At 27.9% G+C, this 57671-nt stretch carries 64 protein-coding genes (2 of these 64 running past the window's edge); 28 read left to right on the top strand and 36 right to left on the bottom strand.

Going from position 1 to position 57671, the window contains the following annotated elements:
* The 10 genes from BTO18_RS01105 to BTO18_RS01060 all read right to left on the bottom strand — a co-directional run.
* On the bottom strand, positions 1 to 2388 hold the 5' portion of the coding sequence (locus BTO18_RS01105) for a M16 family metallopeptidase (RefSeq protein WP_105014449.1). It extends 576 nt beyond the left edge of the window; 2388 of the gene's 2964 nt are visible here — the first part of the coding sequence; the start codon lies at positions 2386 to 2388; its stop codon lies beyond the left edge, outside the window.
* Positions 2389 to 2489: 101 nt separating this feature from the next.
* On the bottom strand, positions 2490 to 3362 hold the full coding sequence (gene sucD, locus BTO18_RS01100) for a succinate--CoA ligase subunit alpha (RefSeq protein ID WP_105014448.1): 873 nt from the start codon (positions 3360 to 3362) through the stop codon (positions 2490 to 2492).
* A gap of 154 nt (positions 3363 to 3516) precedes the next feature.
* Complete coding sequence (locus BTO18_RS01095) at positions 3517 to 4770, bottom strand: PDDEXK-like family protein (RefSeq protein WP_105014447.1); 1254 nt, start codon at positions 4768 to 4770, stop codon at positions 3517 to 3519.
* A gap of 5 nt (positions 4771 to 4775) precedes the next feature.
* Positions 4776 to 5693: a UDP-3-O-(3-hydroxymyristoyl)glucosamine N-acyltransferase gene (locus BTO18_RS01090; protein WP_105014446.1), complete on the bottom strand. Its 918-nt coding sequence runs from the start codon at positions 5691 to 5693 to the stop codon at positions 4776 to 4778.
* The gene (locus tag BTO18_RS01085; RefSeq protein ID WP_105014445.1) at positions 5683 to 6282 is read right to left on the bottom strand and encodes a hypothetical protein; all 600 of its coding nucleotides are present in this window, start codon (positions 6280 to 6282) and stop codon (positions 5683 to 5685) included. The genes BTO18_RS01090 and BTO18_RS01085 overlap by 11 nt, the downstream gene beginning before the upstream one ends.
* 12 nt (positions 6283 to 6294) lie before the next feature.
* A complete protein-coding gene (gene efp, locus BTO18_RS01080) occupies positions 6295 to 6861 on the bottom strand; it encodes an elongation factor P (RefSeq protein ID WP_105014444.1) in 567 nt (188 codons plus the stop codon).
* A 9-nt stretch (positions 6862 to 6870) separates the two neighbouring features.
* Positions 6871 to 7656: an acyl-ACP--UDP-N-acetylglucosamine O-acyltransferase gene (lpxA, locus tag BTO18_RS01075; RefSeq protein ID WP_105014443.1), complete on the bottom strand. Its 786-nt coding sequence runs from the start codon at positions 7654 to 7656 to the stop codon at positions 6871 to 6873.
* Positions 7657 to 7659: 3 nt separating this feature from the next.
* Positions 7660 to 9051, bottom strand: a complete 1392-nt coding sequence (locus BTO18_RS01070) for a bifunctional UDP-3-O-[3-hydroxymyristoyl] N-acetylglucosamine deacetylase/3-hydroxyacyl-ACP dehydratase (protein ID WP_105014442.1) — start codon at positions 9049 to 9051, stop codon at positions 7660 to 7662.
* Complete coding sequence (gene lpxD, locus BTO18_RS01065) at positions 9048 to 10085, bottom strand: UDP-3-O-(3-hydroxymyristoyl)glucosamine N-acyltransferase (protein WP_105014441.1); 1038 nt, start codon at positions 10083 to 10085, stop codon at positions 9048 to 9050. The genes BTO18_RS01070 and lpxD overlap by 4 nt, the downstream gene beginning before the upstream one ends.
* 46 nt (positions 10086 to 10131) lie before the next feature.
* Complete coding sequence (locus BTO18_RS01060) at positions 10132 to 11355, bottom strand: HD domain-containing protein (protein ID WP_211295554.1); 1224 nt, start codon at positions 11353 to 11355, stop codon at positions 10132 to 10134.
* Positions 11356 to 11489: 134 nt separating this feature from the next.
* Here BTO18_RS01060 and porX point away from each other — a divergent pair, with 134 nt between their 5' ends.
* Together porX and BTO18_RS01050 are read left to right on the top strand one after the other, a co-directional pair.
* Positions 11490 to 13034, top strand: coding sequence for a T9SS response regulator signal transducer PorX (gene porX, locus BTO18_RS01055; protein ID WP_105014440.1), 1545 nt, complete (start codon positions 11490 to 11492; stop codon positions 13032 to 13034).
* A 37-nt stretch (positions 13035 to 13071) separates the two neighbouring features.
* Positions 13072 to 13641 carry a DUF1287 domain-containing protein gene (locus BTO18_RS01050; protein WP_105014439.1) on the top strand — a complete coding sequence of 190 codons (570 nt, stop codon included), beginning with the start codon at positions 13072 to 13074 and terminating at the stop codon, positions 13639 to 13641.
* 24 nt (positions 13642 to 13665) lie between these two features.
* On the opposite strand, the gene BTO18_RS01045 is transcribed toward BTO18_RS01050, so the two are convergent.
* Positions 13666 to 13932 carry a PIN domain-containing protein gene (locus tag BTO18_RS01045; RefSeq protein WP_302849152.1) on the bottom strand — a complete coding sequence of 89 codons (267 nt, stop codon included), beginning with the start codon at positions 13930 to 13932 and terminating at the stop codon, positions 13666 to 13668.
* Between the two features lie 93 nt (positions 13933 to 14025).
* Positions 14026 to 14190 carry a hypothetical protein gene (locus BTO18_RS17540; RefSeq protein ID WP_170063210.1) on the bottom strand — a complete coding sequence of 55 codons (165 nt, stop codon included), beginning with the start codon at positions 14188 to 14190 and terminating at the stop codon, positions 14026 to 14028.
* A 251-nt stretch (positions 14191 to 14441) separates the two neighbouring features.
* Between BTO18_RS17540 and tsaE the strand changes: the two genes are divergently transcribed.
* The 3 genes from tsaE to BTO18_RS01030 are packed head-to-tail and all read left to right on the top strand — an operon-like array spanning position 14442 to position 16470.
* On the top strand, positions 14442 to 14849 hold the full coding sequence (tsaE, locus tag BTO18_RS01040) for a tRNA (adenosine(37)-N6)-threonylcarbamoyltransferase complex ATPase subunit type 1 TsaE (RefSeq protein WP_105014437.1): 408 nt from the start codon (positions 14442 to 14444) through the stop codon (positions 14847 to 14849).
* 7 nt (positions 14850 to 14856) lie between these two features.
* Positions 14857 to 16053 carry an alanine dehydrogenase gene (locus BTO18_RS01035; protein WP_105014436.1) on the top strand — a complete coding sequence of 399 codons (1197 nt, stop codon included), beginning with the start codon at positions 14857 to 14859 and terminating at the stop codon, positions 16051 to 16053.
* Between the two features lie 48 nt (positions 16054 to 16101).
* Complete coding sequence (locus tag BTO18_RS01030) at positions 16102 to 16470, top strand: DUF4258 domain-containing protein (RefSeq protein ID WP_105014435.1); 369 nt, start codon at positions 16102 to 16104, stop codon at positions 16468 to 16470.
* A gap of 1 nt (position 16471) precedes the next feature.
* On the opposite strand, the gene BTO18_RS01025 is transcribed toward BTO18_RS01030, so the two are convergent.
* From BTO18_RS01025 to BTO18_RS01015, 3 genes are read right to left on the bottom strand one after another with little or no spacing between them, the layout of a single operon-like run.
* Positions 16472 to 17065, bottom strand: coding sequence for a YdeI/OmpD-associated family protein (locus tag BTO18_RS01025; protein WP_105014434.1), 594 nt, complete (start codon positions 17063 to 17065; stop codon positions 16472 to 16474).
* An 8-nt stretch (positions 17066 to 17073) separates the two neighbouring features.
* On the bottom strand, positions 17074 to 17481 hold the full coding sequence (locus BTO18_RS01020) for a VOC family protein (protein ID WP_105014433.1): 408 nt from the start codon (positions 17479 to 17481) through the stop codon (positions 17074 to 17076).
* A gap of 29 nt (positions 17482 to 17510) precedes the next feature.
* Positions 17511 to 18182, bottom strand: a complete 672-nt coding sequence (locus BTO18_RS01015) for a TrmH family RNA methyltransferase (protein ID WP_105014432.1) — start codon at positions 18180 to 18182, stop codon at positions 17511 to 17513.
* Positions 18183 to 18253: 71 nt separating this feature from the next.
* Between BTO18_RS01015 and BTO18_RS01010 the strand changes: the two genes are divergently transcribed.
* Complete coding sequence (locus tag BTO18_RS01010; RefSeq protein ID WP_105014431.1) at positions 18254 to 18934, top strand: SIR2 family NAD-dependent protein deacylase; 681 nt, start codon at positions 18254 to 18256, stop codon at positions 18932 to 18934.
* Positions 18935 to 18941: 7 nt separating this feature from the next.
* Here the strand turns inward: BTO18_RS01010 and BTO18_RS01005 are convergent, their stop codons facing one another.
* The 12 genes from BTO18_RS01005 to rpsF form a co-directional block, all read right to left on the bottom strand.
* Positions 18942 to 19181: a hypothetical protein gene (locus BTO18_RS01005; RefSeq protein ID WP_105014430.1), complete on the bottom strand. Its 240-nt coding sequence runs from the start codon at positions 19179 to 19181 to the stop codon at positions 18942 to 18944.
* Positions 19182 to 19294: 113 nt separating this feature from the next.
* A complete protein-coding gene (locus BTO18_RS01000; protein ID WP_105014429.1) occupies positions 19295 to 19999 on the bottom strand; it encodes a LytR/AlgR family response regulator transcription factor in 705 nt (234 codons plus the stop codon).
* 17 nt (positions 20000 to 20016) lie between these two features.
* A complete protein-coding gene (locus BTO18_RS00995; protein WP_105014428.1) occupies positions 20017 to 20340 on the bottom strand; it encodes a histidine kinase in 324 nt (107 codons plus the stop codon).
* Position 20341: 1 nt separating this feature from the next.
* Positions 20342 to 21388: a sensor histidine kinase gene (locus BTO18_RS00990; RefSeq protein ID WP_105014427.1), complete on the bottom strand. Its 1047-nt coding sequence runs from the start codon at positions 21386 to 21388 to the stop codon at positions 20342 to 20344.
* Positions 21388 to 22527 carry an FIST signal transduction protein gene (locus BTO18_RS00985; protein WP_105014426.1) on the bottom strand — a complete coding sequence of 380 codons (1140 nt, stop codon included), beginning with the start codon at positions 22525 to 22527 and terminating at the stop codon, positions 21388 to 21390. The genes BTO18_RS00990 and BTO18_RS00985 overlap by 1 nt, the downstream gene beginning before the upstream one ends.
* A 4-nt stretch (positions 22528 to 22531) precedes the next feature.
* Positions 22532 to 23743, bottom strand: coding sequence for a sensor histidine kinase (locus BTO18_RS00980; RefSeq protein WP_105014425.1), 1212 nt, complete (start codon positions 23741 to 23743; stop codon positions 22532 to 22534).
* The gene (locus BTO18_RS00975; protein ID WP_105014424.1) at positions 23740 to 24282 is read right to left on the bottom strand and encodes a heme NO-binding domain-containing protein; all 543 of its coding nucleotides are present in this window, start codon (positions 24280 to 24282) and stop codon (positions 23740 to 23742) included. The genes BTO18_RS00980 and BTO18_RS00975 overlap by 4 nt, the downstream gene beginning before the upstream one ends.
* A complete protein-coding gene (locus BTO18_RS00970; protein WP_105014423.1) occupies positions 24282 to 24695 on the bottom strand; it encodes a response regulator in 414 nt (137 codons plus the stop codon). Before BTO18_RS00970 ends, BTO18_RS00975 begins: the two co-directional genes overlap by 1 nt.
* Positions 24696 to 24836: 141 nt before the next feature.
* Positions 24837 to 25307, bottom strand: a complete 471-nt coding sequence (locus BTO18_RS00965) for a DUF6495 family protein (RefSeq protein WP_105014422.1) — start codon at positions 25305 to 25307, stop codon at positions 24837 to 24839.
* Positions 25308 to 25392: 85 nt separating this feature from the next.
* Positions 25393 to 25839, bottom strand: a complete 447-nt coding sequence (gene rplI, locus BTO18_RS00960) for a 50S ribosomal protein L9 (RefSeq protein WP_105014421.1) — start codon at positions 25837 to 25839, stop codon at positions 25393 to 25395.
* A gap of 14 nt (positions 25840 to 25853) precedes the next feature.
* Positions 25854 to 26150, bottom strand: coding sequence for a 30S ribosomal protein S18 (gene rpsR / locus BTO18_RS00955; RefSeq protein WP_015480245.1), 297 nt, complete (start codon positions 26148 to 26150; stop codon positions 25854 to 25856).
* A gap of 3 nt (positions 26151 to 26153) precedes the next feature.
* Positions 26154 to 26492 carry a 30S ribosomal protein S6 gene (rpsF, locus tag BTO18_RS00950; protein ID WP_105014420.1) on the bottom strand — a complete coding sequence of 113 codons (339 nt, stop codon included), beginning with the start codon at positions 26490 to 26492 and terminating at the stop codon, positions 26154 to 26156.
* 109 nt (positions 26493 to 26601) lie between these two features.
* On the opposite strand from rpsF, the gene BTO18_RS00945 reads away from it, so the two are divergent.
* On the top strand, positions 26602 to 27495 hold the full coding sequence (locus BTO18_RS00945; protein ID WP_105014419.1) for a sterol desaturase family protein: 894 nt from the start codon (positions 26602 to 26604) through the stop codon (positions 27493 to 27495).
* 39 nt (positions 27496 to 27534) lie between these two features.
* Here BTO18_RS00945 and ald read toward each other — a convergent pair whose 3' ends face one another.
* From ald to BTO18_RS00925, 4 genes are all read right to left on the bottom strand, one after another.
* Complete coding sequence (ald, locus tag BTO18_RS00940; protein WP_105014418.1) at positions 27535 to 28617, bottom strand: alanine dehydrogenase; 1083 nt, start codon at positions 28615 to 28617, stop codon at positions 27535 to 27537.
* 160 nt (positions 28618 to 28777) lie between these two features.
* Complete coding sequence (locus BTO18_RS00935) at positions 28778 to 29899, bottom strand: hypothetical protein (RefSeq protein ID WP_105014417.1); 1122 nt, start codon at positions 29897 to 29899, stop codon at positions 28778 to 28780.
* 120 nt (positions 29900 to 30019) lie between these two features.
* Positions 30020 to 30820: a hypothetical protein gene (locus tag BTO18_RS00930; RefSeq protein ID WP_105014416.1), complete on the bottom strand. Its 801-nt coding sequence runs from the start codon at positions 30818 to 30820 to the stop codon at positions 30020 to 30022.
* On the bottom strand, positions 30807 to 31367 hold the full coding sequence (locus BTO18_RS00925; RefSeq protein ID WP_105014415.1) for an RNA polymerase sigma factor: 561 nt from the start codon (positions 31365 to 31367) through the stop codon (positions 30807 to 30809). The genes BTO18_RS00930 and BTO18_RS00925 overlap by 14 nt, the downstream gene beginning before the upstream one ends.
* A 353-nt stretch (positions 31368 to 31720) precedes the next feature.
* Between BTO18_RS00925 and BTO18_RS00920 the strand changes: the two genes are divergently transcribed.
* From BTO18_RS00920 to BTO18_RS00910, 3 genes are all read left to right on the top strand, one after another.
* On the top strand, positions 31721 to 33358 hold the full coding sequence (locus BTO18_RS00920; RefSeq protein WP_105014414.1) for a DUF2135 domain-containing protein: 1638 nt from the start codon (positions 31721 to 31723) through the stop codon (positions 33356 to 33358).
* 31 nt (positions 33359 to 33389) lie between these two features.
* Positions 33390 to 34364 (top strand): hypothetical protein, encoded by a 975-nt coding sequence (locus BTO18_RS00915; RefSeq protein WP_146106865.1) that lies wholly within the window; start codon positions 33390 to 33392, stop codon positions 34362 to 34364.
* A 64-nt stretch (positions 34365 to 34428) separates the two neighbouring features.
* Positions 34429 to 34971, top strand: coding sequence for a hypothetical protein (locus BTO18_RS00910; protein ID WP_105014412.1), 543 nt, complete (start codon positions 34429 to 34431; stop codon positions 34969 to 34971).
* A 154-nt stretch (positions 34972 to 35125) separates the two neighbouring features.
* On the opposite strand, the gene priA is transcribed toward BTO18_RS00910, so the two are convergent.
* On the bottom strand, positions 35126 to 37567 hold the full coding sequence (priA, locus tag BTO18_RS00905) for a replication restart helicase PriA (RefSeq protein WP_211295621.1): 2442 nt from the start codon (positions 37565 to 37567) through the stop codon (positions 35126 to 35128).
* An 88-nt stretch (positions 37568 to 37655) separates the two neighbouring features.
* On the opposite strand from priA, the gene BTO18_RS00900 reads away from it, so the two are divergent.
* The 6 genes from BTO18_RS00900 (at position 37656) to BTO18_RS00875 (ending at position 43804) form a co-directional block, all read left to right on the top strand.
* On the top strand, positions 37656 to 38537 hold the full coding sequence (locus tag BTO18_RS00900) for an alpha/beta hydrolase (RefSeq protein WP_105014410.1): 882 nt from the start codon (positions 37656 to 37658) through the stop codon (positions 38535 to 38537).
* A 10-nt stretch (positions 38538 to 38547) separates the two neighbouring features.
* Positions 38548 to 39411, top strand: a complete 864-nt coding sequence (locus BTO18_RS00895) for an alpha/beta fold hydrolase (RefSeq protein WP_105014409.1) — start codon at positions 38548 to 38550, stop codon at positions 39409 to 39411.
* A gap of 65 nt (positions 39412 to 39476) precedes the next feature.
* The gene (locus BTO18_RS00890) at positions 39477 to 40334 is read left to right on the top strand and encodes an alpha/beta fold hydrolase (protein WP_105014408.1); all 858 of its coding nucleotides are present in this window, start codon (positions 39477 to 39479) and stop codon (positions 40332 to 40334) included.
* Positions 40335 to 40384: 50 nt separating this feature from the next.
* Positions 40385 to 41239, top strand: coding sequence for a phosphatase PAP2 family protein (locus BTO18_RS00885; RefSeq protein WP_105014407.1), 855 nt, complete (start codon positions 40385 to 40387; stop codon positions 41237 to 41239).
* On the top strand, positions 41236 to 42357 hold the full coding sequence (locus BTO18_RS00880; RefSeq protein ID WP_105014406.1) for a hypothetical protein: 1122 nt from the start codon (positions 41236 to 41238) through the stop codon (positions 42355 to 42357). The genes BTO18_RS00885 and BTO18_RS00880 overlap by 4 nt, the downstream gene beginning before the upstream one ends.
* A 190-nt stretch (positions 42358 to 42547) precedes the next feature.
* Positions 42548 to 43804 (top strand): serine hydrolase domain-containing protein, encoded by a 1257-nt coding sequence (locus BTO18_RS00875; protein WP_105014405.1) that lies wholly within the window; start codon positions 42548 to 42550, stop codon positions 43802 to 43804.
* A 201-nt stretch (positions 43805 to 44005) separates the two neighbouring features.
* Here BTO18_RS00875 and BTO18_RS00870 read toward each other — a convergent pair whose 3' ends face one another.
* Positions 44006 to 45184 (bottom strand): THUMP domain-containing class I SAM-dependent RNA methyltransferase, encoded by a 1179-nt coding sequence (locus BTO18_RS00870; protein WP_105014404.1) that lies wholly within the window; start codon positions 45182 to 45184, stop codon positions 44006 to 44008.
* A 110-nt stretch (positions 45185 to 45294) separates the two neighbouring features.
* Here BTO18_RS00870 and BTO18_RS00865 point away from each other — a divergent pair, with 110 nt between their 5' ends.
* The 7 genes from BTO18_RS00865 to BTO18_RS00835 all read left to right on the top strand — a co-directional run bounded on the left by BTO18_RS00865 (position 45295) and on the right by BTO18_RS00835 (position 51063).
* Positions 45295 to 46020 (top strand): class I SAM-dependent DNA methyltransferase, encoded by a 726-nt coding sequence (locus BTO18_RS00865; RefSeq protein ID WP_105014403.1) that lies wholly within the window; start codon positions 45295 to 45297, stop codon positions 46018 to 46020.
* Positions 46017 to 46694 carry a ZIP family metal transporter gene (locus BTO18_RS00860; RefSeq protein ID WP_105014402.1) on the top strand — a complete coding sequence of 226 codons (678 nt, stop codon included), beginning with the start codon at positions 46017 to 46019 and terminating at the stop codon, positions 46692 to 46694. Before BTO18_RS00865 ends, BTO18_RS00860 begins: the two co-directional genes overlap by 4 nt.
* A gap of 93 nt (positions 46695 to 46787) precedes the next feature.
* Positions 46788 to 47120 (top strand): hypothetical protein, encoded by a 333-nt coding sequence (locus BTO18_RS00855; protein WP_105014401.1) that lies wholly within the window; start codon positions 46788 to 46790, stop codon positions 47118 to 47120.
* Between the two features lie 6 nt (positions 47121 to 47126).
* Complete coding sequence (locus tag BTO18_RS00850) at positions 47127 to 48092, top strand: hypothetical protein (RefSeq protein ID WP_105014400.1); 966 nt, start codon at positions 47127 to 47129, stop codon at positions 48090 to 48092.
* 14 nt (positions 48093 to 48106) lie between these two features.
* Entirely contained in the window at positions 48107 to 48541 is a 435-nt protein-coding gene (locus BTO18_RS00845) for a hypothetical protein (RefSeq protein ID WP_105014399.1), read from the top strand.
* Between the two features lie 18 nt (positions 48542 to 48559).
* A complete protein-coding gene (locus tag BTO18_RS00840) occupies positions 48560 to 50359 on the top strand; it encodes a sensor histidine kinase (RefSeq protein WP_105014398.1) in 1800 nt (599 codons plus the stop codon).
* A gap of 62 nt (positions 50360 to 50421) precedes the next feature.
* Positions 50422 to 51063, top strand: a complete 642-nt coding sequence (locus tag BTO18_RS00835) for a response regulator (RefSeq protein ID WP_170063209.1) — start codon at positions 50422 to 50424, stop codon at positions 51061 to 51063.
* Here the strand turns inward: BTO18_RS00835 and BTO18_RS00830 are convergent.
* Positions 51060 to 53243, bottom strand: a complete 2184-nt coding sequence (locus BTO18_RS00830) for an ATP-dependent DNA helicase RecQ (protein WP_105014397.1) — start codon at positions 53241 to 53243, stop codon at positions 51060 to 51062. The two genes, BTO18_RS00835 and BTO18_RS00830, sit on opposite strands and share 4 nt — an antisense overlap.
* Positions 53244 to 53378: 135 nt before the next feature.
* On the opposite strand from BTO18_RS00830, the gene BTO18_RS00825 reads away from it, so the two are divergent.
* The 4 genes from BTO18_RS00825 to lptB all read left to right on the top strand — a co-directional run bounded on the left by BTO18_RS00825 (position 53379) and on the right by lptB (position 56374).
* Positions 53379 to 54347, top strand: a complete 969-nt coding sequence (locus BTO18_RS00825; protein ID WP_105014396.1) for a KpsF/GutQ family sugar-phosphate isomerase — start codon at positions 53379 to 53381, stop codon at positions 54345 to 54347.
* On the top strand, positions 54347 to 55162 hold the full coding sequence (gene tatC, locus BTO18_RS00820; RefSeq protein ID WP_105014395.1) for a twin-arginine translocase subunit TatC: 816 nt from the start codon (positions 54347 to 54349) through the stop codon (positions 55160 to 55162). The genes BTO18_RS00825 and tatC overlap by 1 nt, the downstream gene beginning before the upstream one ends.
* Positions 55152 to 55502 (top strand): carboxymuconolactone decarboxylase family protein, encoded by a 351-nt coding sequence (locus BTO18_RS00815; RefSeq protein WP_105014394.1) that lies wholly within the window; start codon positions 55152 to 55154, stop codon positions 55500 to 55502. The genes tatC and BTO18_RS00815 overlap by 11 nt, the downstream gene beginning before the upstream one ends.
* Positions 55503 to 55633: 131 nt before the next feature.
* Entirely contained in the window at positions 55634 to 56374 is a 741-nt protein-coding gene (gene lptB, locus BTO18_RS00810; RefSeq protein WP_105014393.1) for an LPS export ABC transporter ATP-binding protein, read from the top strand.
* 3 nt (positions 56375 to 56377) lie between these two features.
* Here the strand turns inward: lptB and BTO18_RS00805 are convergent, their stop codons facing one another.
* Together BTO18_RS00805 and BTO18_RS00800 are read right to left on the bottom strand one after the other, a co-directional pair.
* Entirely contained in the window at positions 56378 to 56752 is a 375-nt protein-coding gene (locus BTO18_RS00805) for a VOC family protein (protein ID WP_105014392.1), read from the bottom strand.
* The gene (locus tag BTO18_RS00800; protein WP_105014391.1) at positions 56730 to 57461 is read right to left on the bottom strand and encodes a CDP-alcohol phosphatidyltransferase family protein; all 732 of its coding nucleotides are present in this window, start codon (positions 57459 to 57461) and stop codon (positions 56730 to 56732) included. Before BTO18_RS00800 ends, BTO18_RS00805 begins: the two co-directional genes overlap by 23 nt.
* Before the next feature lie 94 nt (positions 57462 to 57555).
* On the opposite strand from BTO18_RS00800, the gene BTO18_RS00795 reads away from it, so the two are divergent.
* Positions 57556 to 57671, top strand: the start of a protein-coding gene (locus tag BTO18_RS00795; RefSeq protein ID WP_105017460.1) for a YheT family hydrolase. It continues 868 nt past the right edge of the window; the window shows 116 of its 984 coding nt (coding positions 1-116); the start codon lies at positions 57556 to 57558; the stop codon falls past the right edge of the window.

Here is a 57671-nt window from a genome sequence, read left to right as displayed (position 1 = left end):
TTTAAAAGGATCTCCTTTTGCTAAAAACAACATTTCTGTTTGTACCATATCATAATCTGTAAAGAAAACATTACCACCAGTTTCTGTTTCTTTGTATTTTTTTGCTATAGGATATTCTTTTAAATCACCATAAATTTTATGCTTGCTGTTTAGAGCTGTAACTGCATTATCTACATCTTTTCCATAATAAAAAATACGCTGCTTATAATTTTTCATATCTTTTACTAACGCAACTAATTCTTCTGGATTAATGGCTTTTAATTCATCAATTTGCATGATATCTCTTAAAGGAGAATCTTCTCCATATTTACCATAGTTCATCAAGCCATTCCATAGAATATTTCCTTTTTGAGTTTTACCATCTTGACGCCCTTTGTAGATTTTCTCTACATATTTATCATAAGCGTCTTGATCAGCTTTTGCATTATCCCATAAATGTTCTAATAATTCTAAACCTTTTGGCAAGTTTTCTTTTAGTCCATTTAAACCAACATATGTTTTATCACTTGCAGTACTCACATAATAAGAAATTCCTAATTTGTAAAACTCTTTTTTTAGCTCTTCATTTGTGTATTTATCTGTACCTATATATTCTAAATAACCAGCAGCTAAAGACAATTTTTTATCATTATCACTGCCCATATCAAAAATAATGTTCATATCAAATAAATCATTTTTTTGATTTTCCACATACGAAACTTTAATGTCATTAGCAGTTTTAGTTTCCTTTATTGCTGTTTTATAATCTACAAATTGAGGTTTCAATTCATCAGATTTCATTTTATTGAACTCTTTAATATAGTCTGAACTTTTATCTCTATTTAAGTTTACTGGTGTAATACCAGGGTTTTCAACTTTTACGATATTTTTATCTTCACCTTTTCTTTTGTATGTAACTACATAATTTTCTCTATAGAAATCATTTGCAAAAGCAACTAATTCTTCTTTAGAAACCTTTTTTAAATCGTCTAAAAACCTTACTCTATTTGCCCAATTTTGTTGATAAATAAAAGCTTCAACGTATTTATCTGCCAAATCTCTATTATTTTCATATTGGCGAGTTTCACTTAATTTTAAATCGTTTACAACTGCATCAATCATCCATTCATCAAATTCTCCATTTTTTAGTTTAGTAACTTGTTCTAATAACAAATCTTTTACTTCATCTAAAGTTTGACCCGATTTTGGAGAACCTGTAAACGTGTGATAACCATAATCATTTAAAAAAGTTGGAGAACAACTTGCTCTTTGTACAACTTGCTTTTGGTTTAAGTTTAAATCTATTAATCCTGCATTTCCATTAGCCATAATCATATCAACCAATGTTACCATTTTTTCATCCTCTGTATTTACACCTCCAGATCTAAAAGCAATAGAAATATTTTCTGATGTAGGACCAAATACTTCATTAATAATAGGTTTAGTAATTGGTTCTTCTTTTGGTAAAGTAGGATGCGTTAATTCTTTCTTTTCAAATTTCCCAAAAGCGTCGTTTACTTTTTTGATTGTTGCTTCAAATTCTAAATCCCCAACTAAAACAATAGCCATATTATTTGGTACATAATATTTATCAAAATAATTATGAATATCTATCATTGAAGGATTTTTTAAATGCTCTCCTGTACCAATAGTTGTTTGCTGTCCATAAGGATGATTTGGAAATAAACCATCTAACATTGCTGCATAACGTTTTCTAAAATCGTTATCTTGCCCTCTGTTGAACTCTTCAAAAACAGCTTCTAATTCTGTATGAAATAGTCTTAAAACCAGTGTACTAAAACGTTCAGCTTCTAATGTAATCCATTTATTAAATTCGTTTGCTGGAATTTTATTGGTATATACAGTTTGCTCAAACCAAGTATATGCATTTGTGCCAGTCGCACCTAGAGAAGCTGTCATTTTATCATATTCATTTGCAATAGAATAGTTAGATGCTTCTAAAGAAACCTTATCGATTTCTTTATAAATAGCTTTCTTTTTTTCAACATCTTCTTCAGTTCTGTGCTGCTCATATAAATCAGATATTTTTTCTAAATATCCTTTTTCTTTTTCCCAATCTGCAGTTCCAACTTTGTGAGTTCCTTTAAACACCATATGTTCTAAATAGTGTGCTAATCCTGTAGATTCTTTTGGGTCGTAATTAGAACCTGCTCTTACAGCTATATATGTCTGTATTTTTGGTTCATCTTCATTCTTACTCAAATACACCTTTAAACCATTGTCTAAAGTGTATAAACGTAAGCCTGTAGGGTCATTTTCTACAGTTTCGTAAGTGATACCATTGGCATCTTTTTGAGAAGTAACTTTATATGACTTCTCTTTTTCTGTTTTGCAACTTATTGCAGTTACTAGTAATATACTAATTGCTAGTAGTTTAAATTTTTTCATAATGTTTGATTTACTTGAATTAAAAATCCATTGAATTTACAAATTCAACGGATTTTAATACGATTAATTGTTTAAAATTAACTTAATTTTATAATTAGTGTTTAATTTAAAACACTTGCTACCATTTCTCCGATTTTTGCTGGTGAACTAACTACGTGAACTCCGTTTGCAGCTAATATTTCCATTTTTGCTTGTGCAGTATCATCTGCTCCACCTACAATTGCTCCTGCATGTCCCATTGTTCTTCCAGCTGGTGCAGTTTGCCCAGCAATAAAGCCAACAACAGGTTTTCTATTTCCATCAGCTTTAATCCATTGTGCAGCTTCTGCTTCTAAATTACCACCTATTTCACCAATCATTACAATTGCTTCAGTTTCATCATCATTCATTAACATTTCTACAGCTTCTTTTGTAGTAGTTCCAATAATTGGATCTCCACCAATACCAATAGCAGTTGTAATACCAAAACCTTGTTTTACAACTTGATCTGCTGCTTCATACGTTAAAGTTCCTGATTTTGAAACAATCCCTACTTTCCCTTTTTTGAAAATAAAACCTGGCATAATACCAACTTTTGCTTCATCTGGAGTAATAACTCCTGGGCAGTTTGGACCAACTAATCTTGTATCTTTATCTGCAATGTAAGCTTTAACTTTAACCATATCTGCTGTAGGAATTCCTTCTGTAATACAAATGATTACTTTAATGCCTGCATCAGCAGATTCCATTATTGCATCTGCAGCAAATGCTGGTGGCACAAAAATTATTGAAGTATCTGCTCCTACTTTTTCAACAGCTTCAACAACTGTATTAAAGACTGGTTTCCCTAAATGTTCTTGGCCTCCTTTACCTGGAGTTACACCACCAACTACGTTGGTTCCATAATCAATCATTTGACCAGCATGAAAAGTACCTTCACTACCTGTAAATCCTTGTACAATAATTTTTGAATCTTTATTTACTAAAACGCTCATGGTTTGTTAATTTATCCCATTGTCCTTTGGACATTTCCCAAAGGGAAAATAAATGGAGTTATTTTTATTTTACTATGCAAAAATAGTTCTTTGATTACTTTTAGAAAAAAGTTATATCAATTTTATTTTTCTTTTAACAGTCTTTTTAGGCCTGCTAATTGTTCTCAATTTTATTTGAAATTTCTTTTATATTAGAACTTTCAGCTATATTAATCAATTTAAAGACTTTTTCTTTTAAATTTTCTTTAAAATTACCATGAATTATATTATTTAAATCATTTAAATAATCCCAATGCATAAAGCCCCAGTAATCAAAATGACAAGCCCAATAATCAGATTTATCTATATAAAGTCTAACTTCTAAAGAAGAAAATACTTCTTGAAATTTTTTATTCAAATCTGAATAATCGTACTTATTTTTATCTTCTTGATTATTAAAGTTAAACCCACCAATTAAACCTCTCATTTTATTTTTACTACCAAAAGTGAAATTAATATTTATATTTTTATTTTCTAAATATTTACTTCTTATATTAAATAAGTTTATCCATTCACCCTTTTTATTTAATAAATTTTCAAGGTTATAATTTATCTTATAATTTGGATTTTCAGACTTTAATTCTTCTAAAACAGGAACTAAATGATTATTTACAGCAGCTTTGTAAAATTCATCAATGAAATTATCTTTATTACTTAAAGTTAATAAAGCTTTATAATTTTCTCTATTTCTAATAAAAAGATTAGCAATTTCCTCATTCATAAAGCTGTTAATATTTTGATTTGTTAATTTTTTTATTAAATTTTTATATTGCTTGATAGTCTCCCTTAAAATTGGGTTTTCAACAGAAATTTCTTGACAACGATTTAACCATTTAATAATATTTTCTGAATAAGATATATTAATGTAATTATCAAAAGATTTATGATTATCACTATTATAACCATACAAAGTTAAAAATAATAATGTTCCACTTTCATTATAATTATAGTACCTTAACAATTGATTTTTTTGTTCTCTTGCATATATCTTATTTTCAATCATTATTTTTTTTCCATTACAATCAACAAGTAAAATATCAATTCTACCTCCAGTAGTTTCTGTAACATTCCCTATATAATGTTCTAAATAAATGCTATAATTTATGAAATCAAAGTCAATATTATTTAAGTCTAAAGTATTAAGAAAAGCTATCAAAAATTTATTTCCAAAATTATGATGACCATTTATATTTAAAAGTTCTCCAATAAATCTCGAATGAGTAGTTTCTTCATAGTGTTCAATACCTAAAACACTAAAAATATTAAAGTTTTCACCAAGAGCCTTTTCAACTTTATCGTAACTTCTTGATATTGTTTTGATTTGACTTAAAAGGTTCTGTATTGTCTTTTTCTCAACTATTTCAGACATTACATTTATTTTTCTTTTAACAATCTTTTTAAACCTGCTAATTGTTTTAATTTTTCTCTCGATTCTTCTATCGGAGTTCCGAAATACGATTTACCTCCAGGAACTGATTTTGTAACTCCTGTTTGCCCTAAAATAACTGCACCTTTTCCAATAGTAATTCCGCTGTTTGTGCCTACTTGACCCCAAATAGTTACTTCATCTTCAATAATTACACAACCTGCTATACCTGTTTGTGAAGCTATTAAACATTTTTTCCCAATTACAGTATCATGACCTACATGTACTTGATTGTCAATTTTTGTTCCTTCTTTAATGGTAGTATTACCTGTAACTCCTTTATCTATTGTACAAGATGCTCCTAAATCTACATTGTTTTCTAACACAACTCTACCTCCAGATACTAATTTATCAAAACCTGTTGGTCTATTTTTATAATAAAAAGCGTCTGCTCCTAAAACTGTATTTGCATGAATTGTAACATTATTTCCAATGACTGAATTGTCATAAATTGTTACATTGGGATGAATAATACAGTTTTTCCCAATAGTTACATGATTTCCAATAAAAACATTAGGTTGAATAATTGTACCTTCTCCAATAATTGCAGTGTCTGCAATACTTTCTTTTGATGAAATAAATGGGTTGAAATGTTTAGTAAGTTTGTTAAAATCTCGAAAAGGATCATCAGAAATTAATAATGATTTACCTTCTGGACAATCAACTTTTTTATTGATTAAAATTGTAGTTGCAGCAGAATTTAGTGCCTTATCATAATATTTTGGATGATCTACAAAAACAATATCTCCTTCTTCAACAACGTGAATTTCATTCATTCCTAAAACAGAGAATTCTTCACTACCTACAAACTCACAATTTATAATTTGAGCTATTTTGGCTAAAGTTTGTTGTTTTTTAAATTTCACTCTTTTTAAGCAGTTTAAAAGAATTTTGAATCATTTTAAAAGTATTTTTATACTTCTTATATCTATCATCCACAGTCCAAGACATTAGCATAAACATTTTATCATCACTTTCTACAAAACCTATTAAGTAAGAAACGTCTATGTTATCTTCTGTTGTTCCGTGAACTTCATATTGTTTTGATGAAAGGTTTTTAATCTTAAAAGTCAATTCTTTGACTTCTTTAGACTTCATGTTTTCTTGTATACTACTAATTTGAAAATTAGAATAATTTTCAACTGGCGAAAGAGAATCAATATAAATTTCTACATCTTTAAATGTTTTAATAAACTCCTCTTTGTCTTCATCTATAACAATTGTGTAAGTTTCTTTAAAAAGGTTCGCATATTCAAAAGAAGCATCGTCATTTAACGATTTCATCTCTTTCATATATTTTGGTATAGAAATAGTATAAGTATTGTTTACTTTGACCTCTTTTAAATCTTCTACTTTAATATCTTCTTTAGACAAAGAATCAACAGAATCAATAATTTTTCTACAAGAAAAAGTAGATACACAAATAAAAAAAAGAAAGAATAATTTACTTTTCATAGCAATACTTTATTACTCTTTTATTCTTTCTTGATACGCTTTTTTAGCAGTATCGATTTTTATTTTATCACCTTCATTTATAAATAAAGGTACATTTATGGTAGCACCTGTTTCTACAGTTGCTGGTTTTGTAGCATTAGTTGCTGTATTACCTTTAACACCTGGCTCTGTATGTGTTATCTCTAAAATAACACTGGCAGGCATTTCTACTGATAAAGGCATACTATCTTCAGAATTAATGATTATGGTTACAACTTCTCCTTCTTTCATTAATTCTGGGGTATCTAAAGCAGCTTCTAGTAAACGAATTTGTGAGTAATCCTGTTCATTCATAAAATGATAAAACTCACCATCGTTATATAAATATTGAAATTTATGTGTTTCTACACGTACATCATCTAATTTTCTCCCTGAAGGAAAAGTATTATCTACCACTTTTCCGTTAGTTACACTTTTTAGTTTTGTTCTAACAAATGCTGGTCCTTTACCGGGTTTTACATGTAAAAATTCAATTATTTTATAAATATCATTATTATATCTAATACATAATCCGTTTCTAATATCTGATGTTGTAGCCATTTACTTATTTTAATTTGCTTTATAATATCCTTTCATTATTCCTCTGTGTGAATCTTTTATAAATTGAATAATTTCATCACGCTCTGGAGTTGCCTCCATTTCTGCTTCTATAATATCTATTGCTTGAGTATTGTTATAATTTCTTTGAAATAGAATTCTATAAATATCTTGAATTTCTCTAATTTTTTCAGTTGTGTAACCTCTTCTACGTAATCCAACAGAATTAATACCTACATAAGATAAAGGTTCTCTTGCTGATTTAACATAAGGTGGTACATCTTTTCTTACCAAAGAACCACCAGTTACAAAAGCATGATTACCAACTGAAGCAAATTGATGTACAGCAACCATACCTGCTAAAACAACATTATTACCAATAGTAACATGACCAGCTAAAGTGGTATTATTTGAGAAAATACAATTATTACCAACCAAACAATCATGTGCAACATGACAGTAAGCCATGATTAGACAATCGTCTCCGATAACAGTCTTCATTCTGTCTTTTGTACCTCTATTAATGGTAACACATTCTCTTATAGTAACATTATCACCAATTTCTACAGTAGTTTCTTCATCATCAAACTTTAAGTCTTGTGGAATCGCTGAAATAACAGATCCTGGAAAAATTCTACAGTTTTTACCAATTCTTGCACCTTCCATTATAGTTACATTAGATCCTATCCATGTTCCTGAACCTATCTTAACATTATTATGTATTGTAGTAAATGGTTCTATAACTACATTTCTTGCAATTTTTGCTTGTGGATGTACATAAGCTAAAGGCTGATTCATAATTTATTTTTTTCTTGCTATTTGTGCCATTAATTCAGCTTCAGCGACTAGTTTTCCATTAGCATAGGCATAAGCTTGCATATGACAAATTCCTCTTCTAATTGGTGTTATCAATTCATTTTTAAAGGTTAATGTATCTCCTGGTAACACTTTTTGTTTAAACTTAACATTATCCATTTTCATAAAATAGGTTAAGTAATTTTCTGGATCTGGAACAGTACTTAATACTAAAATACCTCCACATTGTGCCATTGCTTCTACTTGCAATACTCCTGGCATTACTGGTGCTCCTGGAAAATGTCCCACAAAAAAACTTTCGTTCATGGTTACATTTTTCATACCTACAACGTGCTTATCAGAAAGCTCAAGAATACGATCTACTAATAAAAACGGTGGTCTATGAGGTAAAATATCCATAATACCATGAATATCCATTAATGGAGGTTTATTCAAATCGTAAGTTGGAATCTTGTTTCTTTTTTCTATTTTGATAAGTTTTGCAAGTTTTTTTGCAAATTGAGTATTTACTAAATGGCCTGGTTTATTAGCAATAACTTTACCTCTAATTCTTGTACCTACTAAAGCCAAATCACCAATAACATCTAGTAATTTATGACGTGCAGCCTCATTTGCCCAATGTAATTCTAGGTTGTCTAAAATTCCATTTGGTTTTACTTTAATATCATCTTTCTTAAAGGCTGTTTTTAATTTTTCCATTGTACTTGCTGATAATTCTTTATCAACATATACAATAGCATTATTTAAATCTCCACCTTTTATTAAATCATTTTCTAATAACATTTCAATTTCGTGTAAGAAACTAAAAGTTCTTGCAGCTGCAATTTCTTGTTTGAAATCAGAAATATGATTTAAAGTTGCATTTTGAGTACCTAAAATTTTAGTTCCAAAATCTACCATTGTTGTTATTTGATATTCATCTGAAGGCATTAAAATAATTTCACTACCAGTAATATCGTCTTTATAACTAATAATTTCTTTTACAACGTACTCTTCTATTTCAGCATCTTGCTCTTCTATTCCTGCTTTTTCTAAAGCTTCAATAAAATATTTTGATGAACCATCCATAATTGGTGGCTCTGAAGCATCAATTTCTATTAATAAATTATCAATATCTAAACCTACAGCAGCAGCTAATACATGTTCTGAAGTTTGAATTTGAACTCCATTTTTTTCTAAATTAGTTCCTCTTTGTGTAGTTACTACATATTCTGCTTTTGCTTCAATTGTTGGTGCACCTTCTAAATCTATTCTGCTAAAAGCAAAACCATGATTTACTGGAGCAGGCTTTAATGTCATTGAAACAGTATTACCAGTGTGTAACCCTACACCTGATAATGTAATTTCTTTTTGTATTGTTTTTTGTTTTTTACTCATATCTTTTGATTTTGAGTATCGTATTTTTTTTCTAATTTGTTAAGTGTTGATGCCATTTTGGGTAAATTTCTAAAATGAACATAACTTTTAAAATAATCTGAATAATTAAATGCTGGTGTACCTTGCACAACAGATCCATCTTTTAAGTTTTTTGAAATTCCGGATTGAGCTTGAATTTTTAAATTATTACCTATGTTCAAATGTCCTGCAATACCAACTTGACCACCGATCACACAATTTTCGCCAACTTTAGTAGAGCCTGCAATACCTGTTTGAGCTGCAATAACAGTATTTTTTCCTACTTCTACATTGTGAGCAATTTGAATCTGATTGTCTAATTTTACACCTTGCCTAATTATTGTAGAACCTAGTGTAGCTCTGTCAATAGTAGAGCCAGAACCTATATCTACATTATCTTCTATGACTACATTACCAATTTGAGGTATCGCTTTGTAAACACCTTCTTCATTTGGAGCATAACCAAAACCATCAGAACCAATTGTACAACCTGAATGTATTTTACAATTACTACCTATTTGAGTTTCTGAATAGATTTTGACACCTGCAAAAAGTGTACAATTATCTCCTATTACAGTATTATCACCTATAAAACAATTTGGGTAAATTTTAACATTGTTACCTATTGTAACGTTATCTCCTATGTAAGAAAAAGCACCAATATATTCGTTTTTACCAATTTTTGCTGATGATGCTATATGATGTGGTTGCTCTCTACCACTTTTATTATTTTTTACTTCATTGTAAAATTCTAGTAATTTTGAGAATGCTTTATAAGCATTATCTACCTTTATAAGAGTTGTAGAAATTTCTTTTTCTGGTTGAAATGATTTGTCTACAATAGCAATAGAGGCGTTTGTTGTGTATAAATAAGGATTATATTTAGGATTGGATAAAAACGTTAAAGACCCTTTTTCTCCATCCTCTATTTTAGATAATTTAGATACCTCTTCATTTGGATTTCCTTCTACATCGCCTTCTAATATATCTGCTATTTGTTGTGCTGTAAACTTCATTAACCGCAAAAGTATAAAAATTATAGGTATTTGGCTAATCTCATTATTACTTTGGGTAACATAAAAAATATTTAACCACAGGTTTTGATAATGCTTCTAAATTTAATTGATCAGATGCTTTTGCAATATCTTTTAGTTTTCCTTTTTTATTTAAAATTAAAATTGGTGACTTTTTATTGTAAGCTTGATTCTCAATTTTTTGAGAAAAAACAAAATAATAAGATTCAGATTCTAGAATACTTAATTTTTTTGCAAACTGATTTTTCTTGTTTGTAATCTTGACACTATCTATAGGTTCTTTTTGAATTTCAATCTTAAACAACCTTCTATCTACTATCATTTTAGACAATTCAGCTAAAACCTTATCTGTATGATTTGTCCATTCTTTTATTGCTGATAAAATATCGTAATCATCTAATTTTGAAAACATTGAAAGGGTTTTATCAGAAAAATTATCAAAAGTAATTGGGTTATGTAGAAAGTACTTTAAAGCTGTACTTGCATATAAATTTTCGCCTTTTTCGGTTAACTCTTTTGCTCTTTTCAATACGTTAACTAACATATTTTCAGCAACCAAACCTGTTTTATGTAAATAAACTTGCCAATACATTAAACGTCTAGCTATTAGAAATTTTTCTACAGAATAAATCCCTTTTTTCTCAATTACAAGCTCATCATCTTTCACATTCATCATTACAATTAATCTGTCTGAAGAAATATTACCTTCTGTAACTCCTGTGTAAAAACTATCGCGTTTTAAATAATCTAATCGATCGATATCTAACTGACTAGAAATTAATTGACATAAAAATTTACGTGAATATTTACCTTCAAATATTTTGATAGCTAACTCTAATTTCCCATCAAACTCATCATTTAACTTTCTCATAAACTTAAGAGAAATTTCTTCATGAGAAATACCATTAACGATGCTATGTTCTAAAGCATGAGAAAAAGCTCCATGACCAATATCGTGTAACAAAATAGCAATGTATAATGCATCTTCTTCATCTTTAGAAATATCTATTTGCTTAAAACGTAAAACTCTTATGGCTTTTTGCATTAAATGCACACAACCAATTGCATGATGAAAACGCGTATGATTTGCCCCTGGATACACAAAATTAGAAAACCCCATTTGTGTAATTCTTCTTAATCGTTGAAAATAAGGGTGCTCTATAATATCAAAAATTAAAGAGTTCGGAATTTGTATAAATCCATAAATAGGATCATTTAAGATTTTAAGTTTGTTGGGTTTCTTTTTTTTCAAAGGTTGATATTTATCAATCAACTGCAAAATACAAACATTATTTTTTTTGGCAATATTTTATCATTTTAAAAAGATTTTAAAATAACAAATCCCTACTTTTAACGTTATTAATTGTGACACTGAAAACACCTTTTATGAGCATACAAATTTTATGGGTTGATGATGAAATTGAATTACTAAAACCACATATTTTATTTCTTGAACGAAAAAATTACAAAGTAACTACTTGCACAAATGGAGCTGATGCTATTGATTTAGTTGATGAAAATAACTTTGACATCGTTTTTTTAGATGAAAATATGCCTGGTTTAACAGGTTTGGATACGCTTTCTGAAATTAAACAGAAACAATCTAACCTACCAGTAGTAATGATTACTAAAAGTGAAGAAGAGTATATTATGGAAGAGGCTATTGGTTCTAAAATTGCTGATTATTTAATTAAACCTGTAAATCCTAGTCAAATATTATTAAGTTTAAAAAAGAATTTAGATAACTCTAGATTGGTGTCAGAAAAAACTACTTCTAACTACCAACAAGAGTTTCGAAAAATTTCTATGGATTTGGCAATGGTTAATTCTTATGAAGAATGGATAGAGCTATATAAAAAGTTGATTCACTGGGAATTAGAATTAGAAAGCATTAGTGATCCTGGAATGTTGGGTATTTTAGAAAGTCAGAAACAAGAAGCTAACAATCAGTTTTTTAAGTTTATCAAAAAAAATTACGAAGATTTTTTAACAGCACATGATAAACCTACTTTCTCTCATACCTTATTTAAAGATTATGTAGTTCCTGAATTGAGTAAAGACCAAGGTGTACTTTGGGTTGTAATCGATAATTTAAGATACGATCAATACAGAATATTAGAACCTTTACTTAATAATCACTACAAAAAAGAGGAAGAATATTCTTATTTCTCGATTTTACCAACAGCAACACAATATGCAAGAAATGCTATTTTCTCTGGATTGATGCCATCAGAAATGGAAAAAAGGCATCCAAATTTTTGGAAAAACGATACTGATGAAGGTGGAATGAATTTGTACGAAAATGAATTTTTAACGGCTCAAATTAAAAGATTAAGTCTAAATATTAAGCATGAATATTATAAAATTACTTCTTTAAAAAGTGGTAAAGATTTGGCTGATAATTATAATGGTACTAAACAAAACGATTTAACTACTGTAGTTTATAATTTTGTGGACATGTTATCTCACTCTAAAACAGAAATGGAAGTTATTAAAGAATTAGCTGGAGATGATAAAGCATATAGAAGCCTAACATTGAGTTGGTTTAAAAACTCGCCTCTGTTTGAAATGATTCAAAAAGCACAAAATTTAGGGCAGAAATTAATCCTAACAACAGATCATGGAACTATAAATTGTAAAAAACCTACTAAAGTAATTGGCGATAAAAATATCAGTTCAAATTTACGTTACAAAACTGGTAGAAGTTTAAGTTACGAAGATAAAGACGTGTATGCTGTAAGGAATCCAAAAGATATTTTCTTACCAACAATAGCGATGAATGCACCTTTTATATTTGCAAAAGAAGATTTATTTTTTGCATACCCAAACAACTTTAATCATTTTGTAAAGTATTATAAAAATACGTATCAACATGGTGGAGTTTCTTTAGAAGAAGTAATTATACCTTGTGCTGTATATACTCCAAAGTAGTAAGTAGTAAGTAGTAAGTAGTAAGTAGTAAAAACTAATGAAAAAGTTATTTTTAATTTTATCAATTTTCTTATTTCAAATTTCTTTTTCTCAAGAGGATAAACTTTCTGCTGCTGCATTAGAACTAACCAAAGATAAGGTCACATACGACCCAAGTTATTTTTCTATTGATTATCCTAATGGAGATGTACCAAAAGGAAAAGGAGTTTGTACAGATGTGATTATTAGAGCCTATAGAAAATTAGGTATAGATTTACAAAAAGAAGTGCATTTAGATATGAAGCAAAACTTTAATTTGTATCCTAAAATTTGGTGCTTAAAAAGAACTGATAAAAATATAGATCATAGAAGAGTACCTAATTTAATGACTTTTTTCTCTAGAAAGGGTACAGTAAAAGTAAAATCTAAAAAACCTGAAGATTATAAACCTGGGGATATTGTTTGCTGGAATTTAGGTGGCTCAATTACGCATACTGGTATTGTTGTTAATAAAAAATCTAAAGACAAGAAACGTTTTATGATTGTTCATAATATTGGTTCTGGCCAAGTTATAGAAGATTGTTTATTTGACTTTAAGGTTATTGGGCATTATCGTTATAGAAATTAAAAAATCTTTAACGTAGTAACAAAATTAATTCTCATAAAGAATTAATGTTAACTCATCAACTTTTTTAAACTCGACATCAGCAGTGATTAATGGAAAATCTAAATGAAGTGCTGTAGCTATAATTATACTATCAGGTAATTTTGTGTTGTAACTTTTTCTAATTCTGATAGTTTCTTTTTTTATAACATCATTAATAGTTATGGATTTACATTGTGATATAAATTCTTTTATCACTTTTTCTTCTTTAATTGTAATTCCTTTATATGCTAACAATTCTAATTCTGTGATAATTGAAATATAAAGTTGTTTTCATTTAGTAATTTTACTAAAGTATCATCTCCATTGAATAAATAGAGAATAATATTGGTATCTAGAAACAATTTATTACCATTCATTACGTAGCTCTTTTTGAATCTTTAGTGCATCTTTTTTTAAATTAATTTTACCTACATATTTATAAATATCAATTCCTTTTGGTTTTACACCCTTAACCAAATTCTCTAATATACTTTTAATATTTTTTTTAGTTTCTCCTTGTTTAATAACCATTACCATATTTTCTTTCTTTTAATTGCCATTAACAAATATACAATTTCTATTATAGATTTATTTAGTTACTAATTTTGAAATGTAACAACTAGTTAATAATTATTTTTTTTAAAAAGCCAAAAATGATAAACGTTTTTTTTAATTATATATATAAAATTGGTTCTTGTCAAGTTATAGAAGATTGTTTATTTGACTTTAAGATTATTGGACATTATCGTTACAAGAATTAATTTCTTCATTATTTTTGTTGAATGAATAAAAATTATTCTCTAAACGACTTATCTAAAATTGTATCTATTCTTATTTCATCAGTAAAAAACAAAACTTTACTTTTTTACGGGCAAATGGGCGTAGGTAAAACTACATTAATAAAAGAACTTTGTAGGCAATTACAAGTTGAAGATAATATTTCCTCTCCTACTTTTTCTTTAGTTAATGAGTACAAAACTGCATCCAATGAAAAAGTATATCATTTTGATTTTTATAGAATTACTGATGAAGAAGAAGCTTTAGATATGGGAATTGAAGATTATTTTTACAATAATGATTGGTGTTTAATTGAATGGCCAGAAAATATCGAAAATTTATTACCTTTAGATGCTGTTGAAATTCATTTAACTTTATTAGATGATGGCCAACGAAACATTCAACTAAAATAAACAAACCATGAGTTCATTTTCCCCTTTTAGCAAAGAAGAGTTACTACCACAAGCAGAAATGTTAGAAGTAAAAAAGAAAAAAGGAGAACTCTTTATTGGTTTACCCAAAGAAACCTATTTGGGCGAAAAACGTGTATGCTTAACTCCTGATGCTGTTACTGCATTAACTGCCAATGGGCATAGAATTGTGGTAGAAACTGGTGCAGGTGAGCAAGCCAATTATACAGACAAAGAATATTCAGAAGCTGGTGCAAAAATTTCTTATGATATAGAAGAAGCTTTTAAATGCAATATTGTATTAAAAGTTGCACCTCCAACAGAAAAGGAAATTGAATGTATGAATCCGCAAGCAATTTTAATTTCTTCGCTTCAGTTAAAAACACAAAACAAAAAATACTTCGAAAATCTGGCTAAAAAAAGAATTACAGCTGTTGCTTTTGATTACATTAAAGATGAACACAACACTTACCCAATTGTAAAATCTTTAAGTGAAATTGCAGGTACAGCATCTGTTTTAATTGCAGCAGAATTAATGAGTGGAAGCAATAAAGGAAATGGTTTATTGCTTGGTAATATTGGTGGTGTACCACCTTCTAGTGTTGTGATTTTTGGAGCAGGTACTGTTGGTGAATTCGCAGCAAGAACTGCACTAGGTTTAGGAGCTAGAGTTAAAGTTTTTGACAACTCAATTACTAAATTAAGAAAATTACAACATTGTTTAAATGCACCTATTTATACATCAACAGTACAACCAAAATCTGTTGCAAAAGCGTTGATGCGTTGTGATGTCGCTATTGGTGCCATTAGAGGTAAAAATAGATCCCCAATTTGCGCTACTGAATCTATGATAGAACAAATGAAAGAAGGAGCTATTATCGTTGATGTAAGTATAGATAGAGGTGGTTGTTTTGAAACTTCGAATATAACAACACATAGCACACCTACTTTTGTAAAACATGGGGTAGTTCATTACTGTGTACCTAATATACCTGCACGTTATGCAAGAACCGCTTCTGTATCTATTAGTAATATTTTTACACCATATTTACTAGATATTGCAGAAGAAGGTGGTTTTGAAAATGCTGCACGTTTTGATAAAAGTTTACGAAATGGAATGTATTTTTATCATGGAATTCTAACAAACAGAACTGTTGCAGATTGGTTTGACATCCCTTTTAGAGATATTAATTTATTGATATTATAGTGAAGATTTATCCTTAAAAAAAGTACCTTTGTAGCTCAATATTTTTATATGCTTATTAAAAGAATTGGTTATTATTTGTTAGGCTTATCTATAGGTTCTATTGCTGTTATTTTCTTTTGGCAAAAAAAAGATGCTACTTTTGATTATGGTATGGATTCTAGAACTTTAAAAACCATTAGAATAAAAAAAAGATTATTTTCTGATGATGCCCAAAAAGTGATGAGAAACTCTAATATTGATACGCTTAAAATATCTACTATTTTATATAATGGTGATGTTAATTTTAGTAAAAGTAAACCTAGAATTAAACCTTGCCCTGAATATTATATTACTGGAAAAGATGATTTAAAAAATATAAGTTTATACGTGATTAGATGCGATTCTACAGCCTCTATTGATAAGATTATTGTAGAATAATTCAACAATTTCTATACTTATCATTCAACCCAACTTTATCTAAAATCATAGGTATTATTTTTTCTAATCTACTTTGTTTAGTTGATGCTCTTTTTGCAGATGAAATATACTCACAAAACTCTCTCTTTTTAGATAACGTAAACTCGTTAAAATAATAATTTAGTTTTTCGTTTTTAGATAACTCTTTTTCTATTTCTTCAGGAATAACCAAAGGTTCTGTATTTCTTTTAGGCTTAATTTCTTTACCTGCTTCTGAATTTTCAATGGCTTCTAATACATATTGTTTTATCAGTGCTAAATCAATTTCATCTAGAGAAGTAAATCGCATTTGGCGTAAACCTTTGGTTTTATCTTTTTGAGCATTTATTAAAAGTTTGGCCTCATCCTTTAGAAAAATACCATGATGAAACCAAATACCACAATAATTCTTAAAAGCGGACATCCCCATAATATTTTTCTTTTTATAAATATAAGCTGGTATGCCCCATTTTATTTCTTCTATTAAAGGTAGTTCTAAAAATACAGAACGTAAAGCTTCTAATTCTTCTTGCCACTTCAAATTTTGATTAATATAATCATCAACTTTTGGATTCATTTAAATGATTATTTAGAATTTACACTTACCATCCATTGTATACCAAATTTATCTACACAACTTCCAAATTTTCCTCCCCAAAAAACATCAGCAAAAGGCATTGTAATAATGCCATTTTTAGAAAGTCCATTAAAAATAGCTTGTGCTTGCTCTTCATTATCAGTAGCTAAAGAAACATGGTAATTATTCCCTTTTACCAAAGGTTGATGAAAACTGTCTGATACTTTTAACTCACAACCATCACCAAAAGTTATAGTTGCGTGCATTATTTTATCTTCAATCTTTGAGTTAGAATATTCTGGAGGTCCATCTTTGTAACGCATTTGCATTACAATTTCTCCATTTAAAATAGTTTTGTAATAGGTAATCGCTTCTTCGCAATTTCCATCAAAAGTTAGATATACATCACATTTCATAATAAAAGGTTTTGATTGATGCCTTAAATTTAATTAATATTTTGATAATAGTGTTCCTTAATTTTATCTACATTTTTTATGGTTTTTTGTATCCAATCAAAATATAAAATTTCTTTTTCTTTTTGAGTTAATTGCCAATTCATATCAGATTTTCGGAGTTTTGTAGTAACCTCTTGCAAAATAATTGCTGCAGCTACAGATATATTTAAACTTTCTGTAAAACCTACCATAGGTATTTTTAAAAATCCATCAGCTTTCTGTTTTACTTCTTCAGAAATGCCCTCTGCTTCTACTCCAAATACAAAGGCAGCTTTTTTGGTAATATCAAAGTCTTGTAACAAACAAGAATCATTATGAGGAGTTGTCCCAATAATTTGATAACCTCTATTTTTTAAATCATCAATACAAATTTGGGTATTATTACCATCTTCTCTATATCTCTTTATATTCAGCCATTTTTGAGAACCTTTTGCCACATGCCTAGAAACTTTATTGGTGTATTTATTTTCTATTGCATGGATATCTTGAATCCCAAAAATATCCGCGGTTCTCACTACAGCACTTGCATTGTGAGCTTGATAAATATCTTCTAAAACTATTGTAAAATGCCTTGTTCTATTACTTAAAACTTTATGAAACGTAGCTTTTCTTTTTTCTGTTAAATAATCCTCTAAATAAGTGAGTAGTTTTTTATCAATCATATTTACAAACATAACATTTAATTGTTATTTTTAACTCAATTGTAATTTATACAAATTCTAAACTTATTTTGATGAAAAAATTGGTGGTATTAACAGGTGCAGGAATCTCTGCAGAAAGCGGAATTAATACTTTTAGAGATGCAGGTGGTTTATGGGAAGAACATGATATTATGGAAGTAGCATCACCTGATGGTTTTCGTAAAAATCCTGAATTGGTTTTAGATTTTTATAATAAAAGAAGAAAACAATTACAAGAGGTTTCACCTAATAAGGCTCATTTTAATTTAGTTGAATTAGAACAATATTTTGATGTTGAGATTATTACTCAAAATGTTGATGATTTGCATAAAAGAGCAGGGAGCAAAAAAGTGACTCATTTGCATGGAGAACTTTTAAAAGTAAGAAGTACTGTTGATGAATCTATAGTTTTAGATTGGAAAGATGATTTAGTTTTAGGTGATTTTGATGTTAATGGAAACCAATTAAGACCTCATATAGTTTGGTTTGGAGAAATGGTACCTATGCTAGAAAATGCAATTAAAATTACAGAAAAAGCGGATATTCTTGTAATTGTTGGTACTTCTATGCAGGTATATCCTGCAGCAAGTTTAATTAATTATGTAAAATCTGGTACACCTATTTATTTTATAGATCCAAAACCTAGTGTTGCAAAAAGTGATTTTTTAAACTTAACAATAATTAGTGAAGTTGCTAGTAAAGGCACTGATAAGTTAAAGGAATTCTTATTGTAGTTTTCTACTACATTATTTTTATTCTTCTTCTACCAAATTCTGACAAAAACATGATTTCTGCTACATGTATTATTTTGAATAATGCTGAACCAATACCAAGATTTAAAGATTCTGATAATGTAATTTCTTTAGGAGAATTTGCCATTAATTTTGCTTGCTCTAGCTTTCTAGTATCTAACTCTCCATAAGAGTTTATGTTTAATGCTGTAATTGCTGTAGATATTAATATTATAAGTAGTTTTCTCATGATATGCTGTGTTTGATACCATAAAATTACTAACTATATCTTTATATTTTTGTAGTATTCGTTTTCTATCTTTTAAGTTACGATGAATGGAAAATTAGTTCCGATAATCTAATTTATAACAAGTCTAGACGTTTCATTAGTTCAGGTCTATTAGATCTACTAACTGGCACAACATCCTTTTTAATTAAAACACTATTATCTTCTATATCTATAATCTTTTTTACATTGATAATATATGATCTATGTACTTTTAAGAATAAAGATGTTGGTAGTTTTTCTTCTATTTTCTTTAATGTAGAATGCACTATGTAGTTCTTCTCTTCGGTTTTAATATTGATGTAATCTCCTTTGGCTTCAATAAGATAGATACTAGGCAAATCTATTTTAATAAGCCTTCTATCAATATTTACGTAAAAATCGTTCTTAATTTGTGTGTTTTGATTAGATTTTAAACTACTTTGTATATTATGGAATCGTTGTGCTTTCTTTATTGCTTTTTCAAAACGAGGCAACTCAATTGGTTTCAATAAATAATCTACAATAAAATCGTACTCAAAAGCTTCAATAGCAAATTTTGGATCTGATGTAGTAAATATAATTTTTGGTGGGTCTTTTAGTGTTTTAATAAAGTCTAATCCACTAAAATTAGGCATATGTATATCTAAAAAAATTAAATCAACCTGATTTTCATTTAAAAACTTGATTGCTTCAATTGCATTAGAGAACTCTTCAATAAGATTAAGGGTTTTAATTTCTGAACAAAGAGTTTTTATAATAACTCTTGCCATTTGTTCATCATCAATAGTAATACAATTCATTTTTTGGGGGAGGTTTTTTAAATTGTTTTTATATATTTAGAAATAACAGCTAAAATAGCCTCAAAATCTTTTACTTGATTTGCATCTAAATACCCATCAACAAGATTTTTTTCATACTCGTTTGCCAAGTTATAGCTCTTTTCCAGTCCTAAAATACTAAATTTATGCTTAATTCTATGAACATTGCCTTTAATTTCTTCAAAATCTTTTTTTTGTAAGCTTTTGTAATAAATTTCTTTTTCTTCTGGAAACTCGCTTTTTATAACATCTATTAACGCTTTTCTTACATCTTGTTCTCCTCTTGCTAGTTGTTCTATATAAAGTAGGTTAGGTTGTTCCAATTTATTTTTTAATAGTGAAAAAAAAGGTAGTTTCTTTGTCTGGTATAGATTTCAAAGAAATTTCACCTTTATATGCTTCAACAATTTTCTTAACAATAGATAAACCTATACCTGTAGATTTATAATCGTTCTCTAATTTTTGGAAAGCTACAAAAATTTTATCAAAATAATCTTTTTCTATTCCCTTACCATTGTCTGTTACAGAAAATTTCCAAAATTTCTCTTCTTCTTGATAATCTATGCGTATAAGACCTTCTTCACCCTTATCATTAAATTTAACTGCATTTTCTAATAAATGAAAAAATAATAACTCTAACCTGTGTTGATCTCCAATTATCGTTGGCAATTCATTTACTAATTCAATTGTTATGTCATTAGGGTTTTCAATTGTTAATATTAAATCTTCGATTAAAATATTTAAATCTACAGGGTATAGTTTCTTTTCTGCTTTACCAATTGTAGAATATTCTAGAATACCTTGTATTAAGGTATCCATTTTCTCTACATTTTCTCTAATTAAATTCACAATTTGTTGCCCACCATCACCTAAATCTTTATAATAATCTTCTTTAATCCATGTAGTTAAAGCATCTATACTTTGCAATGGTGATTTTAAATCGTGAGAAACCATGTGGGCATAATCATTTAACTCTTGGTTTTGACGCTCTAGATTTGATAATAATTTATCTTTTTGCTTGTTTATCTCAATGATTTCTTTAGTTTGATTATCAATAAAATCAACTAATTTTAATGAATCTGAACCTTCTAGGTTTTTAGCTTCATCTAAACCATAGAACTTTAATGTATTAATTACATTATTTAATTTAGAGATTACTTCTTTTTGAGATGTAGATTCTTTTCTCAATTGTTTATTAGATTCAAAAAGTTCTTCAGAACTAATTGACGCTGCTCTTTGTAGCATAGAAAACTGCTCTTCTGAAGTATTATAAGATTTATTTACAGCATCTAAAAAGACCTCCAAATCTTCTCTTTCTTGGAGTTCTTTAGGTAAAAACTTTCTTATTTGTCTTTTGAGAAGAGAATTCATTATTCACTAATTAGGGTAATAGCCATGGTTTGATTATGTAATTGGCAGTTCTTTTCTCCATCAAAAGGGGCTATTTCGCCATATGAATAAAAACCACAAACTGTAGCTTTATTGCCTATAACCTCAACAACTTCTTCTACTTCTTCTTCTACTCTTTGATCTAGTACTAATTTTCTTCCAATACAACTTACCAAAATTGCCAATTCTGGTTCTTTTTCTCTCATGTCTAAAGCTTGTTGTGCACCAACTTCTGCTGCATTAACTATACTATCTACATTTGTCATCATTAATTGTACTAGCGAACCTTCTGCTATATCACCTGCAAGAATCATAGAATTGTCTTCTTCATTAATATTTAAAATGGTCCTAACAATAGATTTATTTTTATCAGAAGATTTTACTTTTAATGGATACAAAAGAGCTGCAGCTGGCAGTTCTTCAGATTTATCTCCTAAATATGTTTTGTACAAATCTAAAGCTGGTTTACCATCAAGCTCATATAATATATTTGAATTCGATTTTGTAACCAATCTTTCTGGTCCAAAAGGAATCCAACCTCCATTTGTTGCAAAAGAAACTTCTAAACTATCTCCATACAAGCCAACTGCTACTATTTCTCCTTTTTTTGGTTGCTCGTTATAAGATGATAATGTTGTCTCAAACCTAGCAGCATCTCCACATAAGGCTCCAGTAATTATAGTATTATTGTTAACCCCAGAGTTCATACCAATAGTAAGTTGACTACCATTTATAAAGCTGCCATCTGAAACTACAAAAATATATCTTAAATTTTCTTTTGGAAATTGCTCAACCAATTCTTTACCAGTTTTTGCACTATCTAAAGAATCATTAGATGCTAAAACATTTGAGGTTTTAATTTCAAACGTACTTCTTTCAAATTCAACAGCAGTAACAGTAATGGTATCATCTTCAACAGCTTCTGCTGTAATATCTCCAGATGTTGAACCAAATACAATATGACCATCACTAAAAAAGCCTTTTATGTCTTCGTAAATGTTTTTTTCTTCTAACATATATCTGTTTCCAAAAACTAATACTAGTGGTTCTTTTAAAGGTATTTTATCTGTAACATATTCAAAATTTGAGCCTTTGTTTTTTTTAAGTTGTACGGATTTCATTTTTTTATTTTTTGAGGGTGAAAATAAATTTTGTTCCTTTTTGGGGATAACTTTCTAGCCAAATATCTCCTTGATATAAATTTACAATCTTTTTTACAATTGATAAACCTATACCTGTAGATTCTTTATTTTTATTTAATGTTTGAAAAATTTTAAATATTTTTTTATGGTATTTTTCTTCAATTCCAATACCATTATCTGCAACTGAAAATTGATAATACGTGTTTTTATCTTGTACATCAATATCTATAATTCCTTTTTCTTTGTCAATAAATTTAACACTGTTACTAATTAAATTTTGAAACAATTGTTGAAATTTTATTTTATCACCTACTAAATTAGGTAATTTATTTTTAATATTAATTGCTATATGATTGGGTATGTATAAAACTTTTTTTAATTCTAAAACTAAATGATTTAAATCTACTTTTGTTTGATTACTTGAATCTGCATCTGCACTTGAGTATTCTAAAATATCCGAAATGAGATTGTCCATAGTACTTAAAGTATCTTCTATTAACTCAAAATTTTTGAGGGAATTCTCGTCAAATTTATCTAGATTGTCATGCTTTATCCAGCTTATTAGTGCATTTATACTTCTTAAAGGTGATTTTAAGTCGTGCGAAACTATATGTGCATATTCTTTAAGTTCTTCGTTACTTTTTTCTAATTGATGTAAAATTTTTTCTTTTTGTAATTCAAGTTCTTTTATTGCTGTAATATCTCTAACAATACCCTGTGCTTCTTTTGGTTTTTTATTTCTATCAAACAACAAACTCGCATTTATTTGTATCCACTTTATTTTATTACTCTTTGTAACAATTCTTATTGTATAATTAGATAAAGAACCTTTTTCCTTTAATGTTATAAATGAATTTTTAGTATATTCTTTATCAGATTCATAAATTAAATCAGTAAAATTCAACTGTTCTTCGTTTAAATTATAACCAAATAAATTTTCAGCAATATCATTCATTTTAAGAATATTACCTTGCAAGTCTATTACTAGATAAGCATCATTTATATTCTCAAAGATACCTTCTAATACAGATGATTTTTCATCTAAAAGTTGTTGTAAGTGTAAGTTTGTAAGTTTTAATTCTCTTGAAATTGTAAAAAGATTTCTCGATTTTTCTTCAAGGATTTTTTCTGCTGATTTTCTTGCAAAACGCTCGCGTTCTAAAGCACGTTGTAAAACTTCAATTTCTTCTCTCATGTAATTTTTTGGATGATGAATTTTACTTCTGTACCATCATCCTTTATTTTTTGAAAGTCAATTTTTGCAGTCGTATTAAAATGTTCAAAAGTTTTTTTCATCAATCCTAATCCAAAATAATGCATTGCTCTACCAGATTTATAAATCATTGATAAATAGTCATTGCACTTTTCAACTACAGTAAATGTGGGTAATTCAGCATTAGGATATATCTTTTTTACCTCAACATGTATGTGGCTTTCTACAGAAGAAATCATTTCAATTGGATCTTTATAAGAAGCAATTACAGATGGATAATCTCTCACCAAAACCGAAAAAAAATGCTCTGCAAAAACTAATAAAAGATTATCTATTGATATTTTGGTATTTAAACTTAAATTTTGAAGTAGTTGTAACATTTCTGAAAAACTGTATGTACCAACTGCAGTATAATAGCCTTTCGATTCTAATTTTGATTGAGAAATAATTTTATCTACCATTTCTAAACCGAATTTATCTTCTACTAAATCTAAAAACTCCGTAAATACAATGCCTTTCATTATATTTTAATTAGCTCATTGATACTCCAATATGTTAAAACTGTTTCAATTTTTTTTACATAATCTTCGTATTTAAGAGGCTTTAAAACATAACCAGACATACCAGTTCTATAACACTCTAATAAGTCTTTTTGATTACTCGAAGTGGTTAATATAATAGTAGGTATGTGTTTTAAATCATCATCTGCTTTAAGGATTTTTAAAAACTCAATACCACTTATTTTTGGCATATTTAGATCTAATAAAATAATATCTGGTAAATTAGATTTATCTTCTAAAAACTGAAGTGCTTCTTCGCCATTTTTAGCTTCGTGAATTGTATGTTTTGATTTTAATAGAGAAATGGTTCTTTTCATTTTCATAATCTCTATTAAGTTATCTTCTACTAATAAAACTTTTAAACTTTTTTCCATGACTTCTGTTGAGGGTATGTTACAATGTACAAAATAAGACTAAAGTTAACTTATTTTTAATGAAGCCCGATAAATAGTAAAAAAGATAGGTTAAAATGCAAAAATCTATCGATAAACTGTATTTACATAAAAAATAGCAAATTATGAGCTGATTATGTTAGTAAAATATTCAAAAATTTCACCTTTAGAAATATTACTTCCTTTTTCAATCAAATCAAAAAGTTCTACATTTCTTTCTGAATTGTACTTTTTTGTTCCTTTAAAAATATCCACAGAATTATCCATTGGATTTTTCATGAGCCATTCAAAACCCTCCTGTTCTAGTAAGTTAATGTCCCAATTTATTTTGATTGCTATTCTATGAATTTCCTCATCATCACACTTAAATAAATTAACTGAAGTTTTAGAAAAATGCTCTAAATATTTAGTTTTATTTAAAACGTCATCCCAAACCACATCAGAAAATACATTCAATTCTTGTTCAGCTATATTTGGTTTTTCTTTTTTTATTTGATTCCATTCTTTCACGTCAATACTTTGACTTGCTAAAAAACGAGCAAATTCATGATGTAAGCTTTCAAATTGTTCTTTTGTTAATTGTCTGTATTTCATTTTGGCTTGATGTGGGAAGTGAGAAGTTGAAAGTAAAAAAGCTCGTTATTTCTAACGAGCTTTTAAAATTTATTTTATATAGTAGTTATTCTGCAACTACATCAAAAGTAATATCTGCTACTACAGCTCTATGTAATCTTATAGATGCCTCGTAAGTACCTAATCTTTTTACAGAACCACCAACAACTTTAATGTACTTTTTGTCAATTTCTGTCCCTGCTTTACCTAAAGCAGCTGCTAAATCTATATTGTTTACAGAACCAAATAATTTGTCTCCTGAACCTGTTTTAGCAGAGATTTTAATTTCATATCCTTTTATTGCTTCTGCTTGTTTATTAGCATCTTCAATAACTTTTGCTTCTTTGTAAGCTCTTTGCTTTAAATTCTCTGCTAATACTTTCTTTGCAGATGAAGTAGCTAAAATTGCTTGTCCTGTAGGGATTAAAAAATTTCTACCATAACCGTTTTTAACAGTTACAACATCATCTTTAAATCCTAAATTTTCTACGTCTTGTCTTAATATCAATTCCATGTTCTACCTCTTTATTATTTTAACATATCACCAACGTAAGGCATTAATGCCAAATGACGAGCTCTTTTAATAGCTTGTGCCACTTTACGTTGATATTTTAATGAAGTCCCTGTTAAACGTCTTGGTAAAATTTTACCTTGCTCGTTTACTAAATACATTAAGAAGTCAGCATCTTTATAATCGATATACTTAATACCTTTTTTCTTAAATCTACAGTATTTTGCTTCTTTTTTAGTTTCTATATCTAATGGCGTTAAATATCTAACGTCAGCAGATTTACCACCTTTTGCTTGTTGTTCTATTGATGCCATTTGTTATTTTTTTGCAGTTTTACGTTCTCTTCTTTTCTCTGCCCAAGCTGCAGCATGTCTATCTAATCTAACAGTTAAATAACGCATAATGCTATCGTCTCTCCTAAACTCTAACTCAAATGCAGCAATTTCTTCACCAGCAATTTTAAATTCAAATAAGTGATAAAAACCACTTTTTTTCTTTTGGATTGGATAAGCTAATTTTTTTAAGCCCCAATCTTCTTTAGAAATCATTTCGGCACCTTTAGAAACCAAATAGTCATTAAACTTTTGTACTGTTTCCTTTATCTGAGTATCAGATAAAACGGGATTCAAAATGAAAACAGTTTCGTAATGATTCATAATTAATAATTTATTTATTTTTAAGGGTGCAAATATAGTAACTTTTTTATATTTATAGCATCTTTTTTAAGATTAAAAAACGTACAGAACAAATACATAAAATACTGATATGCAAATACCTGAAATACCAAACTTAATTCATTATGCAATTCCCTTTTTTGTATTAACAGTTATTTTAGAAATTATCTTAACTGTAAAGGTAAAATTAGGGCATTATGAGTTTAAAGACGCTGGTACTTCTATTGCTATGGGATTGGGAAATGTAGCAATTGGCTTACTTACAAAAGGACTAATTCTAGGCGTTTTTCTATTCTTATATAAATTTAGAATATTTACGATTCCTTTTGTTTGGTGGTCTTGGATTATTCTCTTGTTTGCAGAAGATTTTTGCTACTACTGGAACCATAGAATCGCTCATGAAAGCCGATTATTTTGGGCTAGCCATGTTGTGCACCATTCCTCACAAAAGTATAATTTAAGTACAGCTTTACGCCAAACTTGGACAGGAAGTTTTTATACTTTTATTTTTTGGTTTCCTTTAGTAATTATAGGTTTTCATCCTGTAATGGTTTTGGTGCAAATGTCTATTAGTTTAATTTATCAATATTGGATACACACAGAATTGATTGATAAAATGCCTAAATGGTTTGAGGCTATTTTTAATACACCAAGTCATCATAGGGTGCATCATGCAACAAACCCTCAATATCTAGATAGAAATCACGCAGGAGTTTTTATTATTTGGGACAAGATTTTTGGCACTTTTGAGCCAGAAGTAGAAAAACCTATTTACGGGTTGGTTACAAATATTGACACTTATAATCCTGTAAAAGTTGCTTTTATTGAATGGGTAAACATGTTTAAAGACTTCTTTTCATCAAAAATATCTATAAAAAATAAGTTTAAATATTTGCTAAAACCTCCTGGCTGGAAACATGATGGAACTGGAAAACTATCATCTGATTTACGAAATGAATGGGAACAAAAAAAGCAAACTAATTAACTTTAGCTTGCTTTTTTATATTTTGTTAGTGGAATTTATTTAATCAAAAATACCTACTAATTCATCATAAACAATTTCTCCTTTAACAATATTTAACCCTTTTGCCAATGTTTTATCTTTTTCGCAAGCTTTCTCCCAACCAAAATTAGCGAGTTTTAAAATATAAGAAAGTGTAACATTAGTTAAAGCTATTGTTGATGTGTAAGGTACTGCACCTGGCATGTTTGCTACACAATAATGCACAACATCATCAATGATATAAGTTGGATCTTCGTGAGTAGTGGCTTTCGTAGTTTCAAAACAACCTCCTTGATCTACTGCTACATCAACTACAACAGTGCCTGGTCTCATCTCTTTTAACATGTCTCTAGTAATTAATTTTGGTGCTTTACCTCCTTTCAATAAAACTCCTCCTATAATTAAATCATGATCTTTTATGTGTTTTCTAATGCTATATTCGCTTGAAAAATCTGTAACTACATGGTTAGGTAATACATCGTTTACATAGCGTAATCGTTTCATATTAATATCCATAATAGTTACATGAGCTCCTAAACCTGCAGCCATTTTTGCTGCTTGTACACCAACAACTCCTGCTCCTAAAATTAATACTTTTCCTGGTTTTACTCCTGGTACACCACCTAATAAAATGCCTCTACCTTTAATTGGCTTCTCTAAATATTTTGCTCCTTGTTGCACAGACATTCTTCCTGCAACTTCAGACATTGGTGTTAGTAAAGGCAAAGTACCTTCTTCATCTTCAACAGTTTCGTAAGCAATACAAATTGCTTTACTTTTTATCATTGCTTCTGTTAAAGGTTGGCTTGACGCAAAATGAAAATAAGTAAACACGATTTGGTTTTCTTTAATTAAACCATATTCTTCTGCTATAGGTTCTTTTACTTTTACAATCATCTCACTTTGATTGTAAATATCTTCTATAGTTGGTAAAATAGTTGCACCTACTTCTTGATAATCTTCATCAAAAAAACCGCTTCCTATTCCTGCAGTTGACTGCACATATACTTTATGATTTTGTTTGGTTAATGCAAAAACTCCTGCAGGAGTCATACCAACTCTATTCTCATTATTTTTAATTTCTTTAGGAATCCCTATTTTCATTTTTAGTGATTTAAATTTACTTCGTAAAAATAAAATTCCTTTTGTTAAAAATATAACAAAAGGAATTGTATCTGTTATTTTTATGATTTTCTTATTTTATCAAATAGATATTTATGAGATAAATAATATTTTATAAAAATAATTAAGTATATAAAAAATATTAATCTAAATCTAAACGTAAACCTATTGAGATATTTCTAACTTCTGTGTTTTGAAATAATGGGTTTAAATCGTATTTTACGTATAAACTCACATCTTCATAGCCTAAATATCCACTGACTCCGTAGTTAAAAGTATTCATATTAAAATTATCAAACTGAATTTCCTCTACCTCAACATTATTTACATCTCTATATTCCAAATACTGTCTTGTACCTAACTTAAACCCTACAAAACCTCCAATTCCTAAACGAAATGAATTGTTTGTTCTATCTCTAACTCTACCATCACTATATCTTCGGTTTTTAGATAAATCCCACTCTAAATGTAAAGGAAAATTCATTTGTACATGACGCAATCTACTCTCTGATAATTGATTTGGAAAGACTTGAATATCTGTAGTATTTCCGTTTTTAACATGAATTTGATTGTCTTTTAAACGCAAATTATTCCACAAGAAAGAAACTCCATATTTAAAGTAAAGTTGACTTGGTCTTTTTGTAAAGCGTGTTTTCCATGTCCACCCTAATTCGTAAAAACGTGAACGTCCAATTTGGTAGTTAGAATTGTCTAATGACGATAAATTATTATTAGTCAACGCATTATTTATACCCATTGCAAATACGAATTGTGTTGTTGTACTTCTTTGGTATTTGTTTTTGCGTTTCCAACGTCTTTTTTTTCGTCTTTCATTTTCGTCTTTATCGCCTTCACTAATATTAAATCTAAAAGTTTTATTACCAATAGTAAATGTATTATCATCATCATAGTAATCATCTTTTTTCTCTTTGTAATTTTCTTCTGAACTCGCAATTTTACCATTGGTTTTATCTTGTACCAACAATTGTAATAAACGCTCTTGCTCTCCAACTAATTTTTCAATTTTTCTTGCGTGATAAGAAGCAACTTCTTTTTTTAAAGTTTCTGCTGTGGTTTTAGTAATTTCTCCTTTTTCTAAACGCTTATCAATAGCGATTACTTTTTGTTTTAAAGAATCTTTTTGTTGTTTGGTAATTCTTTCTATTCTTTTTGATATTTTACTCACTTCTTTCTCGAAAGTTCTTTCTTGAGAATTGGCAATAGTTGTACATAACAACACTAGTATAAGTAGTATTCTTTTCATTTTTATGTGTTTTAAGTTTTTTGTTTATTTTATATTTTTGTCATTAGGAATGAGGAAAAATTGAAGTAATCTGACTTATTTGAATTTAAGATTGCTTCGTAAACTCGCAATGACGTTTTTTTAATCATTTCTACTTGCAATGGCACTTGCAATATCAGAAACTTTTCTTTTTAAAGATTTCATGAAATTGTTCTGAAAATCTTCATCATCTATAGAGCGTTCTACTTCTGCTAAAATAGTATTCGGGTTTATTCTAATATTCGATTTTTTGAGCTCACTTTTAATCGTTTTTAAAACATCTTCTCTATTCACATTATATTTGGCATAATAAGCTTTCACTTCTTTTGGCGAATGTGTTACTGCAAATAACAGGTCATCTGCATTAACTTTTATGACACTATTTGGGTCTTGTTTTAAGATATTTACTTTTATTTTTTCTGTTGATGTTTCATCCTTATTTATTTTTTTTGGAGTATCTGTTTTTGCAATTATTTTTTTATTTGTAAAGTTCTTGTTCTCACTTTTCTTATTAACAATTATATTCTTTTTTGCAGTAACAGGCGTGTGAATAATCTCTTTCTTTACTTCAACTTCATTCTTTTTAACAATGGCTTCTTGAATAGGAATTTCATTAATAAGTTTATCTATTTTTTTATCAATTTCTTTCTTATTTGTGGGTGTTATTACAAGCTCTTCTTTTGGTTTTACAACTTCTGTTTCAGAAGAAAAAAACTGAATCCCTATAGAAACCAAAAACAAAATACTTGCTGCTATGCCTATATAAAAAAACCAGCCTTTTTTCTTTTCAACAGATTGTTCATCTAATTGAACAGAGAGGCGTTCCCAAGCTGAAGCAGATGGTGTAAACGTTCTGTTTTCTAGTTTTTGTTTTATATTTTTATCAATATTATTTGTCTTCATGAACTGCTTTATTCATTCTAATATAATTTTGTTGCAATAATTTACGTGCCTTAAACAATTGCGATTTCGATGTACTTTCAGTAATGCCTAATTGTGTTGCAATTTCTGAATGTTTGTAACCTTCTATAGCGAATAAATTAAACACCATTTTGTAACCTTCTGGTAATTGATCTATCAGTTTCTGAATGTCTTCTACAGCTGTGTTTTCTAAACTTTCTGTTGCTGCATCATTAAAAACATAGTCTTCATCAGATAAATTAATCACATTTTTTTTTCGGAGATAAGAAATACAGGTATTTACCATTATTCTTCTTATCCAACCTTCAAAACTACCTTTATGTTCGAACTTGTGTAAGTTTGTAAAAACCTTTAAAAAACCTTGCAATAACAAATCTTCTGCATGATGTAAATCTTTTACATATTGCCTGCAAACTCCCAACATTTTAGGCGAATGTTGCTCAAACAATTGTTGTTGCGCTTCTCTATTGTTGGCAATCGCTTTTTTAATTAGCGATTTTTGTTGGTTATGCAAGTTGATAATTTTCAAGCCTATTGATTTCGGTTTTAATTGCCTTACAAATATATAGACTACAAGGTTTAAAAAAAGGTTGCTTTGGGTATTATTTTTATTTAATTATATTAGCTAAACCCAAATAAATCAACCTTAAAAACTTTCGTATTCTATGAAAAATTTATAAACAGAAGGTTTAATTAATAGCATTCAGATGATTTATAAGACGACAAAACTATTACAATTAAAGAAAAAGAACTAACTCATTAAGAATTAAACAGATAAATAATATTTAGATATTCTTTACATAACATAAGCAATTATTTTAGGTTGAAATTTATAATTTATACATTAGGCATAAATTTTGATGCTTATTGCAAAAACCAAATATGACTAATAAACTAATTTTATTTTTATTTCTAATTCCTATTTATTTTTTTGCTCAAGCCCCACAAAATTTAGACTACAAAACAGTTTCAGGATTCATAAACTACAAGAATAAGCCACTCGAAAACGTAAGTATATTTGTTAAAAACACTATTCGATTTTCTGTTTCTGATACTAAAGGTTCGTATAAAATTAAGGTAAAAGTTGGTGAAACTTTAAGTTTTAGCTATGTGGGTTTAGAGAAAATAGAGGTATTGATTGAAGATGTTACTTCTATTTTAAATATAGATTTAAAAATAAGAAATACTATCACACAAATTCAATCTGGTAAAGTAATAAAACTTGGTGAAACTAATATTGGTGAATATAAAGATATCTCTTTAATCACTAAAATTAAGGGCTCTGAATTGAACGAGAATGGTTTGTCTATAACTAAAGCTATACAAAAGAAAGCACCTTTTTTATTAATTCGTTATAACGATTATGGTGAAGAAATTACTTATATAAAAGGTAAGGAAATGAATGGCCCTGTGGTTTGGGTTATTGATAATGTTTCTTTCGATATTCCTTTCGATATTTTTATTTTAGAGGTTAAAGAAGTTTTAATTTTTAATTATGATAAGAAAAGACCTGTAATAACTGTAAATACAAATATTGATTACAAAAAGGTTAATGATATTGATTTTGCCAACTATTATTTTAATGATAGCGACTACTATAATCATGATGCAATCTCATATAAAAAAGTTAGAATTAATTATCCTTTTTTAGATAAATATAAAAGATTAAAACCTAAAGAAGCTTTTGATTTGTATAAGAAAACAAATGCAGTAGATAAAAATATCACTAATTTTTATTTTACATTATTCAATACGTATAAAAAGAAAAAAGATAGTAAACCTTTTTTATTAAATATTCTATCAGATTTTGAATCAATGTCTTTTGATAATCCAGAAGATTTAAAGGCAATTGCCTATAAATATTTAGAAATTAATGAAAAACAAAAAGCTTTAGAAATTTATAAAAAGTTGGTAAAATTAAGACCTAAACATCATCAATCTTATAGAGATTTGGCGAATGCTTTTTTAGGATCAAAAAAATACAGAAATGTATGGTTAACCTACAGATATTTTTTTAAAAAAGGTTTTAAAATTGATGACAATGATATTGGAGAAATTATTACATCTGAAATCGTTTCAACCTATAATTTAGATTCAATTGATAGAACTAATTTACCAAAAATTAAAATTGAAAACTCTTATAAAAATATCGCTAGAGATGTTAGAATTGTTTTTGAATGGAATACAACTGAAGCTGAATTCATTATTGAGTTTGTAAACCCTAATTTAGATGTTTTTGAAATTGAAAATTCATTAGTTCAAAATCAAGGTTTAATTGAAGATCAAAAAAAGAAAGGCTATACTTCTAAAGAAATTTTTATAAATCAATTAAATTATGGTAATTATTTAGTAAACCTCACCTATTTAGGCAACAAGCAATACAAACCTACCGTTTTTAAAATAACTACCTATTACAATTGGGGTAGACCAAACCAAACCAAAAAAACAGCTATTTTTGATTTTATTCAAAAAGATAAAAAATTTCAGTTGTTAAAATTGAATCGTAGATTTTTGAGATAATTGAAAGAAATATAAACTCCTTAAAAAAATTATGGATATTGAAAAAAACATAAAGTCAATTTCAATACAAATATTGAGATTAATTTGTAAGTATTTTGTTGCCTATCAAATGTTTTCTTATGCATTGGCAAAAATTTTCAAAACTCAATTTCATTTTGGGCCTGTTTATGAAGCAGATTATAATATTAGTCATTATGATGGGTTTATGCTTACTTGGTATTATTTTGGATACTCAAGAACTTATGGCTTAATAATAGCTGGATGTCAAATTCTTGCAGGCAACTTGATACTATTTAGGAAAACAGAAAGAATTGGCACTATTCTGTTACTTTCATTTATGATAAATATTCTTCTAGTAAATATTTTTTATGAAATAGGTCAAGAAGCTTTACTAATGTCTTTAAGCTTAACTTTGATGGGTTTTTTCCTCTTAATTTCAGATTGGCGTGGTTTTTTAAATTACTTTTTTAAAATTAATTTCTCTCAAAAAGAAACAACTACTAATTTAAAGCTACAAAGTAATTGGCTTTCTCTACTTGCTTTACCAATTTTGCTTTTTGTGAATATTAATGATATAAAAAAATCAAACAAACAAAATGATTTAATTGGAGTATGGAAAGCAATTAATCCTAATCAAAATTATTTTAAAATTTATTTTGATGAGTTCATGCTAATGAAAATTAAAGATTTTGAAGAAAAAACTTATTTTGGTGTTTATGAGATTAATAAAAATCAAAAAGCATTTAAATTTGATTCTCAATATTATTCAGAAATAGGTGCATTTAAAGTACAAGATAGTATAAATAAGTTGAACTTAAATGAAGATGAAATTGATAATATTAGAGATGATTTGATATCTCATTTTAATAAAGAAATGAATATTATTGAGTTAAAAAATGAATTTAGTTATAAAATAAATAATGATACTTTAATATTATTTCAAAACTCACAAAAGAAACAATATTTTTTAAATATCACAAAAAATTATCCATCACTAATGGATTAAACATATTTTAAAAAAAGCTAATATAGTTATAGTTTAAATTTCCAATAATTATAGAAAGAATTGTATGAGAAGAAAAGAAATTAATAAGCATTGTAATTTATGTGAATATCAAAAAAAAGATTTTAAAAGTGGTAGTTATTGTGGAGTAACAGATGAAGTACCTTATTTTGAAAAAAAATGCGATAAGATTTATTTAAATAAATCTTTTGAAAAAAAGGTTAGACAAATTAATATTGAATATCAAAAATTAGCAAGCAGAAAGTTTGATATATTTGGTGGTGTGATTTTATTTCCTCTAATTGGATTCATAATACTTTATTTAGATTATTTGTTTTTCACAAAATTGTATGTACCCTTTTCTTTAGGAGTACCAGGGTTTTTGGTTTTATCAATTGTATTTTTAATTGGTTTTTTTTTAATAGCAAAAGGAACAGGTCCACTAATATTCTTTAAACAACAGAAAGATGTTATTTATAAAAACAAAATAGATTTAGATAATATATGTAAAGTATATGGAATTGAATATGAGATAAAATTTAAGAAAAATAAAAACCCTTTTGATCAAAATTTATATATTGAAAATGTAAATATTGATAAACTAAAATGAAGAAAAACTTAAACTTTGAAGATTGTTATTTTTAGTACATTTTATGAGATTCTTTCAGAATGTCAAACCGTATAAAAGTATCGAGAGAAAATAAAGTTATTTCAAAAATAAACAAAAGAGTGTTTCTTCCCTTTGGGAAGATTAAGATGGGCTTCTAATAAGCATCCACATCAATAATAAAACGAATAGGTCTAAAATCTTTAACAGCTTCAAAGGTATTTCTAATTTTTGAAACTTGTTTTTTTGTATTTGCTAAACTTTGTTTTGGTGGAATTTTAATTACTAGATTCTTAATGTATTGATTTCGAATTCTGGCAACTGCAGGAGCTGTTGGTCCTAAAACATTTTCGCCAAAAGAATTGTACAAAGCCTTAAACAACCAATTGATTCCACTTTCAACTTTATTATAATCTCTATGTTTTAGCGTGATTTTTATCAGCCTGTAATAAGGTGGATATTTGTATTGCCAACGTTCTTGCAACTGCTCTTTATACATTGCTTTGTAATTTGTGGTAGAAACTTGTTGCAATATTTGGTGATAAGGATTATAGGTTTGTATGGCTACATTTCCTTGTTTTATACTTCTACCTGCTCTTCCAGAAACTTGCACCATCATTTGATATGCTCTTTCATGCGCTCTAAAATCTGGGAAATTGAGCATTGTATCAGCATTTAAAATACCTACTAAAGAAACATTGTCAAAGTCTAAACCTTTAGACAGCATTTGTGTACCCACTAGAACATCAATTTCTCTAGCTTCAAATGCTCCAATTATTTTTTGATAACCAAATTTGCCACGAGTAGTATCCAAATCCATTCTACCGATTTTAAAATCAGGGAATAGTTCTTTTAATTCTAACTCAATTTGCTCTGTCCCAAAACCTTTAGTATCTAAAGTATTACTTCCACAGGCTGAACAAGAATTAGGCATTGCTCGTTGATAGTTGCAATAATGACAACGTAATTCATGTTTATATTTATGATAGGTTAAAGAAACATCGCAATTTGGGCATTGAGGAGAAACTCCACACGTTTTACATTCTACAATTGGGGAATATCCACGTCTGTTTTGAAACAAAATTACTTGTCCTTTTACATCTAAAGCCTCTTGAATTAGTTTGAGCATTCTATCAGAAAAATGACCTTTCATTTCCTTTTTTCTGTGCTTTTCTTTTACATCTATCAACTCAATTTTTGGAAGTTGAACATTTCCAAAACGTCTGTTTAATTCTACAAAACCATATTTATTTTGCTGTGCATTAAAGTAACTTTCTAAAGACGGAGTTGCAGAACCTAACAAAATTTTTGCTTGATACATTTTTGCCAAAACAATAGCTGCATCTCTAGCATTATATCTTGGTGATGGTTCAAATTGTTTGTAGGATGTTTCGTGTTCTTCATCAACAACAACCAACCCTAAATCAGAAAAAGGTAAAAATATAGAAGAACGAGCTCCTAAAATTATTTGTGCTTTACTTTTATTTTCCAACACATTATTCCACACTTCTACTCTTTCGTTCATAGAATATTTAGAATGAAATACCGAAATTTGGTTTCCAAAATAAAACTGTAAACGTGTAATAATTTGTGTGGTTAAAGCAATTTCTGGCAACAGAAATAACACTTGTTTACCAGCATCTAAAACCTCTTGAATCAGTTTTGTATACACTTCTGTTTTACCAGAACTTGTAATTCCGTGTAAAAGTGTTACATCTTTCTGTTTAAAAGTTTCTTTAATTTCAGTTAATGCCTTTTCTTGAAATTCGTTTAAGTTTTTAAGAGCATTCGTATCTCCTTTAAAACTAATTCTATCTGTTTTAATGTGATAAAATTCGAAGATATTCTTGTCAACCAACGATTTTAAAATGGAGGAAGAAACATTTGCTTTCGCTTCTAAATCTTTTACTTTTATTGGCTTTTTAGTTGATGCTAGTTGAAAGAAAGTTAAAACTGCATCTTTTTGTTTTTTTGCTCTTGCTAATTCTAATAATAAATTATTAAGTGATTCATCAGAATTATAGTTCTCATTTAAACAAACATATTTTACCAATTTTGGTTTGTAGGTTTCATAGATCTGCTCTCTAATATATATAGCTGCTTTTTTTATCAACCCATTTACAGTAGGCATCACTTTTTTTTTTCCTAAAACGTCTACAATTTGATGAATAGTTAATTGAGATTGATGTTGTAAAGCTTCAAAAATTAAAAACTCATCATCTTCAAGAATATCTTCATCAGAAAAAGCTTCATTTTTGTAAACAATAGTTTCACTTTCTAGCAAAAATGCTGATGGTAAAGAGGCTCTATACACATCGCCTAAAGCACACATGTAGTAATTTGCAATCCACTCCCAATGTTTTAATTGAGTTTCATTTACAATTGGTTTTTCGTCTAAAATTTGATGAATATCTTTAGCTTCATATAAAGTAGGGGCATTTTGATGAATATCAAAAACCAAACCTGTATAAATTTTACTTTTACCAAAAGAAACTGCAACACGCATTCCTTTTTTTAAGAAATTAGCTTCCTCATTTGTAACAGAATACGTAAAAGTTTTCTGAATTGGAATAGGTAATATGACGTCTATAAAAAAAATCTTATAATATATTTAACAGCAAAAAGACAAAGCTATTCAAAATTTAGTATATTTTTGCACCAATAGTAATATTAATCCCCCAAATATTATGACTGCTCAAGAATGGAAAGAAAAGGGTAAATACGTTACCATTTCTGATAAAAAATTATTTGTAATTGACGAAGGTTCATCTAGTAATACACTTGTAATTCTTCATGGATACCCAACTTCCTCATATCATTATTACAGAGTACTCCCAGAATTAGCTAAACACTTTAGAGTTGTAGTTCACGATCATTTAGGATTTGGCTTTTCAGAGAAACCAGATTCTTTAACATACTCGTTGATAGACCAAGCTGACATTGCTATACAGCTTTGGTTAAAACTAGGTTTAAAAAATATTACCATATTAGCACATGATTATGGTACTTCAATTGCTCAAGAAATTTTAGCTAGAAAAAACAACAACTTAATTCCTTTAAAAATCACGATGATGCTCTTGTGTCATAGTAGCATGAGGTTAGAGCATTTACATCTAAAAAATGTAAAAAGATTACTAAAAGATAGAAAACTTGGTAAATTTATTTCTAGACTAACCAACTTTGGGTACAAAAAAATTAAACGAAGGTTTAAAAAAGATAATTTATCCTATAACATAAATAAAGATTACGATATTAATAAAATGTGGAATCAACTTGATTCAGATGAAGGGCAAAAAGAAATTCACTTTTTAAGTACATTTATTAATGAACGTTACACATTTTGGCACAGATGGACAAATGCTTTACGAGAATCTGAAACTCCTGTAAAGATTTTCTGGGAGAAGAGCGATCCTGTTATAATTAAAGAAATAGCAATTGTTTTAGCTGCTGAAGATGTTAGACATGTTGAATGGATTGAAAATGAAAAACATTTTTCTGTTTTAGAGAGTCCAAAACCTTGGATGGAAATGGTTTTTGAAAAACAATTCAAACATTTATTACGTTACTAATTTTTAAACTATGAATATAGAAAACTGGAGAAAAAAAGGAAGAAAAATACCTGCTTTTGATAATGAAGTATTTGTTATTGACACAAATACAGACAAAGAGGTTTTATTAATTTTACATGGTTACGCATGCTCTTCTTATGACTACTATAAGATATTACCAGAATTAAGTAAACATTACAGAGTAATAATTCCTGATTTAATTTGCTTTGGTTCTTCTACAAAATATATTAATAAGTATTTTTCGGTAATTGAGCAAACTGATGTTATTATTGAACTATTGAAAATATTGTATGTTAAACAAATGACAATACTTGCTCATGATTATGGAGTTTCTATAGCTTCAGAACTCATTGCTAGAAAAGAATCTTCTTTAATAGATTTTAATATAAAACAACTATTTTTATCTAATCACTATGTCCCAAAAAAGTACTTTGAAGATGAAGATACAGGTGAAGATACAAATATAGAAACATGTTCATTTTCTAAAAACACTACTTCAATGATGTCCTCTTTTTCTGTATTTAAAAAGCATAAAAAGAAAAATTTATTTCAGGTTGATAATTTAAATGATGAGGATTTTAAAACTATGTGGGCTTTACATGTTTGTAATGAAGGTATTGAAGTAATCGACTTTATTTCGAACTACGATTTTGAAAGAAAAATTTTTTGGGATAGGTGGATGAACGCTTTAAAAACAACATCAATAAATATCAAATTCTTTTGGGGTAAAAATGATGTATCTAACTCGCTTAAAATAGTAGATTCACTTGCAAAAAGTATCGATAATACTGAAGTTCATTTTGAAGAAAGTTGTGGATATTACCCTATGTTAGAAAAACCATTAAAACTTACCAATTTTTTAGTAAACTCTTAAAATAACATATAAATTTAGAGTTTCTAATTGCTATTCTATATTTTTATAGAATATTAATTTTCTATATGAATAGTACTGATTGGAAAAATAAAGGCAAATTTGTTTCTGTTTTTAATAGAAATATTTTTGTTATTGATGAAGGTAGTTCTGAAGAAACACTTGTAATTTTACATGGTTATCCAACTTCATCTTTTGATTATCATAAAGTATTAACTGAACTCTCAAAAAAATACAGAGTTATAATTCACGACCATTTAGGTTTTGGTTTTTCTGATAAGCCCCTAGATTATTCCTATTCCTTAATTGAACAAGCAGATGTTGCATTACAACTTTGGCAACAACTAGGTTTAAAAAAAGTAACACTATTAGCACACGATTATGGCACTTCTGTTGCTACAGAAATCATTGCAAGACACTATAAAAAACAAATTAATTTACAAATTGATGAACTTATTTTATGCAATGGCAGTATTCATATAGAACATTCTAAATTACGTTTAATTCAAAAATTATTGAAAAATAAAACTACAGGAAAATTTGTAGCTAGCTTAACCAACTTCCCTATTTTTAAGAAGAACATGCGTAATATTTATTTTGACAAAACCAGAGTTTCAGACCAAGAATTAAAAGAAATGTGGTTTCAATTAGAAAATAATGAAGGTAGAAAAGTTATTCATCAATTGACCAATTATATAAACGAGCGTTATTATTTTTGGCATAGATGGGTAGGAGCTTTAAAAGAAACTAATATTCCAACAAAAATTATTTGGGCAAAAAATGATCCAATTGCTGTTCCAAAAATTGCTAAATTACTTTCTGATGAAATAAAAAACAATCAATTAATTTGGATAGAAAATTGTGGGCATTTTTTAATGCTAGAAAAACCGGAAAAGTGGCTACAATTAATTCTAGAAAAAGATTAAATGAATTTAAATTTTAAAAATTTAAACCCCACAACTCATTAAAAAGTAAAATGTTTCAAATTAAAAAAATTGACATCCTATTTTTTTGTTATGTTTTTATTACTACTATTTTGTTGTTTTTATCTGACAATGATTTCAATAAATTTTTAGAACTTTTTTTTACAAGAGGTTTATTGTTAAGCTTTGGAATTGCACTGATATTTTTAGATGCGAAAGTAAAATCCACATTTATTAATTTATTAAGAAACTGTTACCCTATTTTATTCAGCGTGCTATTTTACACTGAAACCGTTTACTACAATAAACTAATATTCAATAATTTAGACAATTATTTAGTAGATTTAGATAGTCTTTTATTTGGTTTTCAACCCAGTATCGCATTTTCCAATTACTTTGCAAATCCTATCTTTAGTGAGTTGATGTATTTAGGGTATTTCTTATTTTACATCATTATAATTGTATTTGTTTTCATTACCAATTTTAAATTAGAAAAAGAACGTGAAGAGCTGTTTTTCAAGTTAACATCATCTATGTTATTGTTTTATTTATTCTTTTGTTTTTTTCCTGCTACTGGTCCACAATTTTATTTTTCATCACCAGAAAAAAATCTTCCAGATGCTTTTATATTCGATAAAATAATGCACTTTATTCAGAAAGCAGAGCAACCTACAGGTGCTTTCCCTAGTTCACACGTTGGCATTTCATTGATTATTTTAGTATTTATAAGAAAAAGAGCAAAGACTTTTTTTAAAATAGCACTGCCATTTGTATTTCTATTGATATTTTCTACAGTTTATATAAAAGCACATTATGCTATAGATGCAATAGCTGGTATTATTTATGTTCCAATTGTGCTATATTTAACAAGTGTTTTATATCTTAAAATGCCCAATTTTAAACTATGATTCAACTTTTAGAAGTCCATACTAAAAAGGAATTAAAGCAATTTATTATGTTGCCTTATACCATTCATAAGAATCATAAAGAGTGGTTACCTCCTTTAATTTCTGATGAGTGGAAAATCTTTGACAAAACCAAAAATCATTCGTTTGAACATTGTAATACTATTCTCTATTTAGCAAAGAAAAACAATGCAATTGTTGGCAGAATTATGGGAATCATTAACCATATTTACAATAAAGGAAGTAATGAAAAAAATGTGCGTTTTTTTGGACTAGAGTGTTATGATGATGCTGAAGTCTATGACAAATTAATAACTGCTGTTGAAGCTTGGGGAAAAGAAAAACAAATGGACAAAATTATTGGACCTTTAGGGTTTTCTGATAAAGATCCGCAAGGTTTTTTAATTGAAGGTTTTAAAGAACAAATTACAGTAATGGTTACCAACCATAGTTACGAATATATGATTTCTCATACTGAAAGAAATGGTTATCAAAAGAAATTAGACATTTTTCAATACACTGCAAAAATACCTGAAAAAACAGCAGAAATTTATACTAGAATTGCAGAAAGAGCAACTAGAAATGGTTACAAAGTTAAGGAGTTTAAAAAATCGAATCAGGTAAAACCTTATATAAATGATGTATTTCAACTTATTAATAAAACCTACAAAGATATCTATGGTTTTGCTCCTTTAGATGATAAAGAAGCTAAAGAGTTTTCTGAACGCTTTTTGCCTTTATTAAAACCTCAATATATAAAGTTGGTATTAGATGCTAGTAATACTATTGTAGCTTTTGTAGTGGCAATGCCAGATATTTCTGAAGGCTTTAAAAAAACAAAAGGAAGGTTATTTCCTTTTGGGTTTCTACATATTTTAAAAGCATTTAAAAAAACTAACCAATTAAACTTATTATTGGGTTGTGTAGATGAAAATATTAGAAATTCTGGTTTGGTAGCTTTATTAAATATTGCATTATTAGATGCTGCAAGATCAAATAATTTAACAGTTTTAGACAGCCATTTAATTTTGGAAGAAAACACTAAAATGAGAGCTATTATAGAAAGAATGGAGCATACAATTTATAAGAAATACCGAATTTTTGAGAAAAGTTTAGATTAAAAAAATGTTTTTCTGTTGCGATTATGATTATAAATTACAAATGCCATTAACGTTTGGTGTTTAACAAAAAATATTTATAAAACGTTAAAAACGCTACATGAACATATTCAAATTGCACAAAATTAAAAACATTATCCTGTAACCATATTTTAAGTTTATCGTCTTAATTGTAAACTAAATCAATCAAAAGATGAAACTTAAAAAATTACTAAAAAAAGCATTACTAACTTTAACTTTACTAATAGTTGCATTTATATCATTTCTTCTTTATCAAAGTAAAGACGATATAAATGCAAACCTTACTAACATAGAAAAGAAGTTGAATAGATATTATAATCCAAATAAAATGGGCGGATTTGCTGTTTCTGTTTTTAATGCAGATAGTATCATTTATTCTAATGGATTTGGATATTCAAACAGACAAAATAAAATACCTTACACTACAAATACGCAACAGTATATTGCCTCAATATCTAAAACTACAATTGGTATAGCATTAATGAAAGCCGAAGAACTGAAATTATTAACTATTGATGACCCAATAAATAAACATCTTCCTTTTAAAATTTACAATCCGAATTTTCCAAAAGAAGAAATTACGATTAAACAATTGGCTACACACACATCATCATTAGATTATAATGAATTAGTTGTAGAATCTTTATATATAGAAGAAACTGAAAAAAGCAAAAGCTTGAATTCGTTTATGAGTGATTATTTTCAACAAGGTAAGTATGGAAAGGTTACGTTTACCAAATTTAAGCCAGGGTCTGATTGGAATTATTCTAATATTGGTGCAAGTTTAGCAGCTTATATTGTTGAAATTGTATCAGAAACTTCATTTTCAGATTTCACACAAATTCATATTTTTAATCCACTCAAACTAAATAACACATATTGGACAGCATCTAAAAGTGATTCTTTACTGCATACGAAATATTATCAACCTGTTGAGGACTCAATTTCTAATGTTCAAACCAGTGGTGTAATATTATATCCTAGTAGAGATATGATTACTAATATTCAAGATTTAACCAAATACTGCCAAGCAATTATTTCAAGAGATAAAAATCTTTTGAAACCAGATTCTTTTAACAAACTACTCTCACCACAATTAAGTAGCTCAATTACTAGTCTTGAAGATGATAATAATGGTTTGTTTTTTATGATAGATAGAAATAACTATGGAATTACCTATCAATTGACAGGAATGGATGGTGGAGATAATTGTATTACAACAATGATGTGGTTCGACCCTAAAACAGAACTTGGTTATATATTTTTAGGAAATACTGGAGCAAGTACATTAAATAGCTCTAATCATAATTGGGTTTATAATGCTTTGGTAAGTTTAGGATACAACTACACATTTGACAATTCTACTACAAGCGAAAAGACAAAATTGAAATTGCATAATCTATATAATAGAATTAGAGCTTTCTTTTAAATCAGTAAAGTTCACTGTCGTCAAAAATGGATAATTAATTGCTTGATTCTGCCTAAATCTGCTTGTAACTTCCGAAGAAAATTCTTCTAGTTCATAAATATTTCTCAATTAGTTTCTCAACTACAGAACTGATTATGCAAGACATTATTAGCAAAAAAATAAGATTATATTTTGTTTCAATATTATTCAAAATATAGAGGTTTACTCGTCTTCAGAATTACTTTTTCTAGTCTTTATTTTACGAGAACCTTCATATAACTCGTACTTTACAAATTTACAGTCTAAATCTGCATTTTTTAATGCAATTCGTTTAGAAGTTCGTAAACCTACAGATTTTAAAGCATCTGTATCTGAAGTAATTAACCAAGCTGTTGAACCAGGGTAATTGTGTTTAAGGGTGTCTCCTATTTTCTTATAAAATTCATTGACATCTATATTTAAGCGTTCTCCATAAGGTGGATTAAACAAAATAGTAGTATTCCCAAAAACTTCTTTGGTTGAGTTGAAAAAATTCACATGATGTACTCCAATAAATTCATCTAAATTGGCGTTTTCTACATTTGCTTTTGCTTTTTGCACTGCAGAAGGTGCTTTATCAAAACCCATTATCTTAAAATGCGAAGAATGGATTTTCTTCAACAAAGCATCTTGAATAGTAAAATACAAATCTTCATCATAATCTTTCCAATTTTCAAAAGCAAACAATTTTCTGTTAATATTTGCAGGAATATTATTGGCAATCATTGCAGCTTCAATCAGTATTGTACCAGAACCACACATGGGGTCTATAAAGTTTTCATCACCTGTATAACCAGACAACAAAACCATACCAGCAGCCAAAACTTCGTTTATTGGAGCAATATTTGTGGCTGTTCTATATCCTCTTTTATGCAAAGAATCTCCTGAAGAATCTAAAGAAATCGTCAACCATTCTTTCTGAATATGCACATGGATTTTAACATCTGGATATTTTAAATCTACATTGGGTCTTTTATGATATTTGTGTCTAAAATAATCTGCAATGGCATCTTTAGACTTTAAAGAAATGTAATGCGAATTCGAAGTGAAATTCTTTGAATTTACAACAGCTCCAATTGCAAAAGTACCATCAGCATCTAAATATTTTTCCCATTTTATTTTCTGAATAGCTTCATACAAATCTTCTTCATCATAAACTTTACATGTTTTTATAGGTTTTAAAATTCTCACAGCTGTTCTTAAAGCGATATTAGCTTTATACATAAAACCTTTATCCCCTCTAAAAGATACACTCCTAATTCCTTCTTTAATGTCTTGAGCTCCTAATTTTTTAAGTTCTTCAGCTAAAACACTCTCCAAACCAAAAAGTGTAGTAGCTGTCATTTTAAAATCTCTATTCATACTTGTAAAATTGAGTACAAAAATACATTTTATAAAAGGATATTTCAGAAATACTGAATTTCATTTTTTCTAAAGTAAGATTTAATTACTTTTACAGACTTATTTGTAAGATGGAAAAAAAAGATTGGTTTACAGATTGGTTTAATACAAGGTATTATCACATACTTTATAAGGACAGAAATGATGCAGATGCGCAACTATTTATGCAGAATATTACTTCTTTTTTAGAATTGCCAAAAAGTACACATATTTTAGATTTGCCTTGTGGAAAAGGTCGTCATTCAGTATTTCTAAATTCTCTAGGTTATAAAGTTACAGGTGGAGATTTAGCCAAAAACAGTATAAAAATTGCTAAAGAATTTGAAAATGATTCTTTAAAATTTAAGGTGCATGATATGCGTCAACCTTTTAACAATAAATATGATGCAGTTTTTAATTTGTTTACCAGTTTTGGTTATTTTGAAGATGATAAAGAAGATATTTTAATCTTGCAAAACATTAAAAATGGAATTAAAAATAATGGTTATTTTGTCTTTGATTTCTTGAATGCCGATTTTGTAAAAGCCAATTTGGTAAACAAGGAAATAAAAACTGTTGACAACATCACTTTTAATATTACCAGAGAAATTACAGAGGGTTTTATTATTAAAAACATTTCTTTTTTTGCTGATAATAAACAACATTCATATACAGAAAGAGTAAAATATTTGGATGAAGTAAAAATGCAAACCTATTTCTCAAAAGTGGGTTTTACAATAATAAATGTTTTTGGAGATTATAATTTAAATGATTTTGATTCTCAAATTTCTAATAGGTTAATTTTAGTTGCAAAATGACCTATTTCTTATTAATTTCATCTGTACTTTTAGCTTCTTTATTGGTTTTTATTATAAAACCGAATACAAAAATTGTTCGTCTTTTATTAGCTTTTAGTGGTGCTTATCTTTTGTCTGTTACTGTTTTACACTTATTGCCAGATGTTTATACAGTATCTTCTAACAGTACAATTGTTGGCATTTTTATTTTAATCGGTATTATTTTACAATCAGTTTTAGAATCTTTTTCAAAAGGTGCAGAACATGGACATATTCATATACATTCTGATGGTAAAGAATTTCCTACACTCTTATTTGTAAGTTTGTCTTTGCATGCTTTTTCTGAAGGGTTACCCATTCATAATGCGGATGAAAATTTACTTTGGGCTATTGTGGTGCATAAAATTCCGATTGCAATTGTATTAACCACATTTTTATGGCAAGCTAAATATTCTAAAAAAGAAGTATTTGCTTTTCTTATTTTCTTTGCTTTAATGAGTCCTTTAGGAGTTTTACTTGGTGATAAAATTCCTTTTTTCACTAATTATACTACAGAAATAACATCCTTAATTATTGGAGTTTTCTTACATATCTCAACAATCATTCTTTTTGAAAGTACTGAAAATCATAAATTTAACTTACAAAAGTTTATTGCAATCCTTCTTGGAGTTATTCTAACGCTACTTACTTTATAGTTTTTACTTATATTTAATGATGAAAAAATACCTATTTGTAGGTATAAAATTGCTTTTGAAATGTTAGATATTTGAAGTGTAAATATTTCTACAATGAAAAATAATACTCAATATATGTTTGGTTTCGGAGTTCTTGTTTTATTTATTATTATGTTAATAATAAGTACTAAAAAGGGAATTAAAATGGATTCTGCCCAATTTTGGGTTTATCGAATTGCAACTGCTCTTGCAACTGCTTCTATAAGTATTTCAATCCCAGGGATGATAAAGATAAGCTATACTCCTAAAGGAGATGAAATCAACACACATAAAGATAATGAAAATAATACAATTTTTATGACTTTAGCAGAAAAAGAACCTACTATTACTTCTTCTGGAGCTATTGCTGTTTTTGTTTTGGTGTATTTGTTTAATCCTATTAACTAAAAATACATGACAGAATTAGAAGCAAATAATTTGTTAGATGAAGTAGGTGAAACTGTTTTTAAAGAGTACAAAAAATATGAGGGTTTTATTTATCTAGCAGTAGTAAATGATAAGTGTTTTAATTATTATTTAGAAATAGGGCGTGATAAAAGTTTATTAAATAATAATATATTACATGAAATCAAAACAAACATTAGAAATAAATCTACAACATACATAAACAAAATTTTTTTAAAACAAAATAGAAATAAAAGATATACTAAAAAAGTAAAAAAAATTAAGATTGCTGTCAAAAATTTAGATAAAATTAATGATAATAGAGATAATAAAATATTAGAGCAAAATGATAAAACAGAATATCTTATTTATAATAGTTCTAGAAATGGTAATTTAGGAAGTTTAGGTGGAATCTATTTAAACAATTATGATAATAAATATTACTTAATTAGTAATTACCATGTAATATATGGTAATAAAGATAAAGATATAATTTACAACACAATACCACATCCGCTGGGTAAATTAAAATGGCAATTACATGATGCAACTGAAAATAATTTTGGTGAATATGATGTGGCTATTGCTGAAATAGAAAATAATCATTATCTACCTACAAAATTTACATACAGATTTAACCATAAAAATTTAGAAGAAGCAACTTTAAAAAATAAATATGTGAAAATTTTTGGAGGAAAAAGAGGTTGGGATAACAATTGTACTTTGCACTCTGTTAAAGCGATAGCTAGAGCTGGAAATTATATTTATAAGAATCAATTATTATTTCTTTCAGAAAAAATTGGTCATGGAGATTCTGGTTCTCTATTAATAAATAAAAATAATAATAACGTAATAGGGCTTTATATAGGACAGAATCAGTATCCTATTAGAGTTGCAAATAATCTTCACAATTTATTTTTTAAGTCAATTAACTCACAAAACGAAAATATACTTAAACTACTAACATTTAATTAATAAAAACTCAAAATATGGACTACATTAATGAAAACAGAAATAATGGAAAGCACAATGTATTAGTTTTAAATACAAGAGATTTAGACATAGAGCTAAACTATATAACAAATAATAAAAAAATATTGACTAGTAATGTTACTGTTAATATTGACAACCAACACAATAATAATTATGAAATAAATTCTGCATATTTGTGTGAAAATTTTTTAGGTAATAAATCCGTTCATCATTTATTAATAAATATGATAGAAGTTAATAACACTCCATCAAAAAATCCTGTTCCTGTGATATTGCCAAGAAAAGTAAAGTTAGGATTAAATGATTTCATACAAACTACTATTATTAAATATTCAAAAGAACAGGATGTTATTTCTGGTTGTTATGATCCATTTGGGTCACACAAAAACCCTGAAGTAGAACAAGGAAATGTAATTCTAGGAACTCCCTAAAATAATTTTTAATGATAAATGATTAAAAAAAAATATTATTTAATCAAATTTTTTATAATATCAGTAGCTTTATTAGTTACTGATATTTGTGTTTCTCAAAATGTAGATTTTAAATCAATTTTAAAGGGTTTTAGGTTAAATGATTACAATAGAGTTTCTAAAAGCTTAATAAAAATAGATACATTATCTATATCTGATTATGATAAAGCTACTTGGTATTATTATTATTCAGATTATCAGTTTAGAATAGATAAACACGATATAGCTTTTGAATATATTACTAAATCCAAGAATTTATTTGTTAAATTAAATAAAATAAAAGATGCTATTGATTGTAATATATTAGCCATAGGAGTTTTAAGTCATCAAAATAAATTAAATACTGAAATTGAAAAAGATTTAATTAGAGAAACTGAAAGTTATGCTTTAGAAAAAAATGACACACTTTTATTAAGTAAAATTTACAAAAGATTTGGTGCCAAATACATTCACTTACATAATGGAGAGAAAGCAATTTTTTATTTTAAAAAAATAATACCAATTGTTAAAAATTTAACAGATACTATTCGAGTTGGATATTGCTATGACAATATGGCTACTGCTTTTTTATATACTAAACCAATTCATTTAGATTCAACTATTTACTATAGAAATAAAGCAACTCCCTATTATATTAAATATAAAGACAATTTATCTCTAGCTTATAATTATAATAATATTGGTCAATATTACAAGCTTAAAAATCAGTTAAAAAAGTCTATAGATTATTTTAATAAGGCAGATTCAATACCTATAAGAAGAAATATTCTAAAAAGTAAATTATTATTTTACGATAATATAGCTGATACTTATAAAAAACTCAAAGATTACAAAAATGAAGCACTATATCTGAAAAAGATATCAAAACTTAAAGACAGTATAAACGACACCCAACAAAACATTGCCATTTCTGATCTAGATAAAAAATATAAGACAGCTGAAAAAGAAAAACAACTTTTAGAATCAGAAGCCAAAAGAAAACAAAACTTATTGTATTTAATTACAGTAAGTTTATTACTAATTCTAGGTACTACTATATATATTCTATCTTATCAAAACTCAAAAAGAAAACAAAAACTAGCAGAACAAGAAAAAGAGCTAGAAACTCAAAAAAATCTCACCCTATTAAAAGAACAAGAAATTACCACTATAAATGCTATGGTAGATGGTCAAGAAAAAGAACGTAAACGTATCGCAGAAGATTTACATGATAATTTAGGGTCAGTTTTAGCAACTTTAAAATTACACTTTGAGAATCTAAAAATTAACAGAACAAAGAGAAAAATAAATCAAGAAACCCTATTTAATAAAACTGAAAACCTAATTGATGAAGCCTATTTAAAAGTACGTAAAATAGCTCATGCAAAAAATGCAGGAGTAATTGCAAACCAAGGTTTATTAGTAGCTGTACAAATGATGGCAGAAAAAATATCATCCGCAGAAAAAATACAAATTGATGTTATAGATTTTGGTTTAAATAAACGTTTAGAAAACAATTTAGAAATTACTGTATTTAGAATTATTCAAGAATTAACAACCAACATCATTAAACATGCCAATGCAACTAATGCAACTATCAATATTTCTTTATACGATAAAAATTTAAATATAATTATTGAAGATGATGGAAAAGGTTTTGATGTTGAAAAAGTTGATTTAAAAAAAGGAATTGGCTTAAGTTCTATAAAAACAAGAATTGAGCATTTAGAAGGTACTTTTAAGATTGACTCTACTATTAATAAAGGAAGTTCTATAATAATTGATATTCCTAATTCTTAAAATACTTATGTTTGGGTATACTTTTTTAAAACATAAAATGTATTTTTAATAAAAATTAGTATATGATTACAGTAGCTATGGCAGAAGATCATCAAATGTTAATTGATGGTGTAAAATCTTTTTTTGAATATGATGAAAACATCAATATTATTGGCACAGTAAACAATGGTCAAGAATTGGTAAAATTAGTGCAACTTAAACAACCTAAATTAGTAATAACAGATATTAGAATGCCAATAATGGATGGTATTCAGGCTACTAGAATTATTAAGAAAAGTTTACCACATGTAAATGTGCTTGCAATGACAATGTTCGATCAACCTGATGCCATAAAACAAATGCTAGATGCTGGTGCTACAGGATATATTTTAAAAAACTCTGGAATTAAAATGTTATCAAAAGCCATTGTTACAGTTGCTGGTGGTGAAACTTTTTTTGACCCAAATGTTGCCTTTAATTTTATGAATAATTATATAGATGATAATGTTACCATTGGAAAATCAGATAAGGTACTTTTATCTAAAAGAGAAAGAGAAATTTTACAAGAAATAGCTAACGGAAAAACTTCAAAACAGATTTCTGAAACCTTGTTTATAGCTAAAACAACTGTAGATACGCATAGAAAAAATATGATTCGAAAATTGGACTTATCTTCTGGTAATGAATTGGTTAAATATGCTATAGATAAAAAGTATAAATTTTAATTCGCAACTTCATTAATAAATTTAATACGCATTAAGCGTAGTTCTTCTTCATCATAATCACCATCAAATTCTTCTAAAGCCTCTTCAATATCATCAGTTTCAGCTTCCATGAAATAATCATGGATTTCTTCTTGTTGATCTTCATCTAATAAATCATCTAAAGCATAATTAATATTAATTTTTGTGCCAGAGAAAATAATAACCTCCATTTCTTTAATCAATTGACTCATTTCTAAACCTTTAGATTTAGCTATATCTTCTAAAGGTAATTTCTTATCTGTATTCTGAATAATGAATAGTTTTAATCCTGAATTTACACCTGTACTTTTTACAATTAAATCATCTGGTCTTAAAACATCATTCTCATCTACATAACTAGAAATCAATTTTACAAACTCTTTTCCAAACTTCCTTGCTTTGCCTTCTCCTACTCCATGCACTTTAGAGAGTTCTTCTAACGTTATTGGATATTTTAAAGCCATATCGTCAATAGATGGATCTTGAAATACAGCAAATGGCGGAACACCTTGTTTTTTTGCTACTTTTTTACGCAAATCTCGTAATAATTTCACCAACTTTTCATCTGCAGCACCTCCAGAAGATTTTGCATTGGTAATAATAGAATTATCATTTTCTTCACTATATTCATGATCTTCTGTCATCATAAAAGAACTTGGTTTATCTATATAATTCAAACCATGTTCTGTGATTTTAATTACACCATATTGCTCAATTTCTTTTTTAATATAATTTACTACCAAAACTTGACGTAAAAGTGCCATCCAATATCCAGCAGGTTTGTCTTTACCTATTCCAAAAAACGGTTGTAAATGTGTTTTGTGTGATGTTAACAAAGCATTTTCTTTACCAACTAAAGTATTTACAACTTCTTTTGCTTTGTATTTCTGTAAGGTGTCTTTTATTACTTTTAAAAGTTTAACTACATCTTCTTTTGCTTCATGCTTTTTCTTCGGGTTTCTTGAGTTGTCGTCCATATCTGCACCATCACCATTTTTCTCGTCAAACTCTTCACCAAAATAATGTAGTAAATACTTACGCCTATTCATAGAAGTTTCTGCATAACCAACCACTTCTTGTAGCAAAGCATGCCCAATTTCTTGCTCTGCAACAGGTTTACTTGCCATGAATTTTTCTAATTTCTCAATATCTTTATAAGAATAAAAAGCCAAACAATAACCTTCTCCATCATCTCTACCTGCTCTACCAGTTTCTTGGTAATAACTTTCTAAACTTTTGGGTATATCATGATGAATCACATAGCGAACATCTGGCTTGTCTATTCCCATACCAAAAGCAATTGTAGCTACAACAACATCACAATCTTCCATCAAAAACATATCTTGATGCTTTACTCTAGTTTTAGCATCTAAACCTGCATGATAAGGCACAGCTTTTATACCATTTACCTGTAAAATCTGTGCAACTTCTTCAACTTTTTTTCTACTTAAACAATAGATAATACCAGATTTACCTTCTCTTTGTTTTACAAAACGAATAATATCTTTTTCTACTTCTTTGGTTTTTGGTCGAACTTCATAAAACAAATTAGCTCTGTTAAATGATGCTTTAAAACGATTTGCATCTGTAATACCCAAAGTTTTTAAAATATCTTCTTGAACTTTTTCTGTAGCTGTAGCTGTTAAACAAATTACAGGCACATTATCTATAGCTTTTATAATATGTTTTAAATTCCTGTATTCAGGTCTAAAATCATGACCCCATTCAGAAATACAATGTGCTTCATCAATAGCTACAAAAGATATTTTTTGCGTTCTTAAAAAAGTAACGTATTCTTCTTTTATTAAAGATTCTGGAGCAACATATAACAATTTTGTAATACCACTGGCAATATCACTCTTTACCTGTGCAATTTCAGTTTTGTTTAAAGATGAATTTAAAACATGGGCAACACCATTATTTTCAGAAATACCTCTTATAGCATCAACTTGATTTTTCATCAAAGCAATTAAAGGTGAAACTACAATCGCTGTGCCTTCTTTCATTAATGCTGGTAGTTGATAACATAGTGATTTACCACCACCTGTAGGCATTATTACAAATGTGTTGTTATTATTTACAATACTTTTTACTACTTGTTCTTGTAAGCCTTTAAACTTGTTAAAGCCAAAAAACTTTTTAAGAGGACTGTGTAAATCCATATAAATATTATTTGATTTCAAAGAAATAGCAAACCTGTAACTATAATGTTTGATGAAACTTATTTTTATAGTAAATTTGCCTGTTTCGTATATCTAAAGATATAACTTTTTTTTATTCTGATAAAAACATAACTTTTGAAAAACAGTAATAATATAATTGAAAATGCAAAAAACACAATTATAGCTGAAAGTAAAGCTATTAACAACCTAGCAAATCTTATTGATTTCAATTTTGAAAATGCTGTAAAAAACATTTATAAATCGAAAGGAAGAGTAATCATTACTGGGATAGGTAAAAGTGCGAATATTGCCACAAAAATTGTAGCTACTTTTAATTCTACTGGCACTCCTGCTGTTTTTATGCACGCTGCAGATGCCATACATGGAGATTTAGGAAATGTTTTACAAGATGATATCGTTATCTGTATTTCTAAAAGCGGAAATACTCCTGAAATAAAAGTGCTTGTTCCTTTAATTAAAAATTACGGGAATAAAATCATAGCAATTACAGGAAATATTGATTCTTTTTTAGGGAAAAACGCAGATTTTACCTTAAATACTTATGTAGAAAAAGAAGCCTGCCCAAACAATCTAGCTCCTACAACAAGTACAACTGCACAATTGGTTATGGGTGATGCTTTAGCGGTTTGTTTATTAGAGTTAAAAGGATTTACAAGCAAAGATTTTGCAAAATATCATCCAGGAGGAGCTCTAGGGAAGCGTTTGTACTTAAGAGTTGACGATTTAGTTTCTAAAAACGAAGTACCTAAAGTAAATGAAGACGATTCTATTGCCAAAGTAATTGTTGAAATATCTGAAAAAAGATTAGGAGTTACTGCTGTAATCAAAGAAGACAAAATTATTGGTATTATTACTGATGGAGATATTAGAAGAATGCTAAACAAAACAACAGAAATCAACACTATTGTTGCTAAAGATATAATGGGTAAAAAGCCGAAAACGATACATAAAGATGCAATGGCTGTTGAAGCTTTAGATGCTTTAGAAAATAATAGTATCACTCAAATTTTAGTTGTTGACGATAATAATAATTATTTTGGAGTTGTACATTTACATGACTTAATTAAAGAAGGTATTTTTTAATGGTAAAACAACAAAAAGAAATGTCTTTTTTAGGACATTTAGAAGAATTAAGGTGGCATTTGGTTAGAAGTGCTGCTGCAATATTTATTTTAGCAATAGTATTTTTTATATTCGCTCAACAAGTATATGACTACTTCTTATTAGCCCATTTAAAATCCGATTTTATTACCTACCAATTATTCTGCGATTTTTTCAATCTTTTTGGTATGGAAAGTGACTTCTGTAATATTTCGTTTGCAGATAAAAAATTACAAAGTATTAAGGTAACCTCACAATTAATGAACTCTATTTGGTCTTCATTAATTTTAGGAGTCATTGTGGCTTTTCCTTATATTATTTGGGAAATGTGGCGTTTCATAGCACCAGGTTTAACTGAAAATGAAATTAAAAAATCTAGAGGTTTTATATTTATTACATCAGCTTTGTTTTTTATAGGAGTTTTCTTTAGCTTCTATGTAATTGCACCAATATCAATTCAATTTTTATATAATTATCAAATTACAGATGCCATACAAAACAGTTTTACTTTAGAATCTCATATTGGGTTGGTTACAAATATGTTGCTAGGGGTTTCTATCTTATTTGAATTACCAGTTGTGATTTATTTTTTAACTAAAATAGGATTAATAAGCCCCGAATTTTTAAGAAGATATAGAAAACATGCATTAGTAGTTGTTTTAATTGTAGCTGCAATTATTACACCACCAGATGTTGCAAGCCAAATTGTAGTAGCAATACCTATTTTAATTTTGTATGAAATAGGTATAAGAGTATCGAAAAGAGTGATAAAAAATCAAGAAAAAAATGCCAAATAAAGTTCAAGAATTTAATGATTATCGTCAAGAAATGAACGATAAAATTCTAGCATCTGACAATAAAGTAATCAAAAGAATTTTCAATTTAGATACTAATGCCTTTAAAGAAGGTCATCTTCCTGTAAAAACAAAAGAATTGCTAGGTCTTGTAGCATCTGCAGTTTTAAGATGTGATGACTGTGTACAATATCATTTAGAATCTTCAATGAAAAATGGAGTTACCAAAGCAGAAATGATGGAAACCATGTCTATTGCTAACTTAATAGGAGGCACAATTGTAATTCCTCATTTAAGAAGAGCTGTTGAATATTGGGAACTTTTAGAAGAAGAAAAAAAGTAAGCAGTTTAATGTGGCAGTTGGCAGTTTCAAAAAAATAATTGTTTAAGAAGGCTTTAAGATTTTAAAAAAAGTAATTCACTATTTTTACAATCACACCTTTACACAATTTTAAAACAATTACGCAGTAGAAAATGATTTTAAGAGCAGAAAATATTCAAAAAATATATGGCTCAAGAAAAGTTGTAAAAGGCATTTCTTTAGAAGTTCGACAAGGTGAAATTATTGGTCTTTTAGGCCCAAATGGAGCAGGGAAAACAACTTCTTTTTATATGATTGTTGGTATGGTTAAACCTAATTTTGGTAACATCTACTTAAACGATCAGGAAATTACCAATGATGCTATGTATAAACGTGCTCAAAAAGGAATCGGATATTTAGCACAAGAAGCCTCTGTTTTTAGAAAATTATCTGTTGAAGATAATATTATGTCCGTTTTACAATTTACAGGATTGTCTAAAAAAGAACAGAAACTAAAGTTAGAATCATTAATTGAAGAATTTAATATTGGTCATGTGCGTAAAAATAGAGGTGATTTACTTTCTGGTGGTGAAAGACGTAGAACAGAAATTGCACGCTGTTTAGCTTCTGACCCAAATTTTATTTTACTTGATGAACCTTTTGCAGGTGTTGACCCAATTGCTGTTGAAGATATACAAAGTATTGTTGCTCATTTAAAACATAAAAATATTGGAATTCTAATTACAGATCATGATGTTCAAGCTACTTTAGCGATTACTGACAAAACCTATTTAATGTACAATGGTAGTATTTTAAAAGAAGGTACTCCAGAAGAATTAGCTGCAGATGAAATGGTTAGAAAAGTATATCTAGGTAAAGATTTTGAGTTAAAAAAGAAGAAAATTTTTCAGTAATCTTTAATTATAAAAACAGCCTATATGCCAAAGAATTCCTGAAGGATCATGTAAAAAGAATTCTTTACCCCAATCATTTTCTACAATTTCTGAAAGCTTAACTCTTGTGTATTTTTCAGTAAGATTTTTGCTTTTTATTTTAGCTAAATATTCTTCAATATTTTCTACTTCTAAAAAAAGCATTGAATTATCAACCCAATCTTTTACATATGCTTTTTGTAAATAAAAGCCAAGTTTATCATCAACTCTAAAATAAGACATGTTATTTGACAGTTCAATTTCTATAAAATCTAAATCTTTGTAAAAACTACGAGATTCATTAAAATTTTTGGCTCCTATAAAAGTTCTTAAGGATTTATAATTTTGCTTTTTTTCCATAATTTGAAATTACTGATAAAATGATATAAAAAATGATAATTAGTGGTACAGATAAATAGTTTAATGCAAAAATTAATATTATTGAAGTAATTAAAAACAAATATTTAATAAAATTATCTTTTATAGTATAATTCTTAAATTTTAGAGAAAAAAGTGGAATTTCAGCATTCATTAAATAGGTTAAAATTACAGTGATAAAAATTAACACATAATTATTCGTTATTAATTCTGATACATAACTATAATTTGAATATTCTTGAATTAGTGGCAGTGAAATTACAAATAAACTCATAGCTGGTGTTGGTAAACCTATAAAAGAATTAGACTGCCTAGTATCTATATTAAAATTTGCTAACCTATAGCAAGCTCCTAATGTTAAAATTAGACCAATTAATGCTACATCCAAAAAATTATCATCGAAAGAATTAGATTGATTTAGTAAATTATTTTGAATTAATCTAGACATGATAATTCCAGGTACAACTCCACTTGTAACCATATCTGCTAAAGAATCTAATTGTTTCCCTAATTCTCCTGAAGCCTTAAGTAAGCGTGCAACAAAGCCATCAAAAAAATCAAAAACTATTCCAGCAACAACAAAAAGTGCTGCCATTTTAAAATTACTTTCAACTGCAAAAATTGTGGCAATAGTTCCACAAAATAAATTTCCTAATGTAATTAAGTTGGGTAGCTGTTTTATTATACTCATTTTATATAGTTTGCTTTGCTAAAATATAAAATCAAAATTGGGTAATTTTTATTATTATCAAAAAAATATCATATTTGGAACAAAAGAATGCTCTATGCCTGTTTTTCAATCTGATTTTTTACCTACAATACCATTTAGAAACGGTCATTTTAACACCATGTATAGGCCACTCTTCATGAAAGATGTTTCTACTTTTACTAGAAAAAGAAT

Origin of the sequence: Polaribacter porphyrae (assembly GCF_002954685.1) — a bacterium.
Lineage (GTDB): Bacteria > Bacteroidota > Bacteroidia > Flavobacteriales > Flavobacteriaceae > Polaribacter > Polaribacter porphyrae.
This window is presented reverse-complemented; position numbering and strand designations above follow the sequence as displayed.

Coding starts and splice junctions, on each gene's coding strand:
- sucD (WP_105014448.1), bottom strand. CDS start 3,362: ATGAGCGTTTTAGTAAATAAAGATTCAAAAATTATTGTACAAGGATTT.
- BTO18_RS01095 (WP_105014447.1), bottom strand. CDS start 4,770: ATGTCTGAAATAGTTGAGAAAAAGACAATACAGAACCTTTTAAGTCAA.
- BTO18_RS01085 (WP_105014445.1), bottom strand. CDS start 6,282: ATGAAAAGTAAATTATTCTTTCTTTTTTTTATTTGTGTATCTACTTTT.
- efp (WP_105014444.1), bottom strand. CDS start 6,861: ATGGCTACAACATCAGATATTAGAAACGGATTATGTATTAGATATAAT.
- lpxA (WP_105014443.1), bottom strand. CDS start 7,656: ATGAATCAGCCTTTAGCTTATGTACATCCACAAGCAAAAATTGCAAGA.
- BTO18_RS01070 (WP_105014442.1), bottom strand. CDS start 9,051: ATGAGTAAAAAACAAAAAACAATACAAAAAGAAATTACATTATCAGGT.
- lpxD (WP_105014441.1), bottom strand. CDS start 10,085: ATGAAGTTTACAGCACAACAAATAGCAGATATATTAGAAGGCGATGTA.
- porX (WP_105014440.1), top strand. CDS start 11,490: ATGAGCATACAAATTTTATGGGTTGATGATGAAATTGAATTACTAAAA.
- BTO18_RS01050 (WP_105014439.1), top strand. CDS start 13,072: ATGAAAAAGTTATTTTTAATTTTATCAATTTTCTTATTTCAAATTTCT.
- BTO18_RS17540 (WP_170063210.1), bottom strand. CDS start 14,190: ATGGTTATTAAACAAGGAGAAACTAAAAAAAATATTAAAAGTATATTA.
- tsaE (WP_105014437.1), top strand. CDS start 14,442: ATGAATAAAAATTATTCTCTAAACGACTTATCTAAAATTGTATCTATT.
- BTO18_RS01035 (WP_105014436.1), top strand. CDS start 14,857: ATGAGTTCATTTTCCCCTTTTAGCAAAGAAGAGTTACTACCACAAGCA.
- BTO18_RS01030 (WP_105014435.1), top strand. CDS start 16,102: ATGCTTATTAAAAGAATTGGTTATTATTTGTTAGGCTTATCTATAGGT.
- BTO18_RS01025 (WP_105014434.1), bottom strand. CDS start 17,065: ATGAATCCAAAAGTTGATGATTATATTAATCAAAATTTGAAGTGGCAA.
- BTO18_RS01020 (WP_105014433.1), bottom strand. CDS start 17,481: ATGAAATGTGATGTATATCTAACTTTTGATGGAAATTGCGAAGAAGCG.
- BTO18_RS01015 (WP_105014432.1), bottom strand. CDS start 18,182: ATGATTGATAAAAAACTACTCACTTATTTAGAGGATTATTTAACAGAA.
- BTO18_RS01010 (WP_105014431.1), top strand. CDS start 18,254: ATGAAAAAATTGGTGGTATTAACAGGTGCAGGAATCTCTGCAGAAAGC.
- BTO18_RS01005 (WP_105014430.1), bottom strand. CDS start 19,181: ATGAGAAAACTACTTATAATATTAATATCTACAGCAATTACAGCATTA.
- BTO18_RS01000 (WP_105014429.1), bottom strand. CDS start 19,999: ATGAATTGTATTACTATTGATGATGAACAAATGGCAAGAGTTATTATA.
- BTO18_RS00990 (WP_105014427.1), bottom strand. CDS start 21,388: ATGAATTCTCTTCTCAAAAGACAAATAAGAAAGTTTTTACCTAAAGAA.
- BTO18_RS00985 (WP_105014426.1), bottom strand. CDS start 22,527: ATGAAATCCGTACAACTTAAAAAAAACAAAGGCTCAAATTTTGAATAT.
- BTO18_RS00980 (WP_105014425.1), bottom strand. CDS start 23,743: ATGAGAGAAGAAATTGAAGTTTTACAACGTGCTTTAGAACGCGAGCGT.
- BTO18_RS00975 (WP_105014424.1), bottom strand. CDS start 24,282: ATGAAAGGCATTGTATTTACGGAGTTTTTAGATTTAGTAGAAGATAAA.
- BTO18_RS00970 (WP_105014423.1), bottom strand. CDS start 24,695: ATGGAAAAAAGTTTAAAAGTTTTATTAGTAGAAGATAACTTAATAGAG.
- BTO18_RS00965 (WP_105014422.1), bottom strand. CDS start 25,307: ATGAAATACAGACAATTAACAAAAGAACAATTTGAAAGCTTACATCAT.
- rplI (WP_105014421.1), bottom strand. CDS start 25,839: ATGGAATTGATATTAAGACAAGACGTAGAAAATTTAGGATTTAAAGAT.
- rpsR (WP_015480245.1), bottom strand. CDS start 26,150: ATGGCATCAATAGAACAACAAGCAAAAGGTGGTAAATCTGCTGACGTT.
- rpsF (WP_105014420.1), bottom strand. CDS start 26,492: ATGAATCATTACGAAACTGTTTTCATTTTGAATCCCGTTTTATCTGAT.
- BTO18_RS00945 (WP_105014419.1), top strand. CDS start 26,602: ATGCAAATACCTGAAATACCAAACTTAATTCATTATGCAATTCCCTTT.
- ald (WP_105014418.1), bottom strand. CDS start 28,617: ATGAAAATAGGGATTCCTAAAGAAATTAAAAATAATGAGAATAGAGTT.
- BTO18_RS00935 (WP_105014417.1), bottom strand. CDS start 29,899: ATGAAAAGAATACTACTTATACTAGTGTTGTTATGTACAACTATTGCC.
- BTO18_RS00930 (WP_105014416.1), bottom strand. CDS start 30,820: ATGAAGACAAATAATATTGATAAAAATATAAAACAAAAACTAGAAAAC.
- BTO18_RS00920 (WP_105014414.1), top strand. CDS start 31,721: ATGACTAATAAACTAATTTTATTTTTATTTCTAATTCCTATTTATTTT.
- BTO18_RS00915 (WP_146106865.1), top strand. CDS start 33,390: ATGGATATTGAAAAAAACATAAAGTCAATTTCAATACAAATATTGAGA.
- BTO18_RS00910 (WP_105014412.1), top strand. CDS start 34,429: ATGAGAAGAAAAGAAATTAATAAGCATTGTAATTTATGTGAATATCAA.
- BTO18_RS00900 (WP_105014410.1), top strand. CDS start 37,656: ATGACTGCTCAAGAATGGAAAGAAAAGGGTAAATACGTTACCATTTCT.
- BTO18_RS00895 (WP_105014409.1), top strand. CDS start 38,548: ATGAATATAGAAAACTGGAGAAAAAAAGGAAGAAAAATACCTGCTTTT.
- BTO18_RS00890 (WP_105014408.1), top strand. CDS start 39,477: ATGAATAGTACTGATTGGAAAAATAAAGGCAAATTTGTTTCTGTTTTT.
- BTO18_RS00885 (WP_105014407.1), top strand. CDS start 40,385: ATGTTTCAAATTAAAAAAATTGACATCCTATTTTTTTGTTATGTTTTT.
- BTO18_RS00880 (WP_105014406.1), top strand. CDS start 41,236: ATGATTCAACTTTTAGAAGTCCATACTAAAAAGGAATTAAAGCAATTT.
- BTO18_RS00875 (WP_105014405.1), top strand. CDS start 42,548: ATGAAACTTAAAAAATTACTAAAAAAAGCATTACTAACTTTAACTTTA.
- BTO18_RS00870 (WP_105014404.1), bottom strand. CDS start 45,184: ATGAATAGAGATTTTAAAATGACAGCTACTACACTTTTTGGTTTGGAG.
- BTO18_RS00865 (WP_105014403.1), top strand. CDS start 45,295: ATGGAAAAAAAAGATTGGTTTACAGATTGGTTTAATACAAGGTATTAT.
- BTO18_RS00860 (WP_105014402.1), top strand. CDS start 46,017: ATGACCTATTTCTTATTAATTTCATCTGTACTTTTAGCTTCTTTATTG.
- BTO18_RS00855 (WP_105014401.1), top strand. CDS start 46,788: ATGAAAAATAATACTCAATATATGTTTGGTTTCGGAGTTCTTGTTTTA.
- BTO18_RS00850 (WP_105014400.1), top strand. CDS start 47,127: ATGACAGAATTAGAAGCAAATAATTTGTTAGATGAAGTAGGTGAAACT.
- BTO18_RS00845 (WP_105014399.1), top strand. CDS start 48,107: ATGGACTACATTAATGAAAACAGAAATAATGGAAAGCACAATGTATTA.
- BTO18_RS00840 (WP_105014398.1), top strand. CDS start 48,560: ATGATTAAAAAAAAATATTATTTAATCAAATTTTTTATAATATCAGTA.
- BTO18_RS00835 (WP_170063209.1), top strand. CDS start 50,422: ATGATTACAGTAGCTATGGCAGAAGATCATCAAATGTTAATTGATGGT.
- BTO18_RS00830 (WP_105014397.1), bottom strand. CDS start 53,243: ATGGATTTACACAGTCCTCTTAAAAAGTTTTTTGGCTTTAACAAGTTT.
- tatC (WP_105014395.1), top strand. CDS start 54,347: ATGGTAAAACAACAAAAAGAAATGTCTTTTTTAGGACATTTAGAAGAA.
- BTO18_RS00815 (WP_105014394.1), top strand. CDS start 55,152: ATGCCAAATAAAGTTCAAGAATTTAATGATTATCGTCAAGAAATGAAC.
- lptB (WP_105014393.1), top strand. CDS start 55,634: ATGATTTTAAGAGCAGAAAATATTCAAAAAATATATGGCTCAAGAAAA.
- BTO18_RS00805 (WP_105014392.1), bottom strand. CDS start 56,752: ATGGAAAAAAAGCAAAATTATAAATCCTTAAGAACTTTTATAGGAGCC.
- BTO18_RS00800 (WP_105014391.1), bottom strand. CDS start 57,461: ATGAGTATAATAAAACAGCTACCCAACTTAATTACATTAGGAAATTTA.